This is a genomic window from Idiomarina sp. (assembly GCF_019431395.1).
Lineage (GTDB): Bacteria > Pseudomonadota > Gammaproteobacteria > Enterobacterales > Alteromonadaceae > Idiomarina.
Genome location: NZ_CP080268.1, coordinates 173,015 through 230,685, shown reverse-complemented (window position 1 = coordinate 230,685; position 57,671 = coordinate 173,015). Strand labels below are relative to the sequence as shown.

Sequence of the window (57,671 nt, the reverse complement as noted above, 5' to 3'; positions counted from 1 at the left end):
CTGCTGTGTCTGCTCCTATCCCGAGCCGACACTCATGGAGTTTCTGAAGATTTATCCAGCTCTGAGTTTAAGAATATTCTTGGAATGACTGATGCCCAACTTAAATCTCAAATCAAAAAGCTACGAAGACTTAGAGCAATCAAGGTTGTGGTACCTGGTAGAGTATTCAAAAATGTCATCGGTCGTCAGAACACAATTTACCAAGTGAACGTTGACCGTTTGAATAGGCAGTTTTTGGAGGGGGGCGAACCGACCGTTCGTCATAGAACAACTATTTTTGGCGAGCGGCCCTATGCATTGCGGATAAACTATAGATTTGACAATAAGCAACACACGCCATTGCTTGGTAGCGGTGTGCCTCATGCTCAAACATTGGCTTTTCAAAAACTAGTTGACTTCAGACTAACCCAGTATGCCAGCGATTTGGTTAATGAGTTACTATCTGGACCTGATGGTATTCAGCAAATAAATGCTAATGAGGATTCGTTTGAAGTCGACGTTCAAATGATACAAGACGGCGTTGAAAAGCACTTCCCTGAAACAATACGGAAAACCGCGCCAAAAAAAAAGCCAGTGAAAGTTAATAAGCAGTCCGGCAACCTAAAGCCTGTCAGGAAAAAGGCTTCTACAGAAAAAAACCAACCCGCTGATCTAAATGCCTTGGATAGTCAGCTATCAAATCTGCATCAACAACTGGTGAAGCTCAGTGTTCAGTTAGCACGAATGTGTGTGCTTAAACTTCGGCAGTTGCCTAGCAACTCTGGAGTCATCAAGAATGTGCATATGCTGCCCTCGAACGCTCCTTTATCAGGTGATTATTTGATTACCTATATTGTTAAATAGGTGAGACAGCACTTCTATATTATCCCAGAACCAACTTATGAAAATCTTGGGCTACTGCTAACTACTTAAAACGAAAACACTTTAAATGCTGACCTTGCTCATGTTGGTAATAGTAATATATACAACCCTCACTACCACTGTTTACATCATTCATTAGCACGCCTAGTAACCAATGCTTAGCCGGTGATAGGTAAGCCCTAAAGCTTACCGTCTGCCTGATGGTTAAAAATTACAGGATCAGATCTCATATGAACCCATAACGAGATAGAGGTCTGAAATGACAAAACGAAACACCAATAACCATAACCACACGCTACATTACGATGCTGAATATGCGGGCTTTGATTTACACACCGCTAATGCACCATACATCCGACCATACCTAGGCCGCTTACGTACGGTCATGCAGCGGGTGCTTCAGAAACATAAGCGAGTACTAGCAGTAAAGTTTGACCTGCACCTACCTGCTCATACGAACCCTTACCTGCAACGTAACCCGATAACGGAGTTTATAGAACGAGTTAAGGCAGGTATTGCTAGCTACCAAAACGCTGTAGCACGGCGTGGTCAAAGGGTTTACCAAACGGAGGTCGAATACGTTGCTAAGATTGAACAAACACCGGACAACGAATTAGAGCATTACCATGTCGTACTATTCACCAACAAGGACACGCTATACCCAGTCGGTAACTTAAGCCATGAGGACCCCACCAAGCTGGGTAAAATTATCCGCCTGGCATGGTTAAAGACGCATGGGTTATCGGCTGATTCGCGGGTAGCGCTCCTTCACACATCAACGCCAGTGTTTAGGGTTCTGCAAGGACCACTCAGTACAGATGACCCAGTGCACAGAGACGCATTTCTGCACTTTAGTTACCTGTGTAAAGAGAAGACGACTAAGTACCAGGGCAAGCGGCAGTCGTTTTACAGCAGCAATGCAAAAAATAAAGCGCCAGCATAAAGCACCAAGCAACGCAGCAGAGGCCCAGGGATAACCTCTTCTACGTGCTCAGCGACAGTACAACTACAACAATCCCCTTTCAGCGAACGAAACCGTGTCTTGGCCTACTACGATGTGGTCAAGCACGGGGACGTCTATGTGATTGAGCGCGTCCTTGATACGCGTCGTCACACGCTTGTCAGCTTCTGAAGGCTCAGTCACACCCGATGGATGGTTGTGCGCCAGGATGATGGCAGCAGCGTTTTGCTGAAGCACTTCCTTCATCACCTCACGGGGATACACCGGTGCGGCGTTAATCGTCCCAAAGAACAACTCCTTATACTCAATCAGGCGATGCTGCGAATCCATCAGCAGTATGGCGAACACCTCACGCTTTTGATGCGCCAGCTTGTATCTAAGGAAGTCTTTTGCTGCAGACGGGCTGGTAAAGCCCTCCCCTTTCAAAAACTTCGTCTCGAGTATCTCAGACGCTTTGTTCAGCACATCGTCCTCAGTCATCGGCCCATTCGTTACATACTCAGCATTTTGTTCGTGCATTTTGTGTCTCCATGTTTTCGATTCTTCAATGCACGTGCGTGATATAGGCCTGAAATACGGTGGAATCTCAGTCCATGGTTATTTCTTACAGGATCAACTCATCCCATGAGAGAAACCAACTTTAGGAGAATACTCATGAGATTAATGCGTTTAAACGAAGTAAAAGCGAAAGTCGGATTAAGCCGTTCAAGCATCTACCGCCGAATGGAAACTAACGAATTTCCGCGTCCCGTCTCCCTGGGCGGACGCTCGAAAGGCTGGATTGATAGCGAAGTCGACGAGTGGATTATGGCGCGTATCGCAGAAGACCGTGGCGACACTATCCCTGGCCTTAATTATCAGTAACTCAAGCATCGAATACGTTGGCGGTAGTCTTGCCGCCGAACTACTTCATCTGGAGACACCACATGAGCCCCTTAATCTTTACACCTGACGAAATACTGAAAATTCACTTTACACTGCACCGCGAAATTGACCTGGAGCCTGACATTAAACTACTGACCCGAATATGTCTGGACATCAACAGAGAGTTTGCTGACACCACCCCTGACCTCGGGACTGTCTTTGACGTTGCATCTCTATTCGGAGCCAAGCTGACTCACTTTCCGTGGTCAAAACACACTAACCGAGCGAAGGAAACCGCCTTTGCTGTTTGTATGATGTACCTGAACTTTTACGGCATCCCCATGAAGTGTGATAGCCAGCAATTATTCAATGTCATGCGAGACCATTGCACAACGGGTGAGCACTTTAGCGCTCGATTGCTATTGTCATATCTTGACCTGATATCGGAAACCACCGGACAAACCGGCACCGCATCAGATTTGATGAAGATAGCGGACGCAACCCTACGCCCGTTATCGCAGCCTAAGAATTTAGCTGACGCAGTCGAGGCGATTAAAAGCTCGTTTACCATTGATGCCTCAATTGAGGCATACGACTCATGGGCCTGCTAAGCCCGTCTAACCCGTTGAATTGCATTTACTAAACACGTAGAGTCACTCAACACGCTGGAGTACGTACGCCACTTACTCAATCATTCCCGTTGCTCCAGTCGAACCAGGACAAGGAGTTAGGTTTTGATATTCGATCACGTCAAGGGTTATATTCAAGAGCAGCGCTACCGTCAGATGCCATATGTTGAGGTGACTGACCCCATCACACAAATGACAAAGAAGTTGCCCTACTACGAAGCATTTCACTCGCACAATAACGAAGGCATGGTGAACGTCCCTCCGGTAACAGAAGGACTTATCAACGGCGTAAAGAAATCTCTCAGTGATTCTCAATGGAATTTAAAGTGTGAAAAATTTATCGCCTCGAGTCTAAGGCCCGTACTCAACGACCATTATATTGCCGCTACCGTGGCCATAGACCCTTTCCGGTATATTGCTTCGTTCGCTTACCAAGCAAACCAAGCAGCGAATCGGGTTCAAAACAGCGAAGATCAGTTGACCTATTTTATCGGCAAATTAGTGACAGTGTATTTGTTAGCACACGACTACTACATGCCAGACAAAGTTCACCCATTGCTTATTGAGGCCATACAAAACTCTACCGCATCGAACATCGACAAAAAGTTGAAAGCCATTCACTTGCGCTTAAGTGACCATATACTGGACATGCGTATGAACGAGAAGCCTCACATAAAAGAGCAGCCGGGAAGCAATGTTGAATACCGTCGGTTCATCACAGAAGACGAAGCCGCTAATCTATCAAGCAGCATCGAGCAATAACCACAACAAACGCAATTGAAACCGATATCGCTGGCGCTCTATAACTCACAAGCGCCAGCCATCCTCAACACCAATCTATAAACCTTTAATTATAACGACAGAGCCTTATGAGCCCTGTTGCAACCTTATGGAGACTCAAATGTGGATCCAAACGTTTACCCCTGCCCAAGTATTAGAAATACATCAACGCTTTCATCGTCACTCGGCACTAGACGTGAATATGGAGGCACTTAAATTCATTTGTGAGCAGGTCAATCACAACAGTCGATGTTTCGAGAGCAATTTATTACCAGCAGATGCTATCCAGGTAGCCGCTGAATACGCCTCTCAACTACAACGTCAGCGCTGGTTAGAATGTAGTACTCAGCAAGCTGAAACGGCGTTGATTGTCGCTGTCACCTATTTACGTCTAAGCGGGTACATTGTTGACTGCCATAATCCGAGAGTTTTTCATTTGATGAAGCGTGGCAAGGTTAATCGGCAACCGTTTGAAATGGCCCTCTACTGGTCCTTCACGCGACAAGAGTTACCTTTATCCATCGATTATGCTGGCTCGTTTAACCGTCCCCGGTTGCCTTACACGCAAATGGGGCTCGATAACTACCAAGGCACCGCCCGACTCAGAGCGTGTGTCGATGAGGTTTTTAACCTGTGCTGTTTTAACCAGGACGCAAGTGTTTGGAATAACCATTATGCTGAGGTCGAGGCGGAGCAACGTCATCTGGCTAAAATTTTACCAGCGCAGGTTAAATATGGGGTTGCTTAAGCGTCGCATGATAAAAAAATTTCGAGGATAAATTAAGCAGTAAGAGTGACGTAGAAAACACTATCTAACACCAACAGCACACCTTCCAAAACCCAGCAATGATGGGCGCTTGACTTGTATCGACCAACGCTGACAATCTCTATCCGAACCGATGTTAAAAAGGAGAATGACAATGTCGAAAGTGAAGTGCCCAGAGTGCCGTGGTAAGGGCGAAGTTCCCTGCCCTTTGGAATACGGTGGTGGACGCCATCCTGAGAGTTGCCCGACATGTGGTGGAGACCCTCAATTCAGAATGGAATGCAATTACTGTGAAGGCGAAGGCAAAATCGACGACGAGTAATGGAAGATGCGGAGCACACGACTCCGCTTACACGTAAGGACAAAACCATGGGATTTTGGGATACCGTTTTTAAAGTTGGTAAGGAAGTGTTCTCTGAAGCTGCCGACACGACTAAGCAAGTTAGCAGCCATGCTAAAGAACTCAAAAATGCCAGCGATGACAAGCTATTGCGTATCGTTAATAACAGTTCATGGAATGCAGATGGGAAGGAAAAAATGGCCGCCAAAGGCATTCTGCGTAAACGAGGCTACAGCGAGCGCGAAATGAGTGATAAGGCGAAGCATACTTAGCAGCTATCATTCATTGGCCGAATGCATTTAGTGCTACTGAGCTTCAGGAGCACTTTTCCTAAGTCTGAGCTAGTACATCTGATTTTTCTTAGCTTTCACTCGACTAACATCTGTTTGCGAGAAAACTAACCAGTACACTCTTAGATCGCATCTACACAACATCACTGTTAGCATTTAAATAACAAATAAAAAATAAACCAGAACTTATATGGATCTAGCGTTTTTTCTTGCCAACGTAACGACTGTCGCTTTTTAGGAGTCGTTTACTGTCAATGACATGCCAAAAAATAATGGTTATATATGGTGCGCTAGATAGAGAGTAACTGAGCATGCTGAAATTGCCTTTGCTAACTCGGAGCCTTTCAAGGCAGGAATGTATGCTTGATCAATAAGTTAAGAACCGAAAGCTATCAATTGGACGAGTTTCTAAATGCGCACGCACGATATACAACTGTTAGTGGATTATTCATCAGAATACGGAGAATAGATGACAACAACGAATATCCGTGGGGATTTCAAGGGCGTGGAAGGGCAGATTGCAAGGCTCCTTGCCATTGGTGAAGAGTTTCGCAGCAAGGATCACGATTGGTCCCATATGAAAAACCGAGAAGACTGGGGAAGGAACCTCTACAAGATAGCCGACGGTAGAAAACGTGCGATCTTTGAGAGGATCTACAGTGATGGTCGGGATATGGCCCTTTATATGTCTCAGACACTTTTCTCAATCAATTACGACATTACAACCTATCCCACCATTTCGAGCGTTATTGAGGAGCTTGACGGCTCCTGGATTGACTCCAATCTTGATCCGGTGGTCGAGGATGCAAAAGAAGTAGTGGAAGAGTACCAATTAAATTGCTGGGCCTTTGACCAGATGGTAACGCTTTTTAAAGATCAGCAGCGGTTGGCTAAAGTGGTGAGAGATACTCTAGACCTCCTCAAAAATTCCAATCTATACAAATTAGAGAATGGTATCCCTGTGGATAAAGGAACTCCAAGCGTCAACATTAGCAATGTGACCGGAAGCAATATTTCTGTTGCCTCATCCAACGTAAAACAAAAGGTCGAAGGCACAGATGCAATTTTTGCTGACTTACTTGCAGCAATTGATAAAGCAGACATTGAACAGAAAGACGCGCTCATTGAGAGCGTTGCGGAGATGCAGGAAACACACGGGACACCCAGTTTCGGTGACGCATACAAGAGATTCATGGCTGCTGCAGCAAATCACATGACTGTTTTCGCACCATTTCTGCCAGCGTTGGCCGGGCTGTTGTGACCACTAACCAGTGCAGGCACGGCGACGCCCATTACATTGCGCCTTCGGCTCCATTCCATGGGCGCGCATGTTGCAGGCGTTAGAGCATCTATAAGGAGATTTCATGACACTGGGTAACTTCCATGCGAATGGAAATATTGGCGATATAGAATTACTGAAGAGGTCAGATGGATTTATACAGAAGTTTATCGCTAGCTTTCGCCAAGCAGCGGCCAACGGAAATTTTAATTTTGGGATTATCAAACTGCAGGATTCTGACCTAAATCGAATTCACAGCATCGTAAATGAAATTGATCAAAGGCGACTTTTTTATAACTGCAGTGACGATGAAATGCCAAAGTTTGCCATGCAAAGTCTGTATGAAGTGCGAAAGTTTATTCGTGAAGAGTCCCGTCGGGTTTGGGCCGCCCCTTCATGTGAAGCTATTGTGCAAGAAATCTCTCACGCCTTGAGCGAGGCGTGTACCACAGCAGAGCGTCTTGGTGGCGACAGTATTGAGATGGGTGGCCACAATTACGATGAGTTTCTTGATGTCATAACAGACATGAGACTGAAAGCCTGGTCCCTAGTTGCCATTTTGAAAGAGAAAGTTGGATCTGTGGTTACACCAAGAAATATGCCCGCAGAAATCGAAGCTCAGGTTCAGCTAACAGAGCTCTAACAAGGGGCTCAAGCCGACCGGTTTGCGCTGGCGCTCCAACCGAGCCAGGCGTGATATTCAATCTGTCGAGCAAAGTCTGGGAAGTATACTCCTAACTCAATTCGCGCTGAATTGATAGCGGTAGTATCATTCTTGCTTTTCTGGATAATCCTTTATAAGTTTTCATACACCAATCGATTACAGTGCTACAAATTGCACTGAGCTCCATAGCCGAAAATTGGTATTTTCAGTAAACTAAAGGGGATTATTATGTCACTCATATCTGCAGATCAAGCTAGAACTCAATCACAGTCATTTGATCTTACTCAACAACAAGTTTTAGACCAGATTGCAAAGTTAATAGATGGCAATTCAAAGGTTGGGAAAAAAGAGGTAGTTGTACAGTTTTTAAAGTCAGCAGTTTCAAAGCAAGAACTTGAAAACTCTCTAGCCCAAGTCCGCGGTGCAGGTTATTCAGTAGAGTTAATTGAAGCTAAGTCCGAGTCTGAAAAATTTTCTGTCAAAATTAATTGGTAAAATAGCCCAATAAAGCCGCCATTTATCAGCTTCAGAAAGTCTTACTTATCGGAGCTATATCAAAGTCGTTCTCCGCAAAAACCAACGATAATCAGGTTGCGCCGTAACGACCGCGCCCATGAAAAATAAGCTCGGGCCGAAATACTCCGAGCTTAATAAATTACAACCCAAGATCAAGCATAAGCTGGCGCTTGTAATGTCCTCCCAACGGAAGAACCGTTTCATCAGCCAGTTCAACTTCCTGGTAGCGTCCCAGCTCAGATAGCAGCTTTTTAAGTTGGTCACGTCGCACAATATGGCTACGATGAATTCGGATGAACCTGTCATCGAGCATCACTTCCATGTCCGATAATGTTGCTCTGTGCAAAACGCGCTCACTACCGAAGTAGATTTTCACGTAGTTACCAAACGCTTCAATGCGCTCAATTGTTGCAATAGCGACAAAGCGAACTTCGCCGGGACGAGTTTTCACTGCAATAATGTTTCTGCCCATCTTAGCCATGATCACCTCCTTTCCAGCACTAGGTCAGCTTTGACGCTATTGCCACCGGCAAGACGGACTTCAGTCCGGCCATTGATGGAGTAATCGTTGTAGATAGCAAATAATAAAGTTGCACTGAGACCAATGGCCACTAACGCGGAAACCAACGAACCGCCGGAAATAGCGGCTACGACACCAGATCCCCAGCCAACTGGATTCCAAAAGTTAGTAACAAATACACCAACGGCCCCTGACGCAGTCAATATTGCTGCTGACGACGCTGACTTTATAGTTTCAATATCATCCGCCAAGCTGGCGCTTTGAACCGCTATCGTTCTGTCCTGTCGCTCAATAGCGTTTTCCAGTTCGCTTTTTGTGCGAACCACCGTTACATTAGACATAATTCTCCCCTACCCAACAGTTGAAAGATTGCAGAATTAACTGCCGGTAGGTGATATAGGTTTATGATTTTGTCAGATAAGCTAACGCCTGAGAACCTAAAGGTGAGTGAAACGGAATGAGCCTCCTATGATAGAAATAACGGAAATTATTAGGCCACTCGAACAAGGCAGCACCAAGCCCTTCTTGTGCGTAGCTGATAACGCCAAAAGCTACGTTGTTAAAGGGGAATCGACCACGCATAGACAGTTAATTGCGGAGTTTATATGCGCTCATTTAGCAAAACGTTTTGGTTTGCCCATCCCGAACTTTGATGTTGCCTACATCGATTCTTCACTGACCCGATATAACGAGGAAGCCAAGAGTTCACTGGGCGAGGGCGAAGTCTTTGCTTCCGAGTTCATCGATGGTTTGCAAGAAGTAAATTATCAACTGATGATGGATCGCGGCAGTAACCTTGCAGCCGACTTATTCATTTTTGATTTATGGGTTCACAACGATGACCGGACCTTGTCAGTCAAAGGCGGTAATCCAAACGTATTCTATCAATCGGCCAAAGAAGAGCTGTGGATGCTTGATCACAACTTAGCATTCGACAACGACTTTGAGTTTAATGACTTCAAAGCACACCACCTCGGTACGAATGCCTGGAATCAGAAACGAGATATGCTTTCTGCTGGGCATTATCAAAACCGGGCAGGCAAATGTCTTGCCGATCTTGATGAAATATTTTCACTGGTGCCAAATGAATGGTGTGCTTCTGATGACTTTTTGGAACATATTCGGTTACTATTAGGTCAAATTAATAGTAACGACTTCTGGGGGCGAATATCATGAAAACATTATGTATGTATGCAACTGTTCGATTTATGCCGTTCGCTGAAACTCAGGAGTTCGCGAATGTTGGCGTGGTGTTATGTGCTCCCGACTCAGGCAAATTGCGTTTCAAGCTAGCTCGCAAACGTTTCGGAAGAATCAATCAGTTCTTCGATGACCTTGACGGCAAACTCTATGGCAGCACACTGGATTTGTTAGAAGCCGAACTTAAACGCATCCAAGACTATGCGTTTAATGTACCAGGCAAGAATACCGCTGCGCTATTTAACGAGTTAACCAGGCACCGTGAGGGCGTTGTTTACTTCGGTAACGTAAGCACTGCCATTGTCGATAACTTTGATAACAAGCTTACTGACCTTTATGAGCATTATGTTGAAAGAAGCTTTCTGAATGAGAAGTATCGCGAAGATATTTTAGAAAAAAACATTCGTAAGCTGTTTAAGCACGAGAAGGTCGAGGGGTTCAAAGCTACTCAGCTAAGAACTAAGCTTGGTGAGTTTAAGTTACCCTTTGTTAAAAAAGGCAACAATGGTTTGCAAGTTATAAAGCCTATCGCATTTGACCGAAAAACTCCGTTAGCAGCATACGAGCATGCTAACCAATGGATAGATCGATTTAGCCGCCTGCAAAACGATGAAATTGTCTTGCCAGAGAACATGATGCTCGCGGCAGAGAAGCCGAAAAACGCAGAGTTTGAGGATGCATATATTGAAGCTGTCAACGCAGCAGCTGAGCAACAAATCCTAATAGTTGATGCCAACGACCAGCAGCAAATATTAGTGTTTGCCAGGGCTTCTCGTTAAAGCGGCCTCCCTCGCTTTCACAAACTAAGGCTCAGACTTGCTTGCTTAGCATCCTTTGCGACAAAACCCATCAAGGCTATGCTTTTTTAGTAACCTTAAACCGGTGGGTTACTTTTTTTGTTACTCGCATGCGGCATAAACTGACGCACCCACCGATTACCCTGCTGGCAGTGACATCGGATTTATCCGTGGCATAATGACCACAACTTAAGGACGATATAACAATCAACAGGGTGTGCTGTGAATACTGAAAACTACTCTCAAACCGCTTCCTTTATCTGGTCGGTGGCAGACTTGCTGCGTGGCCATTTTAAACAATCTCAGTACGGACGGGTCATATTGCCCTTTACCCTTTTACGTCGTTTAGAGTGCGTTTTAGCGCCTAATAAACAAAAGGTGTTAGAAGCCGCTAAACAACATCAGAACAAACCCGATGCGGTGCGTGAGCAGTTATTGCTACGCGAATCACAGAACGACTTCTACAACGCGTCGTCTTTGACTCTGGCAACCTTGTCAGATACCCAAACAGCAGAAGACTTAATCTCATACGTACAGTCGTTCAGCAGCTCTGCCCGTGAGATATTCGAGCACTTTAACTTTGAAGAGTTTGTGCTGAAACTGGCTGAAGCTGACCTGCTGTATCAGGTCACTCAACAATTCGGCTCCAAGATTGACTTATCAACCGACAATATCTCTAACTACGGCATGGGCCTTATTTTTGAAGAGCTCATCCGCAAGTTTGCTGAAAGCTCAAACGAGACCGCCGGTGAGCACTTTACCCCACGTGACTGTGTGCATGCAGCAACCTCGTTATTGATGACTGGCCAGGATGAAGTGCTTTCGCCCAACAGCATCATTACTATCTATGACCCGACTGCTGGCACCGGTGGTTTCCTGTCTGAATCAGAAGAGTATATTCAGTCCATTAGTGAAAAGGTTACCGTGAAGCTGTTTGGCCAGGAACTCAATTCGGAGTCCTATGCCATCTGCAAAGCTGACATGATGATCAAAAGCCAGGAAGTCGACAACATAAAACTGGGCAACACGCTGTCGAACGATCAACTGGCGCATGAGAAGTTTAAATACATGCTGGCTAACCCACCGTTTGGTGTCGACTGGAAAGCCTCACAGCGTGTGGTTAACGACGAGCACAAAATAAAAGGCTTCGATGGTCGCTTTGGTCCAGGATTACCTCGTGTTTCTGACGGTTCACTACTTTTTTTGTTGCATCTGGTCAGCAAAATGCGTGACCCACGTGAAGGCGGCTCTCGCATAGGTATCGTCTTAAACGGTAGCCCACTGTTTACCGGCTCTGCTGGTAGCGGTGAATCTGAAATTCGACGTTACCTGCTACAAAACGACTTGGTCGAAGCCATCGTCGCCCTGCCCACCGATATGTTCTTTAACACCGGCATCAGTACCTATATCTGGATTTTATCCAACGCTAAAAAACCAGAACGTAAAGGCAAACTGCAACTGATTGACGGTAGTGATGATTACGAGAAAATGCGTAAATCGCTCGGTAGCAAGCGTAAATATCTCACCGATGACAATATTAAGGACTTAGTGCGTTTATATGGTGCAATGGAAGAAACCAAAAACAGCAAGGTATTCCCTAACGAAGCCTTCGGCTATCGTCGCATCACGATTGAACGCCCGTTGCGGCTTAACTTCCAAGCCAGTGAAGAGCGTGTCGCCCGCTTAGATGATGAAAAGACACTGCAAAAGCTTAAAACCGACGATTTTGACCAACTGAAACAGGCCATTCAGCGCATTGAAGCTGACACCCTATTCACAAATCGTGATGACTTCACAAAAGCACTGAACGCCGAACTCAAAGCAAGCGACGTAAAACTAACCGCCGCACAACTAAAAGCCGTGCTCAATGCCTTAAGCGAGCGCGACAGCGACGCTGATATCTGTACCGATAAAAAAGGTAATGTAGAAGCCGATTCCGGCTTACGCGACTACGAGAACGTGCCGCTGACAGAAAACATCTACGAGTACTTTGAACGTGAAGTCAAACCACACGTGCCTGATGCCTGGGTAGACGAAAGCAAACGCGACGAGCAAGACGGCGAAGTTGGCATTGTTGGCTTTGAAATTCCGTTTAACCGGCACTTTTATGTATTCGAGCCCCCTCGTCCACTCGAGGAAATTGACGCAGACCTCAAACAGTGTACCGATAAAATCAAGCAGATGATTGAGGAGTTGTCGGCGTGAGGAGCTATTCGAACTATAAAGACTCAAAGTCACATTGGTTAGATAGAGTTCCACAACACTGGAGTGAGGGCCCCTTAAAGTACTTACTTAGAATACGAGGAGGTCAAGATTATAAATCTGTTGAAAGCAATACACCTACGGACATCCCAGTAATAGGATCTGGCGGAGCTTTCTCGTACGCAACAAATTATTTATATGAAGGCGAATCTGTTCTACTCGGAAGAAAAGGGACAATAGACAAACCCTTATATGTATCCGGCAAATTTTGGACTGTCGATACGATGTTCTACACCGAAGTTTTGCCGACAGCGAATGCTCGTTTTGCATATTACTTGGCGACCACAATTCCTTTTTCACTATATTCGACAAGCACCGCTCTTCCTAGCATGAGCCAATTTGACTTAGCGAATCATTCAGTACCTATACCAAAAATTCAAGAACAACAAAAAATAGCCCAGTTCCTCGACTACGAAACGGCAAAAATTGATGCATTGATTGACGAGCAAAAGCGGTTGATTGAATTGCTTAAAGAAAAGCGCCAGGCAGTTATTAGTCATGCTGTTACCAAAGGGCTTAACCCAGACGCACCGATGAAAGACTCAGGTGTTGAGTGGCTTGGGAATGTGCCTGAGCATTGGAAAATCAGAAAATTTAATTACAGCATTGAAAAGCTTATTGACAATCGAGGACGCTCACCAAACTATACAGAATCTGGGGTTCCAATATTAGAAGCCAAACAAATATCGAATCAATCCGTGGATTGTAGTTTAAATTTTGACAAGTATATTTCAAGGGAAGATTATTTAGCCTTTATAAGGGATGACGTCCTAGAAGGTGACATATTAATGGTTACTGTAGGCTCCATCGGAAAAGTAGCAATCGTTGACAAAAATCCTGAATATGTAATTTTACAAAACCTTATCGGCCTTCGCTCAACTCAAGATATGGTTTCCTACTTTATGGGCATCTACTTAAAGTCTGGTATCGCCTACATGGCCATGCAAGCTACTAATAAAGAGAGTATTTTGAGTAGCGTTAAAGTTTCTGACTTCATCCAACATCAGATGCCAATTCCACCGTTAGAAGAACAAGAACTCATATCAAACCATGTGAAAACTGAATTAAAAAAGTTTAGCCGCCTTCAAAATGAAGCAGAAAGATTATGCGAACTTCAGTTGGAGCGCCGCTCCGCCCTAATCTCAGCCGCCGTTACCGGCAAAATTGATGTCCGTGACTGGCAACCACCTGCAGGTTCCGATACAGTGGATTCAAACGCGTCAATGCAAACGGAGAGGCATTATGGCTGACAGCAAAGAGCGTCAGTTTCAGACGGACATACTGAATAGCCTAGAAAAAGACGGCTGGTTAATTGGCTCAGCAGCTAATTACGATAAAGCCAACGCGGTGTATACCGAAGACTTAATCGGCTTTGTAAAAGACGCCTACCCTGACCGCTGGGAGCGCTTTTGTAAATCAAATCCAGGTGACCCGGAAAAGCTTTTAGTTCACTCCGCCGTTAAAGGCATGACCCGCGACGGCGCACTTCATGTGTTGCGTCACGGCTTTAAAGCCATTGGCGGCACCATCAAAGTCTGCGCCTTTCGCCCCGACCATGGCATGAACCCCGATACCGAGCGCCGCTATCAGGCCAACCGTTTGCGCGTCGTTGAGGAAGTCTCCTACTCGCCCCATGCGCGTGAAGGCGACTATAACCCACGCATTGACCTGGTGTTTTTTGTGAACGGCATTCCAACCGCGACCATGGAGCTTAAAAGCGAGTTTAAACAAACCGTTGAACACGCCAAACGCCAATACAAGTTCGACCGTCCGGTAAAGGACCCTGTGACCCGCAAACCAGAGCCGCTATTGACGTTTAAGCGCGGTGCACTGGTGCATTTTGCGGTCAGCCAGGACGAGGTGGCCATGACCACTAAATTAGCAGGTAAGGACACCTTCTTCCTGCCATTTAACTTAGGCAAAGAAGACGGCGCTGCCGGTAACCCGCAATCGACGTCTGAGAACAGCTACGCCACCAGTTACCTGTGGGAGCGGTTGTTTAACAAAGACGCCTGGCTAAAAGTCATTGGCCGCTTTATGCACCTGGAAGTTGAAGAAAAAGAGAGCTTCGACGGGCGCACACAGAAAAAAGAAACGCTGATATTTCCCCGATACCATCAGTGGGACGTGGTGAATCAGCTTATCGATACCACACGTCGGGAAGGCCCTGGCAGTAAGTATCTTATTCAGCACAGTGCAGGCTCGGGCAAATCCAATTCAATTGCCTGGACTGCTCATCAGTTGTCCTCACTTTACGCTGACGACGGCTCTAAGCTGTTTAATTCCATTGTGGTGGTCACAGACCGCACCGTGCTCGATTCGCAGCTACAAAACACCATACGACAGTTTGAACATGCTGATGGCGTGGTACGCGCTATTACTCGCGATGTGGGCAATAAGAGTAAGTCTGAGCAATTAGCCGAAGCGCTGCAGGAGCAGGTTCGGATTATCGTCGTGACTATTCAGACCTTTCCGGCACTATACGATGCCATTGATAAGTACCCTGCTTTGCAAGCTGGTAATTACGCAATCATTGCGGACGAAGCGCATTCGTCACAAACCGGTGCATCTGCGAGTAAATTAAAAGCTTTGTTGGGTGCTGATCGGCCCGAAAGTGATGATGTCAGCGCTGAAGAGCTGTTAGACGCCGCCGTTCAGGCCCGGATGTCAAACGAGCGTATCAGCTACTACGCATTTACCGCAACACCAAAAGGTAAAACGCTGGAGCTGTTCGGTCGCCCAGATGACCCGCATTCGCCCATTAGCGACGACAACAAGCCCAAGCCGTTTCATGTGTATTCCATGCGTCAGGCCATTGAAGAAGGCTTTATCCTCGACGTACTGAAAAACTACACCACCTACGCCACGGCCTGGAAGATTGCTCACCCCGAGGGTGAGGACAAAGAAGTCGACAGCAAAAAAGCGCGTATTAGGCTGGCTAAGTGGGTACGGTTGCACCCGTACAACATCAACCAACGTGTTGAAATTATTGTTGAGCATTTTCAGGAAAACGTCCGTCACCTGCTAAACGGTCAAGCCAAGGCAATGGTGGTTACCGCCAGCCGTCAGGAAGCAGTGCGTTATCAGTTAGCGATGACCAGTTACATTGTCGATAAAGGCTATCAAGATGTGCATGCGCTGGTAGCTTTTTCCGGTGAGGTTCCGGCTGATGATTACATTACCGAGAGCGTGACCGAGTACGATAAAAAATTAAACCCGGGCTTAAATGGTCGTAAACACGACAAGGCGCTCGACTCCGACGACTTTAACGTGATGATTGTCGCCAATAAGTACCAGACCGGTTTTGACCAGCCGAAGCTCTGTGCCATGTACGTGGACAAAAAATTACAAGGCGTTGAGTGCGTGCAGACCTTGTCGCGTTTAAACCGTACCTTCCCGGGCAAAGACCAGACCTTCATTCTGGACTTCTTTAACAGCGAAGAATACATTCTGGAGTCGTTCAAGCCCTACTTCATCACTGCAGAGCTTGATTCCGTTACCGACCCACACATCTTGTTCGACATTATGAGCAAGCTCGATGAAGAGCATATTTACGAATGGTCTGAAGTGGAGAAGTTTGCTGAGGCGTTTTATGACCCGAATGCGCCGGCGTCTAAGCTTGGATATTACTGTAAGCCTGCAAAAGAGCGTTTCATGGCACGGTACAACCATGCCGTTGATACGCTGAAGCAAGCTAAGGATATGCTAAACCAGGCCCGAATTTCAGGTGATAAGGTCAGCATCAATAAAGCAGAAGACTCAGTCAAAGCAGCCGGTGAAATGGTTGACCAGCTCGACCTGTTCAAAAAGAACCTAAACAGCTATGTGCGGATGTACGAGTTCTTGTCGCAGATAACACCGTACAACGACCATGAGCTTGAATCATTGTGCGTGTACGCCAAACACCTATTACCACTGCTACGCGTAGAGCGATTGGATGACGAGGACGATGTCGACGTCTCCGGTTTAACCCTGACCCACTACCGCACCACCAAGAAAGCGGAAAAAGAATTGAAACTGGGTGAAGAAGATGGTGGTTACCTAAGTTCAGTTAAAGCCGTTGGCAGCGGTAAGCCCCACGATCCTGAGAAGAAAAAGTTGCAGGAAATCATCGAAGCACTGAATGACTTGTTTGGAGCAGAAGTTGGCGACGAGCACAAGCTACGATATGCAGAGGGCATCGCCGGACGCCTGCGTGAAGACGACGAAGTAATGGCTCAGGTCAATAAACACTCCGAAAATGAAGTGATGCACGGCCTGCTCCCACAGCGACTCTTAGACCGCGTTGTTGATTCGATGGACGACCATGAAAAACTGTCGATGGAAGTGCTGGAAAATCCGGCTGTGAGGGATGGGTTTGCGAGGTTGATATTGAAAATGTTGGTTAGCTCACGAAAAAGTCAAGATGAACGAAATGAACAATAGGTGTGAATTTTACGATTTCTTTAGCAAATTTTTTTCAGTCGAGGACTTATTTACGCTGTTCTCTCTGTTGATAGCAGCTTTTGCACTATTCATTACTTATCAAAATTCAAAGTTGACAAGAAAACACTATTTAGCAACCGTGTACCCAAAGCTTACAATGGATCTTATTACTGATGAAGTTAGACTCAGCCTTAGAATTATTCTGAAAAATAAAGGACTGGGTCCAGCTGTATTGTCAGGGTTCACACTTGAATGGGAAGGTGAAAGAATATCAGCTAACGGTTTACTTCGTGAATTACAACAAAAGCACTATACCAACTTTTCATACCACGTTCACTCCTTTGCAGGTGACTCTGCAATGGCAGTAGGCGAAGACACCACAGTACTAGCTATTGAGCCACTTAATACATTATCTACAGAGAATAACTCGGATATAAATGACGACTATACGGCTATAACTAGAGATGTTTTGAGTAAATTGAGAATAAAAGGTAACTATTGCTCGATCATTGAACCGAAGCCGGAAACCGTTGACTTCGGTAAAACAAACGTCTGATCAATCTTTGTTACGCGCAATATTGTTAGCTAAAGCTCCAGCTCTACAAAGTCCCGATCAACATCTTCCTGGGTGATTCCAATGTATCGCAGCGTTACGGCCTCTGAGCTGTGACGTAACATTTTCATTACCCTGGCAATGTCGTTGGTATTTTTGTAGAGATGGTAGCCCCTGGTTTTACGCATCGAGTGTGTACCCAAGTCGATACCAACCTCCTCACCTATTGCCGCAAATGCTCGCGACACATAACGGCGACTTAATGGTTTTGCGGGTGTATTTTTAGACCGCTGGTTGCGATAAGACTGAAAGAGATAAATGTGATTAGGATGTTCAGAGCGAATACGAGCGATGACCGCCCTTGCCTTCTCGTTGAGTTTAATTGTCGCTAGCTTCGACGTTTTTCCTTCAACCAGCAACAGGCGGTCGTGCTCGATATTTTCAAATTTGATGGATAATAAATCTGAGATCCGTAATGCCAGGTTCAAGCCAACATCCCAAACGTCGGCAATTTGCTGTCCGTAAGTTCGTTTGAGAAGGTAGCTGATCAGCTTGACGGTATCCAGATCTTTAACCGCTTGCACTTCGGCCATAATCTAGTTCCTTTTTTGCTGTAAAACGTGATTTTGAGTACTTAAATGGGTATAAAGGGGTAAATAACCCGTTTTTAGAGGGTTTGCTTGTTCCCATTATGTTATTTTGGGAACACAGAACACTAACCTCGGGAAATACTCAATAAGGATAATATATGCCTCAAAGTTTGACGCTCGCTGTATTAAAAAGTCAGTAGTCAATTTGAACCGTGACCGAACCGTTAAATATCATAGCCCAGAGTAAAGGCGAAAGGACTCGTATATGAACGACTTTAGGACTGACTTCAGCAACTCACTAGTCCATTTTACTAGAGACAGGAAGGGCGAAATGCGTCAGAAAGGTGTTTCTGATGATCAAACTTGCTATTCAGCTCTCGATGTTCTTTGCCAAATTCTTGAATCCGGCAAAATACTAGGCAGTAACAACACTGGTTTCGTAAAGGGTAATCAATCAGCCTCCTGTTTTACGGAGTGCCCTCTGTCGTCTGTAAAGCTTTTCGCTACTGACGAGAGTGATGAAAAAGGAAAGTATAGGTTCTATGGTATCGCGATAAGCAAAGAGGCAGCATTCAAAAACGGTGCCAGGCCTGTGATTTACTTACCAGATGATGAGGCCGAGTGGATACCACCAGAGCAGAAATGGCGACATGTGCAATTTAAATACGGAGAGGTCGACTGGACATTCGAGCGCGAATGGCGAGCAAAGGGCGACTTTGATCTTAAAGCAGCTCCCGGTCTCTACGTGATTCATTGGTGTCCCTCGGAGCAAAGCGCACTGCAAAAGTCATTGAATACAAATATTAAAGGGAAGATTAGAGGATACTTGCCAATGAAACACTTAAATCAGATGTTTTAGGGGACAGACTAAAGCTTCTGGTTTAATTACAAATTCGGTTTTAGTTGGCAGATTCCTAAATAGTGGATAAGGAGGTATGTGTGAGAAATTTGGTTTTGATTCTGGGAGCTGGTGCATCGTGTGAGTACGGAGCACCGTTAATGAAAAACTTTTATTCAGAAGCCGTTAGAATATCTAGCAGAAATACCAACTCTCCAAGTCTGCAACAGCAGTTTAATGTCATTTTTGGCTTTATCGACAGACTGCAGAAATCTCAAGCTAAGGCTAATATTGACTTACACAACATAGAGTCAATCTACACTGCACTAGAAATGTCACAGTTGTTGAAGCTAGAAGATTTAAAAAAACCATCAAACTGGCAGGAACTCAGGACATGCATGGCTTACTTCTTAACGAAAACTATCGAAGATAATACCAAGTTTCAATACACCAATAACTTTCCACGCTACTGGCCTGATAGTGGAACCACAATAAATTTAGGCAATAATCGAAAAACCATTGATTCTGTAATTCAGCAGCTATGTAAGTTACAGGATAGTTGGGATATAACGATAGTCTCATTTAACTATGATTTAGTTGTTGAGGCATTGCTTTGTGCGTGCGGATTACAAACTCGTTATTGCCTGGAGAGCGAACCTGATAATTTGAAAAGTGACTCAGTCAAGTTACTCAAGCTACACGGCTCCATAAATTGGGAACGCAGGGAAGTTGGACAAACGAAAGCAGGACGTGCGATAAAGGATTTAGTAGCCCACCACTACTACATTAAAAACAAGAGAAACGAAAACAAAAATTTTATCGTTGATCCTAGCTCAAAAGATATAACGACCAATTTTTCGGAAAATATCACACCTTTTATAGTGCCCCCAATTTGGAACAAGTCCTCCTATCACAACGATGTATCGGATGTCTGGCAGGAAGCAGCAAAAGCCCTATCAAAAGCTACTCATATATACACTGCTGGGTACTCGCTTCCTCAAACCGATGGCTTTTTTCGGCAGCTTTATGCCCTTGGCACAGTTGGTTCAGCCCCTCTTCAAGATTTCAGAGTTTTTGACATAGAACCAGAGGACAGCCCAAACGGCGTAAACTCTCGATTTCAAAATTTACTAGGTCGTGGCGCGGAAAATGTTTATACCTACCATAGTGAGGGCCTAAATATGCTTGCCACTCAACTTGCATGTTTCGGATGAATCCGAACACTCATTTCGGTTCAATCCGATCACCCATTTCGGTTTAAACCGATCACCTGTTTCGGTTTTATCCGATCACTTTTAGCCTTTTTCCGAAATCACTGTTCGGATTGCCGAAATCGGTGATCGGAATGCCGAAATACCGTTCTTTTTCTAACTAAATCAACTGGTAAGCTCAACTCAACGCAACTGCATTGAGGAATGGCTGACCATGGCTAGAAAGAGAACCCAAATGAGTAAGATAAAAGACATCCTGAGACTTCGGTTTGATGCTGGACTCAGTTTGAGAGACATCAGTAAATGCTTATCTGTCGGCCCCGCCACCGTTAGCGAGATTTTATCGCGCTTTGCTGCCAGTGAACTCACCTGGCCGCTGCCTGAGGAGTTCAGTGACACTGAGCTTGAGGCTGCTGTATATAGAGGCCGGAATGTGTCCCGCGCCAAACGCCAGCCAGATTTTTATGAAATGCATCAAGAGCTCAAGCGTAAAGGGATGACAAAGCTACTGTTGTGGCGCGAGTACCGGGAAAAGACTCAGCCACTGCCTATGGTTACACGCAGTTCTGTGAGCACTATCGCAGTTGGCGCAAGACCCAAAAGCGCAGCATGCGACAATTACACCTTGCCGGCGATAAACTGTTTATCGATTACTGCGGCCCGACAGTGCCTATCCTCAATCCCGATACCGGTGACGTTCGCTATAACGCACAAGTCTTCGTGGCAACCTTAGGTGCTTCAAATTACACACCTGTTGAAGCCGGGCGTTCACAGCAACTGGAAGACTGGATCATGGCGCACGTACGCGCCTTTGAGTTCTTCGGTGGCGTACCACAGCTACTGGTGCCGGATAATCTGCGCTCGGCGGTCACCAGGGCAAACCGCTACGCACCGGTGTTAAATGAAAACTATGCGCGCATGGCGCGTCATTACAACACCGCCATCATGCCTGCCCGACCTTATAAACCCAAAGACAAAATCAAAAGCAGAAAACGCCGTTCTTATCGTAGAGCGGTGGATCTTAATGCGTCTGCGACATGATCACTTTTATACGCTATCCAGCCTTAATCAGCGGATCCGGGAGCTGCTGGTTGAGCTTAATCACCGTCAGCAACGCGTTCACCCGGGCTCACGGCACGAACTTTATATCCGTCTTGATAAACCAGCGCTAATGCCGTTGCCTGCGTATGGCTATCAATACATCGACAGTAAACAAGCCCGGGTCGGACCGGACTACCATGTTCTGTACGCTAAGCACGCTTACTCTGTACCCCACAACCTGGTCGGACAGACCGTTACACTGGAAGCAACAGCGCAAATCATCTGCTTTTACTATCAGGGTAAGGTCGTGGCACAGCACCCCAGAAAACATCAGCCCGGCGCGTTTAGTACGATTAAAGAGCATATGCCGGATGCTCACGTAAAACAGCGCTGGGGTGTTGAGCGCCTGCTTGGCTGGGCTGAAACCATCGGCAGCGGCACTCGTGCGGTTATCGCAGCCCAACTGGCTCGTCGACAACATCCGGAGCAGGCAATAAAAAGCTGCCTCGCTATCCTTAACCTGGGCAGTAAATACGGACAGGAGCGGCTTGAAGCCGCCTGTCAGAAAGCGCTAGTGCTCGAGCAACCACACCGCAAGGTCATTCTGAACCTGCTGGCAAATAATAAAGAGCAAGACCTCACGCATACCGAAGCCGACGACTCGCCGGCGGTTAACCATCCCAACATCCGTGGACAACCACAACTACTACCAATAAGGACGATCATTATGAGTTTATCATCACTCCATGAACAACTGCGTGCATTACGGCTGGGGCACTTCTCTCAGGCGTTACAACAGCAGCAAGAGCAACCGGATACCTATACCGACATGAGCTTCGAAGAGCGTCTCGGTCTGCTTGCCACCCACGAAATACTGTGCCGTGACAACACCAAAGTAAAACGTCTGACCCGCCAGGCAAAGCTGCGCTTCGATGCCCGCCCGAGCGGTATCGATTACCGCAGTGGGCGTGGGCTTAAGAAAGAAAAAATAGCGGTGCTACTAAGCGGGCAATATCTGCACTACAACCAGAACATTATCATCACCGGGGCAACAGGCTGTGGTAAAACCCACCTGGCTTGTGCGCTGGCAACGCAGGCCTGTGAACAACATCACAGTGCTCGTTATTACCGCCTCGGAGAGCTGCTGGATGAGTTACACGTTGGACATGCTGACGGCTCTTACCGACAGCAGTTGAATACCTTAGCGAAGCGTAAACTGCTTATCCTTGATGACTGGGGCATGGAGAAGTTAAGTGCTCGTCAGGCGAATGACCTGCTTGATGTGATGGAAATACGCTACCAACAATCCAGTACCATTATCGCCAGTCAAATCCCCACCAGCGAGTGGTACAAGCTGATACCCAGTCCCACCATTGCCGACGCCTTACTTGACCGCTTATTGCACAACAGTCACCGAATCGAACTGACAGGAGAATCCATGAGAAAACTAGACCAATCCGATCACTTAGCGTAAAAAGAGGGTTATGAAAAAGAACGGCTAACAGGTGATCGGATAACTCCGGAATCGCTGTTCGGAATCACCGAAATACGCACAACTAGCAAATTTGCGAAAACAAGTGTGAGGCTACATGAAGAAGTTGAAAAAGCAAATTGAAGCTCTCCGACTAAGAAATGATGCACGAAGGGGTGAAATCCGCGACGCTGAGTTTAATGACCCAGATAATTCAAAAAAGGCTAGGTTGAGAAGTCTGTTAGACGAGGATGAGAGAGCTTTGGAGTCACTGGAGCATGAGGCTCATTATGTTTTCGATAAAATAAAAAGTGCTGACGCCTCTTTTGATACATTGAACAAAACGATTCTTAGTCTAGCAACTACCGCTTTGGGCTTTACAATCACTTTCAGTGGAGACTTAATACCTAAGGAACCTAACGCAACTTGGCTCATAGCTACCTCATGGTCTTTGTTTAGTTTTTCGATTATTTTCATTGTGTTAGGTATATTTCTAGGCATAAAAGCCGACATTAAAGCAAAGGAGGATGATACAACCCTCTACTCTCTCAGTGGCTTTATGTCGGGATTAGGGTTTATTTCTTTCCCCATGGGAATGCTTGGTCTAACAGCCTTTGCGATTTTAAATATAACTAGCCTAATTTGAGCGAATTGACGCTTTCAAACTAGTTATTCATTTTCAACTTAAAAATTGACCATCAGCAGCCTGCTTTAAATGCTTCATCCAAATAATCTCCCCACCACTGCATCATCTCAACACGCTCATCCCAAAACTCAGCATGGTCCATGTATGCACCTCGCACCTGATTTTTATACTCATGCGAGAGCTGCTTTTCGACAACGTCAGCCCGGAACTTATTCTCATTGAGGATAGACGATGCCGTTGTCCTGAAGCCGTGCGGTAACGCTTTTGGCTTACCAGCTGTTTTCCCATCGTAGCCAAGACGAAACAGCGCTCTACGCATTGTGTTATCAGACATGGGTTGCCTTGAGCTCCTCTCCCCAGGGAATAACAACTCTAGCTCACCACTCATCAGCTTAATCTCGTCTAGTATGGCCAGGCTTTGCGTTGACAATGGAACGCGGTGTTCCCGGCTCATTTTCATCCGTTCCGCCGGTATCATCCACACCTTGTTTTCAAAATCGAATTCCTCCCAACGAGCAGCTCTCAATTCTCCTGGGCGCACAAACGTGAGGACTAGCAGCTTTAAAGCACAACGTGTGTAAGACCTTTCACCTTGCCCGTATTGTTCCAACTCCTTAAGAAACGTAGGCAAAAACTTCGGCGGAATTGAGTCACGATGCTTGGCTTGATTAGGCTTCAAAACATCACCAAGATCTCTTGCTGGATTATCCTTGATCAAGTCTTCCTGAAATGCGAAGCGACAGACGCGAGAAATATCTTGTAGTAAGCGATGAGCAACATCTAGGTGGGACTTATTCTCTTTTGCTCTAACCGCCTGAATGATATCCTGAGTGGTTAAATCAGAGATAGGCATACTTCCGTATTGCTTAAGGAAGTTATCGTCTAAGCGACGCCATACTTTCGCCGCGTGAGCTTCTTTCCAGCTATCTTTCTTCTTATTCCACCAACCTTTCGCAACTGAACGCACTTGATTATCATTTGCATTGATGAGACTTTGACGCTTAACCCTTCTTTCTTGGGCAGGATCAACTCCCTGACGCACTTTTTGCCTGGCATCATCTCTGAGTTCACGAGCACGTTTAAGAGTTACCTCAGGGTAAACTCCAAGCGCCAGCGTCTTTTGTTTATTGCCAAAACGATACTTAAACCGCCAGTACTTTCCACCATCGGGAGTAACTAGCAGTCTCAGCCCTTTTTCATCGCTAATAAACCTTTGCTTTGAGGTAGGCTTTTCGTTCTTTACTTGATTGGCTGTTAGAGGCATCTTTAAAACCCTTAAGCATCTGCGGCCCCAAAAAATATAGCACCAAATATAGCACCAAAATTCGTTGGCTACTATGGGATCGTATGGAACCTTTCGGAATCGATTATCCCCCCGAAAGCCTTTAAAACAGTGACTTTAGCGAGCATTAAGATGATTTAAGAGAAGTCTTGAAACAGAAGCTTGGTGCCGAGGGGGGGACTTGAACCCCCACGCTGTTACCAGCGGTGGATTTTGAATTAGCGGCTTGTAATTTTTTTCTATTTGTTTCAATATCTTATTTTACTATATTGAAACTATAACAGGAACTATAACAGTGTCGCTATACCAACACCCCACTGAAAAGGCTTTTTTGTACCGTCAAAAAGGCTCAAAAAAGATTTATATGTCTTACTACGATGGGAGCGGTAAAAGAAGGCAGAAAACCACAAAGACAGACGATTTAGAAAAAGCAAAGTTAGCACTCCAAGAAACCCTGTTTCTGATAAAAGCTGAGAAAAGCGGAATTATCAACCTTAACAGCAACCGAACAGAAACAGTTGGTTTTATAGCAGATCAAGTTATTAAGGAGCTAGTAAACACAAAATCAGGCAAGAAAAACTCTGCGGACATAATTCGTAAAATAAAAATCATTAAAGCCGAGTATAGCATTTAGATATAAGAAAACTAAATAAAAAACAGTTGAAAAGGCTTTTTTCAGAACCTATGTCAAAAACACAACTTTCCTACTTAAAGTCAGGCTTCCGAGCAATATTCGATTATGCAGAGGAGGAGGAAATAATTGAAAGTATACCGTTATTTCCAAAAGCAAATATTATGAAGTTTGAGAAAAGCCGGTTCCCTATCAATGAAAAACAATATTTAGCTTTAATCGATTTCCTTGTTAGTTCGATGGAGAAATCAAAAAAGTCAGAAGTTAGAGAAAATAAGTTTTTACTAATAAACTTTATAATCTTATTAAAGCACACCGGAATAAGAATTGGAGAACTGAAAAATATTAAAATTGAAAATATTGAAAATGATGGTAAAAACAGATACTGCTACATCCCAGTATCAAAGACAACTACAAGAAAGATAATCTTAAACCAAATGTGTTTCAATGCACTAGATAAAACAATGTCCGGGAAAAAGAAAAAAGATTACCTTTTTTCAAGGCTTTACGATGGAAAGGTTCCAAACTTCACTCAGATATTACAAGGTTTAAAAAAACATAATCGGAGATTTTTCGAGGAAAACGGGCTTGAAAACTTTGTTCTTTATAACTTACGACATACATTTATTACGAACTCGATCGTCGATGGGGTAGAACTTTTCTATATTGCTCAGCATTGTGGTACAAGCTTGGATATGATAGAGAAGCATTATGCTGATTACATCGTTTCACGAAATTATGAAAACATTTACGATAAAAAGACAATGATAAAACAGAAAAGTTACGATCAATTAATAGAGGAATACTATAAAAACAACTAAAATAATATTTCATTTTTTATGCAAAGTTTGGTAATAGTTAACGAAATGAACTCAACAATGACGAAAAATTGATGCCCAATTTTACCTTGATATCACATAATAAAACAATTGATAAAATTCAAGTTCGAAGGGCTTTACCCATTTTTAAATTACCGTGGTTTATTGTACCTGTTCCATCAGGAAAAATATAAGCAATACTATTTTCGACTAAATCATTCTTCAACTCTTCTAACTCAACTGGATTAGCTGGGAGTGATATAAGAAAAAAACCGACAACACCATAATGCTCTCTTTTTATTCGAGATATGTAATTGTATTTTGAAGCAATTTTCACAATCCGATTATATCCTCCAATATATTTTCCGGGTTCTCTTTTTAATTCTACTTTAAAAGTAACTGCTGTTGCAAACGTTTCGTATGATAAATCTTGATGCTGTTCTTCGGGAGTTAATTTATATTTAACTAAGTATGGCCCACTACCTAAAAAGCCACTATCTTGTTCAAGTGAACTTGCAAGTATTGAGGGGACTGTAATATTTGTTTCAAGGGTATCCAACTGTCCGACTATTGATACTGACAATAGAGTAGCACCTGATATGGTTCGTAGCCATGTAATTAGTTCTTCTTTATTTAATTTAACTTCCATAATCCACTCTTAAATTATAATAACTTTCTATATCCAATCCGGTAAATAGTTTTCTAATATTTTGACTACGAAATATTAAAACCAAAGAATTCTATCTTTTACCAAGTAAAGCCATTATTTTACAATACCTTTGTTGGCGAAAAGTAATCCAAAAGCTACTAGACCTTTAATTTAACAAATAATTTTTTACGGGTTCTTCATCTTCATATCTCCATCTTCCTTGACCATCAGAAAATAAACCCGCCCAAATTATTTTATCATTCTTAATTCGACATATGTTTCTCCAGACAGAGTTATCGCTCGTTCGTGTGTAATATATTTCCACCGAAAAACCGTCTATGAACTTAACATTTTTGTGACGCATGATATTTTTGGAGCGTCCAAACTGATCAGCGATATATGATTTACATGCTTGAATAGCTTCTGCTTGCGAAACTGATTTTTGAGAATTAGTATTCGAGTTCGAGCCAGAGGATAATAAAATAACAGATATTATAAGGATAATTGCAATAGGTATTATGTATTGCATCTTTCCATATTGGATATCTGGTTCTTTAAACTGACATTCGCTACAAATTGAATTATTTAACTTGGATTCAGGAATATCTTTCCCGCAACGTTTACATTTTTTCAAATCACTCTCCTTTTTTTTTGAGCTTATCAATTACTAAATAGCACCTATTCACCCCTAAGTCAATATTGATTAAAGGTCTTAAATTTCATAGTAGTCGACTTTATTTTTTTAAAGTTTTGCTTCCATTACTTCCCTTTTTAGTCATCTATCGTGGGAGACAGAAATCTTGTAAAAAAATTACGCCAAGTCCGTCGCCAATCTCACCTCTAAGGTATTCTTTGAACCAAGTTTAGACTTCTTACAACGGTGCTAGGATCTTATGTGGTTCCATATGTATAATTGCTCAAAATTTCGACAAATGAAACCACTAGGAATAAGAGTTTTATATAACAGCCCCACTCTAAACGAGAGGGGCTTCGAAGTGCTTGCATAATCTTATATTTGATAATTGTAAACATCCTTAGTGGCCAAGAGTGCAATCAATTCATTTTCGAGAGAGGACTTCACTTTGTGATACCGCTCATCACGGTAGTGGTAAACCCGAAGCCTTTTAACATTCTTTCGAACTGTATTCGTTGAAAAATCAACCACTGGCTCAAAAACAGCCCCTAGGTAGAGCTCTCCGTCTACAACAGGGACTAAGTGCTGAGGGAAGATGCCTGTTTTTTCGTTAATCATTTTAATCATTAGACACCTCCACACCAGAGGTTTGACCATTCTTGGCTACTACCATTCGAACTTGCCCGCACTCACTCGCCAAAAGATACCAATCCTTATCCCTATCGATATATATTTTTGATTCCATATTCAAAATTAAAAATATCTGATTGGCATCAGCCTCAGAAAGCCTTCTATCACTTGCAAATGCTAGTGTATAAAGTTCAACCTGATTTACAAGCTGACTTTCAAAGTCGCATTTGCTGTAATCAACTGACTTAACTCTCTCAAAAATATTTTTTTCTTTTAGGGCTGATAATAAATCTGGGTCCGACATATTTAAGCCGAGTATATTATCGATTTGCTTCAATTTTCTTGCCAAAGTTTTCTCGTCATTGATTCTTACTGCGGCACAATAGAAAAAATATGCCGCTGCTTCCGAAAATTGAAATTCCAAGTTAAACGTTTTATTTATTTTCATGTTGTTTCTCCTTATTTTGATAATGAAAATTGGCGAAAAACTGGGCTAACCATATTTTTCATAATCATCAAAGGAGAACTATTTAAGAATAGAGCTTCCTTTGACTCTTTATTAACAAGAGCCAAAAGAAGCCATAAGGCTGGGATTAACTCTTGTTATTATTACTGCTATTTTGGACTTTCATTTCTGTTTCCATTTTTGGCTGAATAATCAACGAGTGTAATTATATTATTTTAATTAGCGATAAGTCAACAGCTTTATAAACTTATTTTAAAATTAATTTATTAGTTTTTGTTTTTTAATGATTTTTATTTTAATTAATTTTTAAAATTACTTCTTTTTGGTTTTAATATAACTTGCCCTGACGAAGAAGACTTACTTTTACCATTGGCTTTGTTTTCTTTATTTTTAATTTCCATAAAAAGACGATATCGTTCTGCCCTATTTGCCACTTCCTCATTCGTATTATAGTACTTTGCATCCTCAGAAAAATACTCAATACTCTCAACAATGTCGGCCTCAACCCAGATCTCATAAGAATAATCTTTTTTGTGCCGTAATTTGTACCGTTGGGTCTCATAGTCAAATCCGACCAACTGAAATATCGCAAGTTCAACAAAGGGGCAATCGGTTTTAAATGAAAAAGAAGGGGCTTTTTCTTTATAATTTTCGTGCATTTTTTTTCCTGTTTATTTTTTTAATTATTTGGCTTATCCGGTATTCTTCAAGCACATAACACTCCTCCTCCACAGCTAAGATATTCTCGTATTCAACATCGATAAGTCGATACATTTCAACGGCGGTTGTATCCTCTTCCAGCGGTAATAGCCCCAGAATATCCGCGACAGCCAAATGTATAGCTTGCTTGATGTTTATTGCCTCAATGTATTTTCGAGAGTACATCAGTCTTTCCCACTCGCGGATAAGCGATAACAGATTAATCGCTTTTTGCAGCACCAGCCTGGCCTTTGTCGTTTGAAGCAATTGTCGAACTGACTGCTTACCCTGATTATCCATACTCATTAGCTGGTTAATTTTTTCTTTCTCATCTTTACTAACGACATCGACGGCTCAACATCGTAAAGTTGTTCAAAGCGACCAAGCTCTTCAAAATCCCGCTCGATAAGACGGTTTAACTGCTCCTTTATCGGTTGATTAGCTTGATCTAAACCATCAAGCTGTTGCTCAATAGTCGTCAGGTTAGCCGATATTTCTTTTTTAATGGCCTGGGAGCCTCCGAAGTTTCCGTATTTATACTGTCGCTTCCATTCCCCCATTTTGCGGAGCATTGCAAAAACATCACTTTCCAACGGCAGAGTATCTTGCTGTTGCACATTATCGAGTGAATGTTTGTTGTCTGACTGCTTCACTAAATAGTCGGCTGCCGTGTCGCCTTGTTTGGCGGCCGCATCAAACAGTCCGTATCGTTTTTGCTTTGGTCCTTTTAGAGCTTTAATCCAGCTTAATATGTAAGCCGCACTCTCTTTGTCCAAAGCACTGGGTAAGTTATACCGAAGTAGGTAGTTTCTGGCTCCGCTCTCAGCTACAAGCTCTTCAAAGCCATAACGATGCTCGTTGCGAACGACAGAAGTAATCCCAGGTCGGGCTAGTCTGCTCTTATGACCGGTACTATGAATAAGCTCATGGGCGAATGTACCGGCAAAGCCTATATCTGAGACAAACCGCTCTCTTGGAACCATCATTATTACATCTGAGGATGGGCGATAGGCACACCGCTCGTTATCGTCGATTAAATCAACATTTAAATCACGGGCGACTTGATAGAGGCTTTTTATGGCGGTTTCACATTGCTCTGAATAGAACTTCTCAGCCAGCTCTTTATTATTTTTTAACTGCTCTTGAAGAGTAAAATATCCACTCTTCCCATACATTTTACGACGAGCTTGGTCAGACAGTCTTCCCGAAATGTCATCCGGGTGCCAGACAGGGTAAAAACCTCTGACGATAATTGATTGATAATCAACCTGCTCGCCCGGCGGCAGTTCATTATAAGCTTTTGAAGTCAGTAAGCTCTCATCGCTTCGGTGTTTATTACGATAGCAACGGTTAGCAAAAACAACCTGTGCTGAATTAGGAATATCGCAAGGATCGCTTACTCCTAGCTCTTCAAGGTTTTTCTGAGTTAACCATACCGGCACTGAATATCCGTTTAATTGTTGCACGGCACTCAAATGCTCGACATTCTGACCCTGGTACTCTCGTCCATCAAGATTAACCGGATATCCGTACACCATTTGACTATTCCAGGGTTGCTCCCAGTGGAAACTCTCACCCTGCTCGTGCCGGTCGAAAATATCTTGATAAAAGCGGAGTATTTCAGCCAAAGGTTCGTTTGCCGCAACAGGTTGCGGTGTTTGAATATACTTATCATCGACGGACGGTATTTTCGGGATTAACTGATCGAGAAGTTTAAGCTCAGGCTCAGCCACTCGACCACCCTGCTTAATTAGTTGAATAAGCCGTTGTTCCGAAGATTTTTCGAAGCTCTGCTCAAACTTTTCAACCATCTCCTTTTTTTCAAGAGATAGTTTTTTTTGGTTTGAAATGAAAAAATTAAGTTGCTTAACCGACTTGATATTCGGCTCAGATGCGACAAAACCACTCTTAAAATGAGATTTTAACAAGAGTATAAGTTTCTGAGTTTCTTTTTCGTTTAATTCTGCTAGTTTCAAAACATTTTAATTTATTATAATTTAACTGTATCACTCTTTTTTAAAAAATCTACTTTATTACAAACATTTTTTATAACTTCGGCTTTAAGCCACTCACTCTCTGCTCAGGAATAACATAATATTTATTTTCAAAACGATCTAACTGCTTTATTTCTTCATTAAGGAGCTTATTAATTGTTTCGGAAAGACTGTCAAAACGCCCTGCATCGCAATTTTTCAGATTATCAAAAGCCACACGAACTTTATTAAAAGCAGTGCCAATCTCGTCAAACTCCTGATTAACGATGTGTTTTTTCCAGTCCATAATCGCGGTTAAACAATCAGTGGTAAGATCTAAGGCCTGCTGTGTGATTTTTTGCCGATACACCGTATCGCCTAATTGCCCATCAAGTGTATCGAGCTTGTTTTGTTTGTCTGAAAGTTCAACCTGTTGCTGGTGAGCCTGCTCAACTATCCTTTCAAGTCGATTTTTCTTATCTGAAAAATCTCGATCCAGGCTTCGCAAAGCCTCCACCTTTTGCTTATGCTGTGAAGCAATATATTCATCGCGGGAGAGATGTGATTTTTGGCTGATATGCTTTTTTACCCCTCGCTTAAAACCCAGTGGCGAAAACACAGTTTCAGACAAGTCCTGCAAATCTGACATTGCCGGGTTAGGTTGTAATTTTCCAGTGTCCGGACACCGGTGTTTTTTTAACATTTTTGCCAGAGGCGAATAGGCATTTTTAAAGTCGTAATTATAGTAAAGCAAGTGGCAGTGCACATTGCGACGAAACAAGCCAGTAGAAGGCTCGACAAACCCTTCATCCAGATGTAAATCAACTCGTACCGGCTCAAATCCGTATTTTTCTCTGACCATCAAAGCAAAATATTTTATATGCTCCATCAGCATTATCTTGGCCGCTGATATGCCGTATTGCCGTTCTAACTCGACAAACCGATCTTCTGAAAAAACAACGACATTTTCATAAGCCTTTCGAAAGTCGTTTCGTGGTTTTTTACCCGTCTGATATTGATATTGCTGGTCGCAATCAGCGATTGTCCTGAACCTGTAATGAAGATTGTCTTTCATAAACTCCGGGCAGACACTGGCAGTATTTCTAGCATCGTATGAGCGACTAACCTCCCGACTGATATGCTTTTCCAGAGACTGACCCTGATTAGCCTTATAAAATCGGGTTCTGACCGACACGAAGTTTTTGCTGGTTAGGCTTTTTGACTTTAATTTTGCTCTAAGGTAAACAGCTTTACCCGACTTGTTGTGGCGAAATATTTTGATAGTTCTTGTCGGGATAGCAGATCTGCTTAACCATTTTGATGGGTTATGAAGCAGTTTTGATTGAATGATTTTAACTCTTCGATTTGCATCTTTTAGTGCCTTATCGTTGTTTTTTTTAATTAACCAGTAAAGCTTTTTTCTTAATTTTTCACCTTGCCACTTTGCCTTATCAAAAATATATAACAGTTCATTTTTTTCTTTTTGCATTTTTTATTTTTGTTTTACCATAAAAATTACAGAAAAAAGTTTTTTACAAAAAATATTTAACGACAGTTAAGATTAACCCACTAATACACTACCCCTATCTCCGTTTAATCAACGGGTTAGGGTTTGTGTGTATTCTTTTCGCTTCGCATCAAAGAACCAAGCATCGTTTATGAGAAGGTTTCAATTTTGGAACAATCGTCTATGCATCAATCCACTCGGAAACCCTTAGCAGATCATAATAAAGATCGAACCGCCGCAAATCCCCACCAGTAATGGACTTTAACTTTTTCAGTGTGTCTCCTGCTGTCCCATTAATGGGCAGAAAAATGCGATTAATCTATGTTAAACCCTGTTTTATAAGTAATTATGCAATGGGCAGGACTCCCAACAGCACATTAATGAGAAAAATTATTCTCAACCATTGACAGCCTTTTTTTAAGTGTTAAAACTCAATAAAAAAGGAGCTATATGAATATAAATGACAATGAAATTATAGAGGTAAGTTCAAAGACAGATTACTGGGCAAAAACAAAATATGGCGAAAAAGTTAAAGCCGATATTGACCAAAAAACCGGTGAAATAAAATTGAAAAACCCGCCGTTTTATCAGTTTTATAAAAAGACATTTCCGCGAATTAACGACTTGCTGGTCGAAAATCCACTGTCCGTCAGGATCTTTATGTTTATGGTCGAGCAGATGGCCAGCAATAACAGTTTAACGATATCTTATAGAGCAATGGAGGAAGTTTTCGGGAAGTCTCGTCGAACTCTGAGCCGGGCGATTAAGCTGTTGGTTGATTATAAGTTTATTGAAATTAGAAAGTCCGGCAACAGCAATATCTACTGCATCAATGCGAACATCGTTTGGGCTCAATCGAGGAAAAATATCAAATATGCTAAGTTTAACTCAACCGTTTACCTTACCAGCTCTGAGCAAGAAGGCGACATAGACAACTAACTCAGCAGAGACATCATTCGAACATCAGTCCTAAATTTAGATAATAACCGCAACACTCATGTATAGAAAAAATCTCATTGCTAAGCCACCTCTTATCTCGTCATATAATGCCCCAGATAACGGTAAAGCAATAAGAGCCCAGACAAAGCTAACAGCTAATGCTATTTTTAATTTATTCATAACGGAGCCTTTATTCACCATTCTAATAAGGCTAAGGCTATCACTGAAAAGTAAGCGGTATCTACGAGGTGGTTTTACAAATGATTTACAGAATGGGGAGAAGCACCAATTATGATGGTGGCTCAGGGCGGACTCGAACCGCCACTCCGTGAGGAACCTGATTTTGAATCAGGCGTGTCTACCAATTCCACCACTGAGCCATATACCTAACTCTAACAGAGTATAACAGCAACTTTAACTAATGTTTTTCTTTTAAAATATGTTAATAATCAACGTGTTAAACTCAAAAATACTATAACAAGCAGTGATTTTTGAATCCACTGCGTCTACCAATTCCGCCACCTCGGCAAAAGATAGGATGTCTTGGTCGACGGGTGGGATTATACCCGTGACATGGTGCTAATCAAGCACTTATTGCAGAAATTTTTCAGTTACTGGTTTAATTGCTGATTAGTTAACCAATGCCGGCTTTTTTGCTCCATGCATACGCGATTTTTCGGCTTCGTGTTACACTTTCGTGGTTTGATTAGCACAACCAACGACAAGGGTTACCGTGGTTACCGAAGCACAAAAATTACATGCCAGTTTCCCCAGTGCGGGAATACTTCGACGCCTTGCTGCGTGGATTTATGACTTACTGGTGGCAGCCGCTATTATTATGCTGGCTTCTGCCGTGGCGCTGGCTTTTGCCGGGATCTTGTCTGCAACCGGCATGATTACCTTAACCGAAGAGTTCGACCACGCGGCCTGGCTGGCTCAGGGTCCCTGGTACAGCATTTATTTAATTACCGTGGTGGCGATATTTTTTGGCTATTTCTGGAAAACCTCCGGGCAAACCGTCGGTATGCGCGCATGGCGGTTAAAACTACAAAACCGTGATGGCAGTAAACTGTCGCTAACCCAGGTCGTGATCAGGTTACTAACGTGCTGCGCCGGCCTTGGCAGTTTATGGGTGTTAGTCGATTTTAAAAACCGTCGCAGCTGGCACGACTACGCCGCAGGCACTGAGCTGGTTGTGCTATCTAAAGAGGCTAACCAGCTGTTTTATTGGCATGATTTATAGTCGCTTCCGCGAACAAGCTAGCCCGGCCGCTTCTGCATAAAATAAACAGCCAAACCGGCAAACACGATACTGGGCAATACCGCGCCCAGTATCGCCGGAATTTGGTAAACCTGCGCTAACGGCCCGAAAATCTCGTTGGTTACGTGAAAACCAAAACCGGTCACCACGCCCAATAAGATGCGCGCCCCCATACTGGTCGAGCGCAGCGGCCCGAAGATAAACGACAACGCCACCAATAACATCACCGCCACCGTAATCGGTGCTAATACCTTGCGCCACAGCGCCAGCTCATAACGCTGCGATGACTGCTGGTTGCTTTCCAGATAGGTCAGGTAATCCAGTAGCCCGGTTATCGACAAAGACTCCGGCTTTACCGTTACAACGCCCAGTTTGTCAGGCGTTAAACTCGACTGCCACGCTATTGATGGCACCCGGCGTTCGTTAATTCTGCGTTCACCAATTTCGGTCACCACCACCTGGTTTAAGCGCCATTTTTGGTCACTGAATACCGCTGACTGCGCATAGGTAACCGTGTCTAACTGCTTTTGTTCGGTAAACTCGTAAATCAATACGCTGTTCAGTTGGCCGGTATCCTGCACTTCGCCGATATTTATAAAACGATTACCGTCTTTAGCCCACACCCCGCGCTGCGCCGAAATCAAGCTACCACCGGATATTTCCTGTGCCCGGATTAACCGCCCTTTGGCTTCCATTGGCGGCGCAATCCACTCGCCAATCGCCATTACCGCGACCATCATAATAATGGCGGTTTTCATCACCGCAGCCGCAATATTCAGGCGCGAGCGCCCCGCTGCCATCATCACTACTAACTCGGAGTTACTGGCCAACATGCCCATGCCTATCAAACCACCCAACAAGGCAGCCATAGGAAAGAACACCTCGATATCCCGGGGCAGGCTGTAAAACACAAACAACGCGGCATCAACCACTTCGTAACTGCCGCGCCCCACTGACTTTAACTGTTCAACAAAACGAATCAGCGACGACAGCCCGGTCAACACAGCTAAACTAAGTAGCGACGTACGCAACACCGTCATACCGATGTAACGTTCAAGAATTGATAACATTAACTACGCCCCCATTTTAGCGAGGCCAGCATCCGTAAGCCCACCGGACGCCCCTTACCAATTAATATCATACCGAATATCAATAGCCCGATATGTATCCACCACAAACCAATAGCGGTAGGGATGACACCATCGCGGACAGCAGACTTAGCCGCCATCAGCAGCAGGAAATACCCCAGATAGATAAGCAGCGCCGGTGCCATCCGCGCGAATTTACCCTGCCGTGGATTAACCCGGCTTAACGGCACAGCAATCAATGTCAGCAACGGCATTGCCAACGGAATCGCGACACGCCACTGAAACTCAGCCACAGCCGCAGCTCCGGACTCTTGCAGCAGCTCTTGCGTACTGTAGGCTTCAAGCTTGCGAATTTGCTCGTTAACCGGCTGCTCTTTAATCTGCAGGCGATAGCTATCAAACTGCATCAGCTGGTAGCTGTCGGCATCACCGGCAAAGCGTTTACCGTTATTCAGCTCCAGCCATTGCTCGCCCGATGCTTCGGTAATAACCCGGCCACCATCTGCCATCACCACACTGCCGGACTGCAGCTGGCCTTGTTCATGCTGGTGTTGTGCTACAAACACATTATCCAGCTGCCCCTCATCACCCTGCGCTTCGATAAAAATGACGGCTTTTTGGTTGCTGGCTTGCTGAAAACGACCGGGCATTAATGCCGTCAAGCCGCTGTCTGCGCGTGCTTTATCTTCAATTTTCTGTTCTTGATCCAATGCCCATGGCACAGCCCACAACGTTAACGCCGCCGTGGCAAGCGCTAATACCAGCGACAGTACCAGCGTCACCCGGGTCACATACCATTCGCTAACACCACAGGCATGCAGTACGGTCATTTCGTTATCGGCGTAAATACGCCCGTGCGCCAGCAAAATACCCAAAAACAGGCTTAACGGCAGGATTAGTGACAATAATGCCGGTAAGTTTAACGACAACAGCTGAAATATGATGGTACCGGGAATATCACCTTCGGATGCATCCGATAGCACCCGGACAAATTTTTGACTGACAAAAATTGTCATCAAAATAAATAAAACGGCAAGTTGAGACTTAAAGGTCTCATTGATCAGGTATTTAAATATGCGCACCGGCTTTCGCTCTTAATGTTCGCTCTAAGTTTAACCCCATAACATGGGTTTTTACTGGAATAGCTGTGATTTTTAAGTAAACTTGGTATTTTAACAACAAATTTATGCTTTAGGTAAACTATAGCAGGCCTTTAGCCCTACCGAAACAGGAGCCGTTTCATGGAGTTCAGCGTAAAAAGTGGTAACCCGGAAAAACAACGCTCTGCTTGTATCGTCGTTGGGGTCTTTGATCCCCGTCGATTGTCAGGCGTAGCCGAACAACTTGACAACGTTAGCGATGGCTATCTGAGCAACTTATTGCGCCGCGGCGACCTCGAAGGCAAAGCCGGTCAGGTTTTGCTGTTACATCATGTACCTAATGTCCTCGCCGAGCGTGTATTGCTTATTGGTTGTGGCAAAGAGCGAGAGCTTGACGAACGCCAGTATAAGCAAATCATTGCAAAAATGATCAATACGCTTAACGAAACAGGCTCGATGGAAGCGGTCTGCTTTTTAAGTGAATTGCATGTTAAAGGCCGTGATACCTACTGGAAAGTTCGGCAAGCCGTTGAGGCTGCACGTTCCGCTAATTACACCTTTAACCAGTTAAAAACTAAAAAAGAGGAGCCGCGCCGACCGCTGCGTAAGCTGGTGTTTAACGTACCCAGCCGCAAGGAACTGGGTATTGGTGAGCAGGCGATTCAGCATGGTTTAGGTGTAGCAGCCGGAATGGATCGTTGCCGCGACGTAGCCAACATGCCGCCGAATATCTGCACCCCCCGTTATTTAGCAGAACAGGCGCAGGAAATAGCTGACAGCTATGACAACTTAACCGTGACCACGGTTGAAGAAAGCGAGATGGAACAGCTGGGCATGAATGCATACCTGGCCGTTGGCCGTGGCTCAGAGCATGAGTCAGTGCTTACACTGATGCATTACCGCGGTGCTGCCGATGAGCAGGCACCTATTGTGTTAGTTGGTAAAGGACTGACATTTGATTCCGGCGGTATTTCCATCAAACCCTCCGCCAACATGGACGAAATGAAGTACGACATGGGCGGTGCTGCCGGTGTTATCGGCGCGATGCAGGCGTTGGCAGAGTTACAACTACCGATCAATGTTATTGGCGTAATGGCAGGCTGCGAAAACATGCCCGATGGCAAAGCTTATCGCCCGGGCGATATTCTTACTACCATGAGCGGACAGACGGTTGAAGTATTAAACACTGATGCTGAAGGCCGTTTAGTATTATGCGATACGCTAACCTACGTCGAACGTTTTGAGCCCGAACTGGTTATCGACATGGCGACCTTAACCGGTGCCTGCGTGGTGGCTCTGGGTTCACATGCCTCGGCAGTTTTAAGTCAGCACAACCCGCTTGCCAGCGAAATTCTTAACGCTGCATCGCAAAGCGGCGACAAAGCGTGGCGCTTGCCACTGTGGGACGAATATCAGTCGCAGCTGGATAGCCCGTTTGCCGATATGCAAAACATCGGCGGCAAAGAAGCCGGTACCATTACCGCGGCGTGTTTCTTATCGCGCTTTACCAAAAAATACACCTGGGCACACATGGATATTGCCGGCACCGCATGGAGTGGCGGCGCTAATAAGGGGTCAACGGGTCGCCCGGTGCCTCTGTTGACGCAATTCCTGATTAATCGCTGCAGCCAGACGGATAGTTCAGAGTAACATGTCGCGAGTTACTTTTTTTCTGCTACCCGAGGCTGCCGAAGACGAGCAAAACGGTCTCATTTGCGATAAAATTGCGGACCTTTTTCGGCAACATAAAAAAGTTCGTGTATTTGCTCGGTCGCAACAGCAGGCTGAACAAATAGACGAGCTATTGTGGCAGCGTCCGGCGGACAGCTTTATTCCCCACAATCTGGTGGGCGAGGGGCCTGCTAATGGCGTGCCGGTAGAAATCGTCTGGCCTGAGGCTGACAACATCGCCCGCCGGCCTGGCTACGTTTTGTTTAACCTGGCTGAGCAGGTGCCGGCGCAAGCACAACAAAGTCACACAATTTTTGATATCGTGCCGGCCGATGAAGAGCAAAAAGCCATTGCACGTGAACGTTACAAACATTATCGGGCCAGCGGTTGCCAATTAACCACTGAGCCCCTGAACGCAGAGTAATAGTAAGGTCATTATGGATAAGACGTATTCCCCCAAAGACATCGAAGAAAACCTCTACCAGCAGTGGGAAGAAAAGGGCTACTTTAAGCCCAGTGGAGAAGGTCAGCCCTATTCCATTATGATTCCGCCCCCCAACGTCACCGGTAGTTTGCATATGGGGCATGCGTTTCAGCATACCATCATGGATACGCTAACCCGTTACCAGCGCATGGACGGCAAAAACACACTCTGGCAGGTTGGTTCTGACCATGCCGGTATTGCCACCCAAATGGTGGTAGAGCGACAGTTGGCGGCGCAGGATACAACACGCCAGCAACTCGGCCGCGATGCATTCATCGACAAAGTATGGGAATGGAAAGAACAATCCGGCGGCACCATCACCTCGCAGATGCGCCGTTTAGGTGACTCGGTCGATTGGGATCGTGAGCGCTTTACCATGGACGAAGGTTTATCAAAGGCGGTACTGGAAGTCTTTGTGCAGCTATACAAAGACGATTTAATTTATCGCGGTAAGCGCCTGGTTAACTGGGATCCCAAACTGCAGACCGCTATTTCAGACCTTGAAGTAGAAAACAAAGAACAACAAGGCTTTATCTGGCACCTGCGTTACCCACTGGCTGATGGTGCAACAACAGCCGATGGCAAAGATTACCTGGTGGTCGCAACGACCCGTCCGGAAACCATGCTCGGTGACGTCTGTGTTGCCGTGCATCCGGACGATGAGCGCTATCAGCATTTGGTTGGCAAACATATCGAGCTACCTATCGTTAACCGCCGTGTGCCGATTATTGCTGACGATTATGTTGATGCTGAATTTGGTACCGGTTGTGTGAAAATTACGCCGGCGCACGACTTTAATGACTATGAAGTGGGCAAACGTAACCAACTGGGTATGATCGCCGTATTTGACAATACCGCGCATGTGCTCGCTACTGCAGGCTTGTTTACCAGCACTGGCGAAGAGCTGGACGAGCTCAATGGCTTTGACGGTAAACTGCCGACGCAATACGCCGGTCTGGAACGTTTTGAAGCGCGTAAAAAATTAATTGCCGAGTTTGAAGCCAATGGCTTGCTGGAAAAAACAGAAAAGCACACCAACAAAGTGCCTTATGGCGATCGCGGTGGCGTCCCCATTGAGCCACACTTAACCGACCAATGGTATGTGCGCGCAGCACCGCTGGCTAAACAAGCCACCGAAGCGGTTGAAGACGGGCGTATTGAGTTCGTGCCGAAGCAATACGAGAACATGTATTTTAGCTGGATGCGTGATATCCAGGATTGGTGTATCTCTCGTCAGCTATGGTGGGGACATCGTATTCCGGCCTGGTATGACAACGACGGTAACGTCTATGTCGGCCGTAACGAAGAAGAAGTTCGTCGCGATAACGAGCTGTCGGCAGATATTCAATTGCGTCAGGACGATGACGTGCTCGACACCTGGTTCTCGTCAGCGCTGTGGACCTTTTCTACCTTGGGCTGGCCGGAACAAACCGATGATTTAAAAACCTTCCATCCGACCGATGTGTTGGTAACCGGTTTTGACATCATTTTCTTCTGGGTTGCGCGCATGATCATGATGACCATGCACTTTATGAAAGACGAGCAAGGGCAACCACAGGTTCCTTTCAAAAAAGTGTATGTAACCGGGCTTATTCGGGACGAAGAAGGCCAGAAAATGTCGAAGTCTAAGGGCAATGTACTTGACCCGCTGGACATGATTGATGGTATCAGCGCCGACGAGCTGGTGGCAAAGCGCACCGCTAACTTGATGCAGCCGAAAATGCGCGAGAAAATTGAAAAAGCCACGCGCAAACAATTTCCGGAAGGGATTACACCACACGGCACCGATGCGTTGCGTTTTACCCTGACCGCACTCGCTTCAACCGGACGCGATATTAACTGGGACATGAAACGTCTGGAAGGCTACCGCAACTTCTGTAATAAGTTGTGGAACGCCAGCCGCTTCGTGTTGATGAACACCGAGGAGCATGATTGCGGTGCAGCCGGCGGCGATATGACGCTGTCGTTGGCTGATGAATGGATCCTGGCGCGTTTCAATTACACGGTTAAGGAATTCCGTCAGGCGCTGGACAGCTACCGCTTTGACATAGCGGCATCTATTGCCTACGAGTTCACCTGGAACCAGTTCTGTGACTGGTATCTGGAGCTGACCAAACCGATTTTGCAACAGGGTAGCGACGCTGAGCAACGCGGTACACGGCGTACGCTGGTTACGGTACTAGAACAGTTACTGCGTTTATTACACCCGATCATGCCATATATCACCGAGACTATCTGGCAGCGCGTTAAACCGCTGGCTGGAGTTCAGGGCGAAACCATTATGCTGCAAGCGTTCCCGCGGGTCAGTGACGATACTGATGTGCAGGCAATGCAGGACATGGAATGGCTGAAGCGTGTTATCCTGGCTATACGTAACATTCGCGGTGAAATGGACTTATCACCCAATAAACCATTGCCTCTGTTGCTGTCGCATGCCGATACCATGGCACGGGGCCGTATCGAGAAAAACCAGAACTTTTTAAGTAGCCTGGCGAAGCTCGAGTCGGTTGAGTTCCTTGGCGATAATGATGAGCCACCGGCTAGCATGACGGCGCTGGTTGATAATCTGCAGCTGCATATTCCTATGGCCGGGCTGATTGACAAAGACGCTGAGCTTAAGCGCTTGAACAAAGCGATTGAAAAAGCAGAGAAAGACCTGCAGCGTGTCAGTGGCAAGCTGAGTAACGAAAACTTTGTCAGTAAAGCACCTGAAGCGGTGATTGCGAAAGAGCGTGAAAAGCAGACCGAAGCGCAGGAATTGGTTAACCAGTTACAGGAACAACTGAAGAAAATTGAGGCGCTGTAGTTAAAATAGTTAAGTTAGCCACTGCGCCTTAAACCTCAATAAAAGCGCTTGAATCACTCAAGCGCTTTTTTATTCTTCGTCGTCCTCATAATCTTCATCATATTCTTCATCGTCGAGTAGTGTGCCCCAGCCGTCATACTCAACACCGCACTCATCGGCAATGGTCGCAACTTCGCGAATTTGACGCGCCAACACGTCTTCATCAAGGCCCGCGTCAACCGTCGCCGCAAAAGCAAACCAGCGTTGTCCGTTATCGTCTTCAAATTCGTCGGCATCATCAACGTGATAGCCTTCCTTTACCAGCTCTACGGCAGCCTTCTCTAACTTAGTAAAGTCCTGACTCGCCAGGTGATGATCGATTTCGTACAACAACGAAGGATCCGCACCATCACTCACCAAAGCGTCTATGGTTTCGCGGCTCTGCTGTAATAAGGGCTCTAGGTTTACACTCATGAATCTTCCTTTTGCTTGTGTTCAGGTTGCTCACCTTCTAACTGAGCATCCAGCGCGGCAATTTTTTCAGCCATTAGCTGATGACTATGTTTGCTTAACTCGCGCAAAGTCTCTTTGCGGTAGTTAGCAATCGGCAGAGGTTGCAAAAACTCTACCAGTAACTCGCCGTTATCCCAGCGATTGATATCGATTTTACCATGTAAATTAGAGACACACACCGGCACCACGTCAACGCTCGCTTGGTACGCGGTATGAAAAGCACCGTTTTTAAACGGCAACAGGCCTCGTCCGTTACTGCGGGTGCCCTCCGGAAACATCCACACCGAGATATCGCGCTTTTTTATCGCGGCAGCCGTCTGTGCAATGGTACCGTGCGCCCTGCCCTTATTGTTGCGGTCAATCAAAATATTACCGGCCAGCCAGTATAACCAGCCAAAAAATGGGATCCACTTGAGGCTTTTTTTACCCAGGGTGACAGTGTTGGGCGGCAGTGCTGCGGCAATCGTAAAAATTTCCCAGCTATTTTGGTGGTTACAAATATAAACGTAAGGACCATTTTTAGGTACATCAGGATGCACCTTTACCCGCAGCTTAAGCCCGAGTATACGCGTCGCAGAACCAAAAATATGAGCCCAACGATAGGTGTTATTGCGATGAAATGGCCTTAATATGCAGAACAAACAGCCGATAACACCCACTAACACAATAAAAATGCCTAAAACCAACCAGCGAACCGCAGCTAACATTATTTCTCCTTGTTGTTTTGCCTCGCTAGTATAACCTCTTTAATAAGAGTAAACGTCCGATCAGTGACGACAGGAACCACAACGATGACGATTTTTGAACGCCCGGCAATTGACGATGAAGTCTATCAGGAACTGCTAGACGAAATTAAAGATTTACATCAGCAGGCAGAAACCAGCCTGATAGCACTTGAGCATGAACCAAATAACGAGCAACATCAACACAGTGTGTACCGCTCAATCCATACCATCAAGGGTGATTTGGGCATAATTGGCCTATCGCCCATGGTTGCCGTTATAGGTGCCATTGAGGACTTGCTCGATTTAGTCCGCAAAGGTGACATGAGTTACAACTCGGTTTTTAGCGACATCGTGCTGTCATTGATTGATCAGGTTACCGAGTTTGTCGAAACTTGCCAGAACCAGGAAGTTATTGACGTACCCGATCGCCGTTATCAGAGCGTGATTGATTTAAGCGCCGACATTGTCGCCGCCAATGACACAGAACGTCAGCCGCTGCTGGGGCGTTTATTGGCTCGCTTGTCACCGGAGCTGATACTGGATTCTGATATTCAGCCGCAGCAACAATACCGGCCACCGCATACCGAAGATGACTGGGACTATGATTTACGCTTTTTCAGGCGCCTAATGGCCGAGGTCGAAAGACGATCCAGCTATTGGCACGATCGTGCCGATCGTCAGCTAAAAATAGCGCTGATGATCAATCGCTATGCAGGCAGCCCGGTGGACGAAAAGCAATTAACCGCAGCCTGCTATGTACACGACTTCGGCATGGGCTTTATGCCGCTGACACTGTTGCACCAAAGCGAACCGTTAACACCGGATCAGCACAAATCTATTCAAAACCATGTTTACTTATCGGCTAAGCTACTGGAGAACCTGGATTACTGGAAGGCGGCTAAATTAATGGTGTTACAACATCATGAGCATGCCGACGGTAACGGCTATCCGTTGGGCTTAAAAGATAATGAGATCAGTGACGGGGCAAAGATTCTGGCGCTGGTTGATACCTTTGACGCCATGACTCACGAACGAGCGCATCAGCACCACCTTAAGCGCCCCATCAGTCGTGCCGTCGCGGAAATTAACCGGCTGGCCGGCACCCAGCTGAGTCCATACTGGGTCACCGTTTTTAACGAAGCCATGAACAATTTAGTGAAAAGCTGGCGTTAATCGCCAGCTTGGTGCTCCTCAGCCTCGGTAGTCGCCGGGGTTTCTTCTATCGTTATCGCATCAACGCGTTGCAAACCGCGCGGCAGTTTGTTGCCTCGTCGTCCGCGTTCACCACGATAATGCTCTAAGTCCGAAGGTTTTAAGGTCAACTTACGTTTACCCGCCTGCAAGGTCACGGTGGCATCGTTAGGCGCGCTGGCCAAAGCAACGACATACTCTTCACGTGTTTGCGCGCGCAGTGCCGGAATACTGATAATCTTATTACCTTTGCCCTTTCCTAACTGTGGTAAATCAGCAACCGGAAATACCAGCATACGGCCCTCGTTGGATACCGCTATAACACTCTCTTGCGAGGGTTCACGCACGCTCACCGGGCTTAATACTTTAGCTCCGGTAGGCAGCGTCAGGATGGCCTTGCCGTTTTTATTGCGACTCACTAAATCTTTGAATTGGCAGACAAAGCCATAACCGGCATCAGAGGCCAACAGGTAATGTTGCTCCTCTTTGCCCATGATCACTTGATCGACTGACTCGCCGGCAACAATGTTAAAACGGCCGGTGAGCGGTTCACCCTGTGAGCGAGCCGATGGCAACAGGTGCGCTTCGCAAGAATAACTGCGGCCGGAAGAATCAAAAAATACCACCGGCTGGTTACTTTTACCTTCTGCAGCAGCAAGGAAGCTATCGCCTGATTTATAACTCAGCTTCTCGCCATCGATGTCGTGTCCTTTGGCGCTGCGCACCCAACCTTTTTTCGACAGCACAACCGTAACCGATTCGGCCGGCGTTAGCTCACGCTCACTCAAAGCTTTTGCTTCACCTCGCTCCACCAATGGCGAACGGCGCTCATCACCATATTTTTCGGCATCCGCCAGCAATTCTTTTTTGATTAAGGTTTTCATGCGGCGCTCTGAACCCAACAACTTTTCCAGCTGCTCACGTTCTTTTTCGAGCTCGTCCTGTTCGCCCTTCAGCTTCATCTCTTCAAGCTTAGCTAAATGGCGTAATTTTAATTCCAAAATTGCTTCAGCTTGCTTGTCGCTCAGACCAAAGCGCTTGATCAGCTCTTCTTTAGGCTTATCCTCATAACGAATGATCTCGATGACTTCGTCAATGTTAAGGTAGGCAATCAACAAACCTTCTAACAGATGCAGTCGCGCCAGCACTTTATCCAGACGGAACTGCAGACGGCGCGTGACCGTTTCTAAGCGGAACTGCAGCCATTCGCTTAAAATTCCCACCAGCGGTTTAACTTTAGGACGTCCGTCTAAGCCCAGAATATTAAGATTTACCCGATACTGCTTTTCCAGGTCAGTAGTGGCAAACAAATGCGCCATCAGTTGTTCGGTATCAACCCGGTTTGAACGCGGTACAACCACCAGGCGAGTTGGATTTTCGTGATCCGACTCATCGCGTAAATCCGACACCAGCGGTAGCTTTTTAGCTTGCATCTGCGCGGCAATTTGCTCAAGAATCTTGGCACCAGAGGCTTGATGCGGTAGTGCAGTAATGACTATCTCACCCTCTTCCAGCGCATATTTGGCACGCATTTTTACTGAGCCACGGCCAGACTCATAGAGTTTTTTGATGTCCTCCGCCGGGGTAATAATCTCGGCGTCGGTGGGATAATCCGGCCCGCGCATGTGCTCCATCACGTCATCCAGCGACGCGCTGGGCTTGTCTAGCAAGTGAGCACAGGCGTTAGCTACTTCGCGGGCATTGTGCGGTGGAATATCCGTGGCCATTCCGACGGCTATCCCGGTTACGCCGTTAAGCAAAATATGCGGCAGGCGCGATGGCAGCACCTTGGGTTCTTTCATGGTGCCGTCAAAGTTCGGTATCCAGTCTGACGTGCCCTGCCCCAGTTCACTCAGTAATACTTCACTAAATTTGGACAGCTTAGCTTCGGTATAACGCATTGCAGCGAAGGATTTGGGGTCATCCGGTGATCCCCAGTTACCCTGCCCGTCAACCAACGGATAGCGGTATGAAAATGGCTGCGCCATCAACACCATAGCTTCGTAACAAGCGCTATCACCGTGCGGATGAAATTTACCCAGTACATCACCGACCGTACGTGCTGACTTCTTATACTTAGCCAGTGCCGATAAACCCAGCTCTGACATCGCATACACAATACGGCGCTGCACTGGCTTTAAGCCATCGCCGATATGCGGCAGGGCTCGGTCCATAATCACGTACATGGAATAATTCAGATAAGCCTCTTCGGTAAAGCGGCTTAAAGGTGTCTGTTCACTGACTTCCATCGACATCGTTATACTCTCCGCTTAAATCCGTTAAAGCTCGGCCAGATCGGCCATATTACCTTTGCTTTCCAGCCAGGTACGGCGATCGGAAGCACGCTTTTTAGCTAACAACATATCCATTAACTCTTCCATCTGTTCTGCATCGTCAATGGTCAACTGCACTAATCGGCGGGTGTTAGGATCCATAGTTGTCTCGCGCAGTGTTAGTGGGTTCATCTCACCCAAACCTTTAAAGCGCTGCACATTAATTTTGCCTTTGCGCTTTTCGGCCTCGATACGGTCTAAGATACCGCGCTTCTCATCTTCATCCAGCGCATAAAACACGTCTTTGCCTACATCGATTCGATACAACGGTGGCATCGCCACAAAAATATGGCCGTTTTCGACTAATGGACGAAAGTGCTTCACAAATAGCGCACATAAAAGCGTTGCAATGTGCAGTCCATCAGAATCGGCATCGGCGAGGATACAAATCTTATGGTAGCGCAATTTGTCTAAATCAACGGTATTCGGGTCGACCCCAACCGCCACAGAAATATCGTGAATTTCCTGCGACGCCAGAATTTGCTCTGGCTCGACTTCCCAGGTATTCAATATTTTACCGCGCAACGGCATCACCGCCTGAAAATCACGGTCCCGGGCCTGCTTAGCAGAGCCACCCGCAGAATCACCCTCGACTAAAAACAACTCGCTACGTGACGGCTCCTGCGAGCTGCAGTCGGTTAATTTACCCGGTAGCGCCGGGCCTGAGGTGACTTTTTTGCGCACCACTTTTTTGCTGGCCCGCAAGCGCCGCTGGGCATTGTTAATACACAGCTCTGCTAACGCCTCAGCTTGTTCGGTGTGTTCGTTCAGCCACAGGCTAAACGCATCCTTTACCACCCCCGAGACAAAACTGGCAGACTGCCGTGATGACAACCTTTCTTTGGTTTGCCCGGCAAATTGCGGATTCTGCATTTTAGTAGAAAGAATATAGCTGCAACGATCCCAGACATCTTCCGGAGTAAGTTTTACCCCACGCGGCAGCAAATTGCGGAACTCGCAGAACTCACGCATCGCTTCCAGTAGTCCTTGACGTAAACCATTGACGTGGGTACCGCCTAACGCTGTCGGTATTAGGTTAACGTAACTCTCGCTAACCCCTTCACCGCCTTCCGGTAACCAGGTTACAGCCCAATCTACGCCCTCGGTTTGCCCGGAAAAACTGCCATCGAATGGCTGCTCCGGCAAGGTTGGTAAATCACTCACCGCTTCGACTAAGTAATCGGTTAAACCGTCTTGATAAAACCAGGTGTCTTCGCTGTCATCGAGTTTATTCTTAAACTGAATGGTTAAGCCCGGACATAACACGGCTTTAGCGCGCAGTAGATGGCGTAATTTTGGTACCGAAAATTTTGCCGAGTCGAAATATTTAGGATCTGCCCAGAAATGCACACGAGTACCAGTGTTGCGTTTACCGCAGCTACCCGTCACTTCCAGTTCACTGACCTTATCGCCGTTTTCGTAGGCCATTTCATAGACATTGCCGTCACGCTTGATGGTGAGTTCGACCCGCGTCGACAGGGCATTAACCACCGAGATACCAACGCCGTGCAGACCACCGGAAAACTGATAGTTTTTATTGGAAAACTTACCGCCGGCGTGGAGCTTACTCATGATCAACTCAACTCCGGGGACTTTTTCTTCCGGATGGATGTCCACGGGCATGCCGCGACCGTCATCTAACACTTCCAGTGACTGGTCCTGATGCAAAATCACAGTAACTGTTTTAGCGTGGCCAGCCAGCGCCTCATCGACACTGTTGTCGATAACTTCCTGACCTAAATGATTAGGCCGGGTGGTGTCGGTATACATCCCGGGACGGCGCTGAACCGGTTCTAACCCGTTAAGCACCTCAATAGAATCGGACTTGTAATCTGTCATAGGTTTGGTCGTTAGCGCTTATAGTTATAATAAATGAATACAGCGATGATGATAATGTACCGCTAAGCTACGCCTATTTGAAGCCGTGGGGAAGAAATTTGTCGTCGAAGCCTGAACTCACCTGCCCCTGCTGCCGGCATAATTGTAACCAATCTGCTAAAAATTGATTCACCTGATATTTTTCGTCGCGGTGGCGCATGTCAGGGTTGGGCTGTTGATAATGAACCGCCAATCGCCGCACGCCCTGACTAGCAATAACTTCCGCCATGCGCACATCATGGTACAAACGTATCTCCAGCTGCGCGCGTAAATAATCGGACGCCCAGTGTGCCGGCTTTTGCCGAATTAACAGCTCTGAGGTGTAGCGGGCTTCGGAGGTAATAGTTAACTCAAAAGTTAAAAACTCACCGGTGGTGATGCTAATGGTTTCGCCAACATCAGGGATTAGGTTTATCAGTCCGGCATAATTTCGCTCATGCAGACGGTGCAGCTCGGCTACATCGACCTGATAGCGTCTTTGCTGTACTGACTTTTGGCTATGCTTTAAACTCAACCCTGTGCTCCCCGCTTACTCAGTGAATAAATGCTGTTTGTGTAATTGCATCCATTGTAGCCCAATCACGCTTGCGGCGTTATTAAATTGACCTTGTTCTAACATGGCGATGGCTTGGTCAAATGCCAGCGTGGTTACGCGAATATCTTCGTGTTCTTCGGCAAGGCCACCGAAATCTGAGGCCTGACTGGCATCGACTTCGGCAATATAAATAGTCAGGCGTTCGTTGGTACCCCCCGGGCTCGAGTAATAGCTCAACGCTTTTTGTAAGCGCTGGGTGCGTAAACCGGCTTCTTCATAGAGTTCGCGCGTTGCTACCTCTTCGGCACTTTCATCAGCATCAAACATACCGGCAACAAACTCAAATAACCAAGGGCCCTGCTGGTTATTCATTGCGCCGACACGAAACTGTTCTAATACGACCAGCTCATCGGTGCGGGGATCATAAGGTAACACCACGACAGCATCACCGCGGTCCATGATTTCACGGGCAATTGTCGGCGACCAACCGCCATCAAACAGACGATGTTTTAGTTGGTACTTGTAAATTGATAAAAAACCCTCGTATAAGGGAGTCACTTGTTCTATTTTTACGTCTTGCTTAGAAAATTTAGGCTTCACAGTCATCCTTATTGTCGCAATTCACGTTCAATTCATCGATTAACATACATTCTGTTACACTTAGGCGTGATCTGAAACCATCTTTCGCTTAAAGTTAAAGCAATCTCAGGTTAAACTAGTATTCATTCAGCTCTGTATGTAAACTATTCGGCCATTGATGGCGACTACTCTTAGGTAAACTAAAAAGTAGACTAAGAAAATCATCAATCGCTCACATTTAAGCTACGGGACATTACGAACGATGAAAAAGCATTTACTGTCCGCAACTGTCGGTTTGGCGCTTTCCGCAGTTACTTTTACGTCAAGCGCAGACGATTTGGCTCAAATTTATCAATTAGCCGTTAACAACGACCCGGCGCTACTACGTGCAGCCGCCGAGCGTGATGCAGCACAAAAGAATGTTGATATTGCTAAGTCTGCGTTTTGGCCTCAATTAACCGGTCAGGCAGGTTATAGCGAAAGCACGAGCGAATCAGAAAGTTACTTTGAAACGCAAGATGCTTATGTCACCTTAGAGTCAGAGCGTACTGGCTGGAATGCAGGTATTACGCTTAACCAGAGTATTTTTGACTGGAGCACCTGGCAACAAGCTGATATTGCTGAAAAACAAGCCTATCAAGCGGAAGTGGCTTATCGCGGTGCAGCACAACAATTAATGCTGCGAGTGATCAATGCTTATTTTGGTGCGTTACAAGCACAAGATGACTTAGCTTTTGCCGAAGCAGAAAAACGCGCCATCGAACGCCAACTTGAACAAACCAAACAGCGCTTTTCAGTGGGTTTAACCGCCATCACCGATGTGCATGAAGCTCAGGCTCAATATGACAGTGCCGTTGCCGCAGAAATTCAAGCACGCAATGCCGTAAAAATTGCTTTCGAAAATGTTCGCGAAATTACCGGCCAGTATCCGCAGACACTCGCGGGTTTACAGACCGATGCCTTTGAACCAGCCGAGCCCACCCCTGCCGAAGTGCGGGATTGGGTAACTAAAGCCGAAAACGGTAATTTAAGTCTCATGCAGAGCATGGTTGCTGTTGATATTGCCGAACAACGAATCAAGGTAGAACAGTCTGGGCATTATCCTACGGTTTCTCTGAATGCGCAGTACTCAACTCAAGACAACGAAACCGATACCTCAGGCTCTGGCTTTTCGTTTTATTCAAACCCACCCAGCTTAGACAGTAAATCCATTGGGTTAAACCTGAACGTGCCAATCTTTTCTGGCTTCCGCACTACCGCTTTAACAGCGCAAGCACGGGATAACTATGTCGCTACGAGTCAAACCATGGTCGAAACGCGTCGCACGGTAGAACGTGAAGTGCGTAATGCGTTTTATGATGTGAACGCCTCTTTGGCCAGTATTCGTGCGTTTGAGCAAGCCGTCACCTCGGCAGAGAGTGCGTTAAAAGCAACCGAGGCCGGTTTTGAGGTAGGAACGCGAACCATCGTTGACGTGCTCAACAGTACACGTAACTTGTTTAATGCGCGCCGCAACTTAGCAGAAGCACGTTATGGTTTTATCCGCCAACGGTTGGCATTGGAGCAGTCTATTGGCGACTTAACTCCCGAAGACTTACGGGGCATTAATGCGGCACTATCCGAGAATGCTGACGGTACAGCTGCCGAATAACGTATGCATGGATTAAGCAAACACCGTGAACTCATCGGTTCACGGTGTTTTTTGTTTTTATGCTAGTATGCGACGAATTGTAACGCTGATAACAAGAAAGCGCCGTGATCGAAAAACCTAAATTCCAACTTTACTTTTTACACCCTAAGTTCTGGTTAACCTGGCTTGGAGTACTATTTCTATACCTGGTTTCATGGCTTCCTTACCGACTGCAGCTGATACTTGGTAAAGGCCTGGGTCGGTTGTTTAAAAAAGCAATGCCGCGACGTGTCAATATCGCTCGTCGGAATTTGCAATTGTGTTTCCCCGACTACAGTGACGAGCAAATCGAAGAACTGGTTAACCGCAATCTGCAAAATACCGGCATTGCTTATTTTGAAATCGGTATCGCCTGGTGGTGGCCTGACTGGCGTATTAAGCGCAAGCTACATGTTCATGGCCAGGAAAATCTGCGACAGGCACAGGCTGGCGGCAAAGGGGTGTTAATGTTGCTGTTCCATTTTTTAAGCCTGGAAGTGCATGCTCGCTTACATGGCTTTGTAAAGCCAGCGGTTGGACTTTACCGTCCTCACAACAACGCGGTTATGGAATTTTTACAAACGCGTGGGCGCGGTCGGTCGAACAAATATATGATCCAACGACGTGACGTCAAAGGCATGTTACAGGCCATCGCCAAGGGCGAGATTGCCGGCTACCTGCCCGATCAGGATTATGGCCGTCGCCGAGTCGAGTTTGTTCCCTTTTTTAACGTACCCGATGCATCAACAACTACCGGCACGACTTTATTTGCCAAGCACCCTAACTGCAACGTAATAGTCAGCCGCTGTGTGCGACGGAATGATGGCACAGGTTACGATGTATTTTATGAACCTATGTTATCTGACTTCCCCAGCGGTGATGACAAGGCCGATGCTGCGCGCATCAACAAACTCGTCGAGCGGGCAGTTGAACAGGCACCAGAGCAATATCTTTGGGTCCACAGGCGGTTTAAAACCCGCCCCCGGGAAGACATGCAAAGTTATTACAATTAAACGCGGCTATCGGTTTTCTCGAATAAGCGTTGCCAACAGTCAATAACTGCATCACGCTCGGCACTCAAGTCATGGCTAACTAGCGCCTGTTCACCCTGCAACGCCAGGGCATGGCTTTCGCAACGTAAAATCTGGTAGGCATTAATTAAGTTCTGAGCGTCTACGTCGCTGATCAAATGCAGCTGCTGAGCGGTGGTTAAAATACGAATATTATCGCTGTAACGGCACAATTCAGGGTGCTGGTGAGAATGCGCCAGCACCAAATACTGTGTAATAAACTCGATATCGGCTATTCCGCCGGCGTCTTGTTTGACGTCAAAACGCTGTTGCTGACCGCTACTCAGGTGCGCGCGCATTTTTTTACGCATACTCAGCACGTCTTCCCTCAGCTCCTCCAGATCGCGTTGCCGGCACAACATCGCTTGTCGAATATCTTCAAGCTGTTGGCAAAGTGCCTTATGCCCATAAACGCATCGAGCTCTGACCAGCGCCTGAAACTCCCAGGTCCATGCGTCCTCGCGCAAATACCGCACAAAGGATTCCGCTTGCATTACTAACAAACCAGCTTGCCCTGACGGTCGCAACCTTAAGTCAACGTCATATAATATGCCGGCAACTGTACGGGTGGTAAACAAATGCAAGACGCGTTGTGCCAGGCGTAAATAAAATTGTTGTACGTCAATTGGCTTCGGCCCGTCTGTGGTAGCACTGTAGTCAGCGTCACAAATAAAGACTAAATCCAGATCAGATCCGTAACCCAGCTCTAATCCCCCCAGTTTGCCATAGCCTAATACTGCAAAACCGGTGTCGTCGGTGGTGCGCCCGGGCGGCTTACCATGTTTTGCCGTTAACTGCCCCCATGCCATCGCCACAACCTCAGCAATGACGGCTTGAGCCAGATAACTTAAGTGATCGCTAACTTTCATTAGTTCCAGTGCACCACTGATATCAGCTGCCGCTATCTTTAACTGTAAAGCCTGCTTCGCCTGCCGTAGCGCATCCATTTGCCGCTCCAGGTCTTGTTCCGGAATTCGCACCAGATAATCCCGCAGTACCGACGGATACTGGTTTAATTCGGTTAGTTCATAAAGCTGCTGTGGATCAATCAGCTCATCGAGCAAAATAGGATGCTGAGATAATTGCTCCGACACCCAGGGGCTGGCAGCACACAGCTTGCACAACTGCTCGCGGGCACCGGGATTTTCGGCTAACAACTCAATGTAGGCAGTACGACTCATTATTGCGCGCACCACCGCCAATACCCGGTCAAGCAGGTTTATCGGATGTTGTTGTGACAAAACCTGCCGCAGCAGCTGCGGCATTAAACGCGCCAGCGCGGCGCGCCCCCGAGGGCCCGAGCTGCGTTTGCGGGTTTCCAGCCGAAACTTTTTTACTTGCTGCCACAGCTCAGCAGCACTAACTTCAGTTTCTTGCTGCAAAATTTCAATGGCGGCATCGTCTTCCAGCATATCCTGCCAAAGCACCTGCAGGCCATGCTCCTCTTCGTCCTGTTCAGATTCCGAACCGATCACCTGACGAAACTGCGCATGAATACGCGCCATGACCTCAGTCACTTGATCAACCAAGCTCTGCCATTGTGTAGCACCATACAAATAGCAAAGCTGCTGCTGTTGTTCCGACGTATCAGGCAACTGCTGTGTCTGCTCGTCGTTTAATTGTTGCAGCCGGTGCTCCAGTACCCGCAAAAACTCATAATCTTCTATAAGTTGTTCCGTCTCCGCATCGTCCATCAGACCAAGTAACCCAATCTGCCCATAGGCATTATAAAGTGACTGAGTTTGTAATGTTTTTTCCTGTCCACCGCGGATTAGCTGATGCACCTGAGCGATAAATTCCACTTCGCGAATACCACCTGCCCCCAATTTAATATTGTTTTTAACACCCTGACGCCGGGTTTCCTGGGTAATTAGCAGCTTCATTTTGCGCAGCGCCTCGATCGCACTAAAGTCGATATAGCGGCGATACACAAACGGGCGAATAAGGCTGTAGAACATCGATTGGGCGGCTGGATCTTTATTAATAACTCTGGCCTTAACCATGGCGTAACGCTCCCAGTCCCGCCCCTGCTCCTGATAGTAATGCTCGAGCGCAGCCAGACTACACACCATAGGTCCTGAGCTTCCAAATGGTCTTAAGCGCATGTCAACGCGAAAAACCTGACCGTCAGCTGTCGACTCATCGAGAGCCGCGATAAGTGCTTGCGCCAGGCGCGTAAAATACACGTTATTTTCGAGTGTCCGCCGACCACCCTGGGTCTCGCCTTGCTCCGGATAAAAGAAAATCAAGTCAATATCGGAGGAGAAATTAAGCTCGCCGCCGCCGAGCTTTCCCATCCCCAACACCACCAGCGATTGTTTGTCACCGGTGTCTGTGAAAGCTTCGCCATAGCGCGGCTTAAATGACTCATGCAACCAGGTTAACGCTTGCTGAATTGCACTGTCAGCGATAGCCGTGTAGTGAGCCATAGCTGAGCGCACCGAAAGCTCACCGGTTACCTCACGCCATAGCAGCGCGGCCATGTGAACATGCCGAAAGCTACGTAACTCACGTTTTAGTTGTTGCTCGTTATCACAATCTGCTAAGCGACCTGCCAATGCCGATTCATAATCATCGACTTTCAATGGGTCAGACTTAGCTTGCAGTAACGCTTGCGGATAACGTTCCAGTACCCGCGCAAAAAAAGAGCTGGCGGCGACTAAATGACGCAACTCATCTGCGGTATTGCGCGCAAGCCCTGACCAAATTGACTCGTCTACCTGCTCGGTAAATCGTTGCCAAAAACCATCCGTTGTTGCGATAAGTTGCTCGGGTGGAACCTGCGCGAGTCTGTTTTGGGTCATATTAATGCCACTTACTGTTGCCAATAAGGCTCACGCTTAAGTGCAGCTTTGCGCGAATATTCAAGCGCTTTTAGTAACGATTCTCGTTGTACTTGCTGCCATTGAATTAAGCGTTCATCGTTAAATTGCTCACTGTTTTTTACAGTCTCGTGCAAAATGTGGAGCGCTGTGATTTCGCGAATTCCTCTTGCCAGATCCTGCCAGGGAGCGCGGAAACTGTCGCGAATAACGCCCTCAAACAGCTGACCGAAACAAGTCCCCAGCACCAGGCTGTGCTGTAACTTTGGCAGCAGCTTCAGATAGCGTTCCTCGCTCATATCCTCGACTTCTTCAAACGCGCTTTGCACCTCTTGCCAGTCTTCGCGCAGCAGCGAAGAAGCCCAGGGCTCCGCGGGCTGTTCCATAGCTTCAGTTTGCTGTCGCTCAATTAACAAGCGCGAAATATCCAACAACAGCAATTGATATTCATGTGAGCGCACCTGCTCAATCACCTGCGTTAATTGCACCACTTGCTGCTGGCTGTCCTGCAGCGTTTCGTACAAGCTGTTGTAGCGCTCTAACGCCCGGTGGTAAGCGCCATCCTGCGCGGTCAATTCGGCCAGCCCCTCAAAGCGTTTTAACCAACTAAAGTAATTCATCACCTCATTAATGCGCGCGACTAACGGCTCACAATCAACACCGAGTTTTGCCAGTAGCTCAATAACCGTGCGGCACAAATAAATACCATCGGCCATCCCTTGTGCCGCTCTTACGTTTGCATGCCGCTCCAGACAAGATTCATTGTGTTGCCAATGTTTCAGACCATATTCTACGGAGCGATATAATGCCTCTCCCAATGAGTGTTCGGGTCTGACATTAACAAAGTGAGTCTGCACAAAAGGTTCCAACACACTGCGTCCGGCCAGGAGATAACCACGCGCCGCTTTGCTTAACGAACCCATTCTGGCATTGAGTTGTTGCACCAGTTGTTGGCCCAGTTTATAGACGTCAGTTATCTCGCCACCCTGCAATTCAAGTTCAATTTCGGCTAAGGGCTCGGTTTCGCCACTCGCTTCGATTTGACCTAAATCCAAAACACACTCGATATTCCCATCACCACTGGGCAGCAAAAAACGATGCCGGGTAAAGTCGGTCACAAATAGCTGCTGTAAATCTCGTTGTACGTCATAAACCGGAAAGTCGTCAGGCCAGATATCTGCGTCAAACAGCGTTAGATCCGGTGCCATTTCTACCGTCGGCACATTGTATTCGGGTCGCTCATGCATTCCACCTAGCACCCGCCCGGCAAGTTTGATCGTCTGCTCGAGTTGATCTGCTGAGCGTCTGATACGTAATCCCATATCGAACTGTCGTAAACGTAAGTCACTGGTATCGTAGTATGCGTTTTCTAAACTAAGCTTTTGATAATCGGCTTGTTTTTGGAACTTTGCAGCGATATCCCGACACACAGCCAAGGCGTTATCCCGCTGAGCCGGGTCAATAACTAACTTTAATTCGAGCTCTTGAGCCGTTGCGTTGGGTGTTTCAGTAGACGTTTCGTTTGCCGACATAAATGGATGAATTCCAGTGCTGTAAGGTGTGCTGATAAAGGTATCGAGTTGCTGCCGCCGGGTCAATAAAAAGCACCTTTGCGTTTGCTTGACAGGACCCTGTAAAAGTTGCAACGTGGGCGAGCAAAAAGAACTCTTTACCGGCGCAAAAAGTCATTTATACTTGCGCCCGATTCCCGGCATTGGGGAAGCACGCCGAGCTTCGGCCTGGCTTTACAGGAGATGCTATGTTTAAAGCGAGTGAGGTGCTATCCAAACAGCATCAGGCGGAGGACTTACGTTCCCTGCAGCAAGCGATCACCGATAATTATATCGTTGACGAAGACGCTTACATGCGCGAATTGCTGCCATTGGTCCCTGCTGATGATGAAACGGTTAGCGCAGTTACCGAGCGCGCAGCTAAGTTAGTTGAGCAAGTAAGAGAAAATGCTGACAACGGTGTCGTCGATGCGTTTTTACAGGAGTATAGCTTAGACACTAAGGAAGGCATTATTCTGATGTGTCTGGCGGAAGCCTTGTTGCGTATCCCTGATGGATATACTGCCGATGCACTGATTCAGGACAAACTGTCGGGCGGTGATTGGCAAAAACACATGGGGCAGTCAGCCTCATGGCTGGTTAATTCCGGAACCTGGGCATTAGCGCTGACCAACAGCGTAACTAACCCCACCGGTAAAGCGATGGAAACACCCCGTGGGGCATT

At 46.0% G+C, this 57,671-nt stretch carries 56 protein-coding genes, 1 tRNA gene and 1 pseudogene (2 of these 58 running past the window's edge); 33 read left to right on the top strand and 25 right to left on the bottom strand.

Going from position 1 to position 57,671, the window contains the following annotated elements:
* A protein-coding gene (locus tag KZ771_RS01080) for a hypothetical protein (RefSeq protein WP_290654119.1) crosses the window boundary here: on the top strand, positions 1-843 show its 3' portion. The gene continues 348 nt to the left of window position 1, outside the view; the window shows 843 of its 1,191 coding nt (coding positions 349-1,191); the start codon falls outside the window, past its left edge; the stop codon is at positions 841-843.
* A 277-nt stretch (positions 844-1,120) separates the two neighbouring features.
* Positions 1,121-1,804 carry an inovirus-type Gp2 protein gene (locus KZ771_RS01075; RefSeq protein WP_290654118.1) on the top strand — a complete coding sequence of 228 codons (684 nt, stop codon included), beginning with the start codon at positions 1,121-1,123 and terminating at the stop codon, positions 1,802-1,804.
* 63 nt (positions 1,805-1,867) lie between these two features.
* Here KZ771_RS01075 and radC read toward each other — a convergent pair whose 3' ends face one another.
* Positions 1,868-2,341 (bottom strand): DNA repair protein RadC, encoded by a 474-nt coding sequence (radC, locus tag KZ771_RS01070; protein WP_290654117.1) that lies wholly within the window; start codon positions 2,339-2,341, stop codon positions 1,868-1,870.
* A 135-nt stretch (positions 2,342-2,476) separates the two neighbouring features.
* Here radC and KZ771_RS01065 point away from each other — a divergent pair, with 135 nt between their 5' ends.
* From KZ771_RS01065 to KZ771_RS01025, 9 genes are all read left to right on the top strand, one after another.
* The gene (locus KZ771_RS01065; RefSeq protein ID WP_290654116.1) at positions 2,477-2,686 is read left to right on the top strand and encodes an AlpA family transcriptional regulator; all 210 of its coding nucleotides are present in this window, start codon (positions 2,477-2,479) and stop codon (positions 2,684-2,686) included.
* 62 nt (positions 2,687-2,748) lie between these two features.
* A complete protein-coding gene (locus tag KZ771_RS01060) occupies positions 2,749-3,297 on the top strand; it encodes a hypothetical protein (protein ID WP_290654115.1) in 549 nt (182 codons plus the stop codon).
* Between the two features lie 123 nt (positions 3,298-3,420).
* Entirely contained in the window at positions 3,421-4,077 is a 657-nt protein-coding gene (locus tag KZ771_RS01055; protein WP_290654114.1) for a hypothetical protein, read from the top strand.
* Between the two features lie 139 nt (positions 4,078-4,216).
* The gene (locus KZ771_RS01050) at positions 4,217-4,843 is read left to right on the top strand and encodes a hypothetical protein (protein ID WP_290654113.1); all 627 of its coding nucleotides are present in this window, start codon (positions 4,217-4,219) and stop codon (positions 4,841-4,843) included.
* A gap of 172 nt (positions 4,844-5,015) precedes the next feature.
* Positions 5,016-5,183, top strand: a complete 168-nt coding sequence (locus KZ771_RS01045; RefSeq protein ID WP_290654112.1) for a hypothetical protein — start codon at positions 5,016-5,018, stop codon at positions 5,181-5,183.
* A 47-nt stretch (positions 5,184-5,230) separates the two neighbouring features.
* Positions 5,231-5,473, top strand: a complete 243-nt coding sequence (locus KZ771_RS01040; RefSeq protein ID WP_290654111.1) for a hypothetical protein — start codon at positions 5,231-5,233, stop codon at positions 5,471-5,473.
* A 487-nt stretch (positions 5,474-5,960) separates the two neighbouring features.
* On the top strand, positions 5,961-6,752 hold the full coding sequence (locus KZ771_RS01035) for a hypothetical protein (RefSeq protein ID WP_290654110.1): 792 nt from the start codon (positions 5,961-5,963) through the stop codon (positions 6,750-6,752).
* Positions 6,753-6,855: 103 nt separating this feature from the next.
* Positions 6,856-7,413: a hypothetical protein gene (locus KZ771_RS01030; protein ID WP_290654109.1), complete on the top strand. Its 558-nt coding sequence runs from the start codon at positions 6,856-6,858 to the stop codon at positions 7,411-7,413.
* Positions 7,414-7,662: 249 nt separating this feature from the next.
* Positions 7,663-7,929, top strand: coding sequence for a hypothetical protein (locus KZ771_RS01025; RefSeq protein WP_290654108.1), 267 nt, complete (start codon positions 7,663-7,665; stop codon positions 7,927-7,929).
* 160 nt (positions 7,930-8,089) lie between these two features.
* Here the strand turns inward: KZ771_RS01025 and KZ771_RS01020 are convergent, their stop codons facing one another.
* Together KZ771_RS01020 and KZ771_RS01015 are read right to left on the bottom strand one after the other, a co-directional pair.
* Positions 8,090-8,431 (bottom strand): LytTR family DNA-binding domain-containing protein, encoded by a 342-nt coding sequence (locus tag KZ771_RS01020; protein WP_290654107.1) that lies wholly within the window; start codon positions 8,429-8,431, stop codon positions 8,090-8,092.
* Positions 8,432-8,433: 2 nt separating this feature from the next.
* Complete coding sequence (locus tag KZ771_RS01015; RefSeq protein ID WP_290654106.1) at positions 8,434-8,811, bottom strand: hypothetical protein; 378 nt, start codon at positions 8,809-8,811, stop codon at positions 8,434-8,436.
* A gap of 127 nt (positions 8,812-8,938) precedes the next feature.
* Between KZ771_RS01015 and KZ771_RS01010 the strand changes: the two genes are divergently transcribed.
* The 6 genes from KZ771_RS01010 to KZ771_RS00985 all read left to right on the top strand — a co-directional run bounded on the left by KZ771_RS01010 (position 8,939) and on the right by KZ771_RS00985 (position 17,710).
* Complete coding sequence (locus KZ771_RS01010) at positions 8,939-9,646, top strand: HipA family kinase (protein WP_290654105.1); 708 nt, start codon at positions 8,939-8,941, stop codon at positions 9,644-9,646.
* Positions 9,643-10,449 carry a DUF3037 domain-containing protein gene (locus tag KZ771_RS01005; protein WP_290654104.1) on the top strand — a complete coding sequence of 269 codons (807 nt, stop codon included), beginning with the start codon at positions 9,643-9,645 and terminating at the stop codon, positions 10,447-10,449. Before KZ771_RS01010 ends, KZ771_RS01005 begins: the two co-directional genes overlap by 4 nt.
* A gap of 240 nt (positions 10,450-10,689) precedes the next feature.
* Positions 10,690-12,672, top strand: a complete 1,983-nt coding sequence (locus tag KZ771_RS01000) for a class I SAM-dependent DNA methyltransferase (RefSeq protein WP_290654103.1) — start codon at positions 10,690-10,692, stop codon at positions 12,670-12,672.
* Positions 12,669-13,979 carry a restriction endonuclease subunit S gene (locus tag KZ771_RS00995; protein ID WP_290654102.1) on the top strand — a complete coding sequence of 437 codons (1,311 nt, stop codon included), beginning with the start codon at positions 12,669-12,671 and terminating at the stop codon, positions 13,977-13,979. Before KZ771_RS01000 ends, KZ771_RS00995 begins: the two co-directional genes overlap by 4 nt.
* Positions 13,972-17,154 carry a DEAD/DEAH box helicase family protein gene (locus tag KZ771_RS00990; RefSeq protein WP_290654101.1) on the top strand — a complete coding sequence of 1,061 codons (3,183 nt, stop codon included), beginning with the start codon at positions 13,972-13,974 and terminating at the stop codon, positions 17,152-17,154. The genes KZ771_RS00995 and KZ771_RS00990 overlap by 8 nt, the downstream gene beginning before the upstream one ends.
* Entirely contained in the window at positions 17,135-17,710 is a 576-nt protein-coding gene (locus tag KZ771_RS00985) for a hypothetical protein (RefSeq protein WP_290654100.1), read from the top strand. The genes KZ771_RS00990 and KZ771_RS00985 overlap by 20 nt, the downstream gene beginning before the upstream one ends.
* 29 nt (positions 17,711-17,739) lie before the next feature.
* Here the strand turns inward: KZ771_RS00985 and KZ771_RS00980 are convergent, their stop codons facing one another.
* Entirely contained in the window at positions 17,740-18,300 is a 561-nt protein-coding gene (locus tag KZ771_RS00980; protein ID WP_290654099.1) for a tyrosine-type recombinase/integrase, read from the bottom strand.
* A gap of 328 nt (positions 18,301-18,628) precedes the next feature.
* On the opposite strand from KZ771_RS00980, the gene KZ771_RS00975 reads away from it, so the two are divergent.
* From KZ771_RS00975 to KZ771_RS00955, 5 genes and pseudogenes are all read left to right on the top strand, one after another.
* Positions 18,629-19,156, top strand: a complete 528-nt coding sequence (locus tag KZ771_RS00975) for a hypothetical protein (protein ID WP_290654098.1) — start codon at positions 18,629-18,631, stop codon at positions 19,154-19,156.
* A 140-nt stretch (positions 19,157-19,296) separates the two neighbouring features.
* Positions 19,297-20,349, top strand: a complete 1,053-nt coding sequence (locus KZ771_RS00970; RefSeq protein WP_290654097.1) for a hypothetical protein — start codon at positions 19,297-19,299, stop codon at positions 20,347-20,349.
* Positions 20,350-20,560: 211 nt separating this feature from the next.
* Positions 20,561-22,081, top strand: a pseudogene (istA, locus tag KZ771_RS00965) (IS21 family transposase); the annotation flags it as partial.
* A gap of 33 nt (positions 22,082-22,114) precedes the next feature.
* Positions 22,115-22,861: an IS21-like element helper ATPase IstB gene (gene istB, locus KZ771_RS00960; RefSeq protein ID WP_290654797.1), complete on the top strand. Its 747-nt coding sequence runs from the start codon at positions 22,115-22,117 to the stop codon at positions 22,859-22,861.
* 115 nt (positions 22,862-22,976) lie between these two features.
* Positions 22,977-23,504: a hypothetical protein gene (locus KZ771_RS00955; protein ID WP_290654096.1), complete on the top strand. Its 528-nt coding sequence runs from the start codon at positions 22,977-22,979 to the stop codon at positions 23,502-23,504.
* Between the two features lie 52 nt (positions 23,505-23,556).
* Here the strand turns inward: KZ771_RS00955 and KZ771_RS00950 are convergent, their stop codons facing one another.
* Positions 23,557-24,768 carry an integrase arm-type DNA-binding domain-containing protein gene (locus KZ771_RS00950; RefSeq protein WP_290654095.1) on the bottom strand — a complete coding sequence of 404 codons (1,212 nt, stop codon included), beginning with the start codon at positions 24,766-24,768 and terminating at the stop codon, positions 23,557-23,559.
* A gap of 313 nt (positions 24,769-25,081) precedes the next feature.
* Here KZ771_RS00950 and KZ771_RS00945 point away from each other — a divergent pair, with 313 nt between their 5' ends.
* Both KZ771_RS00945 and KZ771_RS00940 read left to right on the top strand, forming a co-directional pair.
* Positions 25,082-25,420 (top strand): hypothetical protein, encoded by a 339-nt coding sequence (locus KZ771_RS00945; RefSeq protein WP_290654094.1) that lies wholly within the window; start codon positions 25,082-25,084, stop codon positions 25,418-25,420.
* Positions 25,421-25,470: 50 nt separating this feature from the next.
* Entirely contained in the window at positions 25,471-26,238 is a 768-nt protein-coding gene (locus KZ771_RS00940; protein WP_290654093.1) for a tyrosine-type recombinase/integrase, read from the top strand.
* Between the two features lie 118 nt (positions 26,239-26,356).
* On the opposite strand, the gene KZ771_RS00935 is transcribed toward KZ771_RS00940, so the two are convergent.
* The 8 genes from KZ771_RS00935 to KZ771_RS00900 form a co-directional block, all read right to left on the bottom strand.
* Positions 26,357-26,884, bottom strand: coding sequence for a hypothetical protein (locus KZ771_RS00935; RefSeq protein ID WP_290654092.1), 528 nt, complete (start codon positions 26,882-26,884; stop codon positions 26,357-26,359).
* A gap of 166 nt (positions 26,885-27,050) precedes the next feature.
* Positions 27,051-27,518 (bottom strand): hypothetical protein, encoded by a 468-nt coding sequence (locus tag KZ771_RS00930; RefSeq protein ID WP_290654091.1) that lies wholly within the window; start codon positions 27,516-27,518, stop codon positions 27,051-27,053.
* A gap of 375 nt (positions 27,519-27,893) precedes the next feature.
* Positions 27,894-28,145, bottom strand: a complete 252-nt coding sequence (locus tag KZ771_RS00925; RefSeq protein WP_290654090.1) for a hypothetical protein — start codon at positions 28,143-28,145, stop codon at positions 27,894-27,896.
* On the bottom strand, positions 28,138-28,596 hold the full coding sequence (locus tag KZ771_RS00920) for a hypothetical protein (RefSeq protein WP_290654089.1): 459 nt from the start codon (positions 28,594-28,596) through the stop codon (positions 28,138-28,140). Before KZ771_RS00920 ends, KZ771_RS00925 begins: the two co-directional genes overlap by 8 nt.
* 317 nt (positions 28,597-28,913) lie before the next feature.
* Positions 28,914-29,273 carry a hypothetical protein gene (locus KZ771_RS00915; RefSeq protein ID WP_290654088.1) on the bottom strand — a complete coding sequence of 120 codons (360 nt, stop codon included), beginning with the start codon at positions 29,271-29,273 and terminating at the stop codon, positions 28,914-28,916.
* On the bottom strand, positions 29,257-29,613 hold the full coding sequence (locus tag KZ771_RS00910) for a hypothetical protein (RefSeq protein ID WP_290654087.1): 357 nt from the start codon (positions 29,611-29,613) through the stop codon (positions 29,257-29,259). Before KZ771_RS00910 ends, KZ771_RS00915 begins: the two co-directional genes overlap by 17 nt.
* A 5-nt stretch (positions 29,614-29,618) precedes the next feature.
* Positions 29,619-31,289, bottom strand: coding sequence for a zincin-like metallopeptidase domain-containing protein (locus KZ771_RS00905; RefSeq protein WP_290654086.1), 1,671 nt, complete (start codon positions 31,287-31,289; stop codon positions 29,619-29,621).
* Positions 31,290-31,359: 70 nt separating this feature from the next.
* Positions 31,360-32,775, bottom strand: coding sequence for a hypothetical protein (locus KZ771_RS00900; protein ID WP_290654085.1), 1,416 nt, complete (start codon positions 32,773-32,775; stop codon positions 31,360-31,362).
* A 468-nt stretch (positions 32,776-33,243) separates the two neighbouring features.
* Between KZ771_RS00900 and KZ771_RS00895 the strand changes: the two genes are divergently transcribed.
* Positions 33,244-33,732: a replication/maintenance protein RepL gene (locus tag KZ771_RS00895; RefSeq protein ID WP_290654084.1), complete on the top strand. Its 489-nt coding sequence runs from the start codon at positions 33,244-33,246 to the stop codon at positions 33,730-33,732.
* Between the two features lie 36 nt (positions 33,733-33,768).
* Here the strand turns inward: KZ771_RS00895 and KZ771_RS00890 are convergent, their stop codons facing one another.
* Positions 33,769-33,912 carry a hypothetical protein gene (locus KZ771_RS00890; protein ID WP_290654083.1) on the bottom strand — a complete coding sequence of 48 codons (144 nt, stop codon included), beginning with the start codon at positions 33,910-33,912 and terminating at the stop codon, positions 33,769-33,771.
* A 115-nt stretch (positions 33,913-34,027) separates the two neighbouring features.
* Positions 34,028-34,112 (bottom strand) — tRNA-Leu (locus KZ771_RS00885).
* A gap of 353 nt (positions 34,113-34,465) precedes the next feature.
* Between KZ771_RS00885 and KZ771_RS00880 the strand changes: the two genes are divergently transcribed.
* Positions 34,466-34,975, top strand: a complete 510-nt coding sequence (locus KZ771_RS00880; RefSeq protein WP_133539548.1) for an RDD family protein — start codon at positions 34,466-34,468, stop codon at positions 34,973-34,975.
* Between the two features lie 17 nt (positions 34,976-34,992).
* Here the strand turns inward: KZ771_RS00880 and lptG are convergent, their stop codons facing one another.
* Both lptG and lptF read right to left on the bottom strand, forming a co-directional pair.
* Entirely contained in the window at positions 34,993-36,063 is a 1,071-nt protein-coding gene (gene lptG / locus KZ771_RS00875) for an LPS export ABC transporter permease LptG (protein ID WP_133539549.1), read from the bottom strand.
* Positions 36,063-37,163 (bottom strand): LPS export ABC transporter permease LptF, encoded by a 1,101-nt coding sequence (gene lptF, locus KZ771_RS00870; RefSeq protein WP_290572397.1) that lies wholly within the window; start codon positions 37,161-37,163, stop codon positions 36,063-36,065. Before lptF ends, lptG begins: the two co-directional genes overlap by 1 nt.
* A 159-nt stretch (positions 37,164-37,322) precedes the next feature.
* Between lptF and pepA the strand changes: the two genes are divergently transcribed.
* From pepA to KZ771_RS00855, 3 genes are read left to right on the top strand one after another with little or no spacing between them, the layout of a single operon-like run.
* Positions 37,323-38,831 (top strand): leucyl aminopeptidase, encoded by a 1,509-nt coding sequence (gene pepA, locus KZ771_RS00865; RefSeq protein ID WP_290572399.1) that lies wholly within the window; start codon positions 37,323-37,325, stop codon positions 38,829-38,831.
* 1 nt (position 38,832) lies between these two features.
* Positions 38,833-39,276 (top strand): DNA polymerase III subunit chi, encoded by a 444-nt coding sequence (locus KZ771_RS00860; RefSeq protein WP_290654082.1) that lies wholly within the window; start codon positions 38,833-38,835, stop codon positions 39,274-39,276.
* Positions 39,277-39,289: 13 nt separating this feature from the next.
* Positions 39,290-42,142 (top strand): valine--tRNA ligase, encoded by a 2,853-nt coding sequence (locus KZ771_RS00855; protein WP_290654081.1) that lies wholly within the window; start codon positions 39,290-39,292, stop codon positions 42,140-42,142.
* Positions 42,143-42,211: 69 nt separating this feature from the next.
* On the opposite strand, the gene rraB is transcribed toward KZ771_RS00855, so the two are convergent.
* Positions 42,212-42,595: a ribonuclease E inhibitor RraB gene (rraB, locus tag KZ771_RS00850; RefSeq protein WP_290654080.1), complete on the bottom strand. Its 384-nt coding sequence runs from the start codon at positions 42,593-42,595 to the stop codon at positions 42,212-42,214.
* The gene (locus KZ771_RS00845; RefSeq protein ID WP_290654079.1) at positions 42,592-43,341 is read right to left on the bottom strand and encodes a 1-acylglycerol-3-phosphate O-acyltransferase; all 750 of its coding nucleotides are present in this window, start codon (positions 43,339-43,341) and stop codon (positions 42,592-42,594) included. The genes rraB and KZ771_RS00845 overlap by 4 nt, the downstream gene beginning before the upstream one ends.
* A gap of 84 nt (positions 43,342-43,425) precedes the next feature.
* On the opposite strand from KZ771_RS00845, the gene KZ771_RS00840 reads away from it, so the two are divergent.
* The gene (locus KZ771_RS00840) at positions 43,426-44,532 is read left to right on the top strand and encodes an HD domain-containing phosphohydrolase (RefSeq protein ID WP_290572407.1); all 1,107 of its coding nucleotides are present in this window, start codon (positions 43,426-43,428) and stop codon (positions 44,530-44,532) included.
* Here KZ771_RS00840 and parC read toward each other — a convergent pair.
* The 4 genes from parC to KZ771_RS00820 all read right to left on the bottom strand — a co-directional run bounded on the left by parC (position 44,529) and on the right by KZ771_RS00820 (position 49,902).
* A complete protein-coding gene (gene parC, locus KZ771_RS00835) occupies positions 44,529-46,805 on the bottom strand; it encodes a DNA topoisomerase IV subunit A (protein WP_133539556.1) in 2,277 nt (758 codons plus the stop codon). The two genes, KZ771_RS00840 and parC, sit on opposite strands and share 4 nt — an antisense overlap.
* Positions 46,806-46,829: 24 nt before the next feature.
* The gene (gene parE / locus KZ771_RS00830) at positions 46,830-48,722 is read right to left on the bottom strand and encodes a DNA topoisomerase IV subunit B (RefSeq protein ID WP_290654078.1); all 1,893 of its coding nucleotides are present in this window, start codon (positions 48,720-48,722) and stop codon (positions 46,830-46,832) included.
* A 73-nt stretch (positions 48,723-48,795) separates the two neighbouring features.
* Positions 48,796-49,275, bottom strand: coding sequence for a DUF1249 domain-containing protein (locus KZ771_RS00825; protein ID WP_290654077.1), 480 nt, complete (start codon positions 49,273-49,275; stop codon positions 48,796-48,798).
* A 15-nt stretch (positions 49,276-49,290) separates the two neighbouring features.
* Positions 49,291-49,902: an NUDIX domain-containing protein gene (locus KZ771_RS00820; protein WP_290654076.1), complete on the bottom strand. Its 612-nt coding sequence runs from the start codon at positions 49,900-49,902 to the stop codon at positions 49,291-49,293.
* Positions 49,903-50,137: 235 nt separating this feature from the next.
* Between KZ771_RS00820 and tolC the strand changes: the two genes are divergently transcribed.
* Positions 50,138-51,526: an outer membrane channel protein TolC gene (tolC, locus tag KZ771_RS00815; RefSeq protein WP_290572417.1), complete on the top strand. Its 1,389-nt coding sequence runs from the start codon at positions 50,138-50,140 to the stop codon at positions 51,524-51,526.
* Positions 51,527-51,630: 104 nt separating this feature from the next.
* The gene (gene lpxL, locus KZ771_RS00810) at positions 51,631-52,557 is read left to right on the top strand and encodes an LpxL/LpxP family Kdo(2)-lipid IV(A) lauroyl/palmitoleoyl acyltransferase (RefSeq protein ID WP_290654075.1); all 927 of its coding nucleotides are present in this window, start codon (positions 51,631-51,633) and stop codon (positions 52,555-52,557) included.
* Here lpxL and glnE read toward each other — a convergent pair.
* Both glnE and KZ771_RS00800 read right to left on the bottom strand, forming a co-directional pair.
* On the bottom strand, positions 52,554-55,418 hold the full coding sequence (gene glnE, locus KZ771_RS00805; protein ID WP_290654074.1) for a bifunctional [glutamate--ammonia ligase]-adenylyl-L-tyrosine phosphorylase/[glutamate--ammonia-ligase] adenylyltransferase: 2,865 nt from the start codon (positions 55,416-55,418) through the stop codon (positions 52,554-52,556). The genes lpxL and glnE overlap by 4 nt on opposite strands.
* A gap of 11 nt (positions 55,419-55,429) precedes the next feature.
* On the bottom strand, positions 55,430-57,034 hold the full coding sequence (locus KZ771_RS00800; protein WP_290654073.1) for a CYTH and CHAD domain-containing protein: 1,605 nt from the start codon (positions 57,032-57,034) through the stop codon (positions 55,430-55,432).
* Positions 57,035-57,195: 161 nt separating this feature from the next.
* Between KZ771_RS00800 and putA the strand changes: the two genes are divergently transcribed.
* On the top strand, positions 57,196-57,671 hold the start of the coding sequence (gene putA / locus KZ771_RS00795) for a bifunctional proline dehydrogenase/L-glutamate gamma-semialdehyde dehydrogenase PutA (RefSeq protein ID WP_290654072.1). It continues 2,692 nt past the right edge of the window; only the first 476 of its 3,168 coding nucleotides appear in the window; it begins with the start codon at positions 57,196-57,198; its stop codon lies off the right edge, out of view.

Bases quoted from the DNA above. Each gene is read 5' to 3' on its own strand.
- KZ771_RS01015 (WP_290654106.1), bottom strand. From the start codon at position 8,811: ATGTCTAATGTAACGGTGGTTCGCACAAAAAGCGAACTGGAAAACGCT.
- KZ771_RS00915 (WP_290654088.1), bottom strand. From the start codon at position 29,273: ATGCACGAAAATTATAAAGAAAAAGCCCCTTCTTTTTCATTTAAAACC.
- KZ771_RS00985 (WP_290654100.1), top strand. From the start codon at position 17,135: ATGAACGAAATGAACAATAGGTGTGAATTTTACGATTTCTTTAGCAAA.
- KZ771_RS00920 (WP_290654089.1), bottom strand. From the start codon at position 28,596: ATGAAAATAAATAAAACGTTTAACTTGGAATTTCAATTTTCGGAAGCA.
- KZ771_RS01020 (WP_290654107.1), bottom strand. From the start codon at position 8,431: ATGGCTAAGATGGGCAGAAACATTATTGCAGTGAAAACTCGTCCCGGC.
- pepA (WP_290572399.1), top strand. From the start codon at position 37,323: ATGGAGTTCAGCGTAAAAAGTGGTAACCCGGAAAAACAACGCTCTGCT.
- KZ771_RS00975 (WP_290654098.1), top strand. From the start codon at position 18,629: ATGCGTCAGAAAGGTGTTTCTGATGATCAAACTTGCTATTCAGCTCTC.
- istB (WP_290654797.1), top strand. From the start codon at position 22,115: ATGAGTTTATCATCACTCCATGAACAACTGCGTGCATTACGGCTGGGG.
- KZ771_RS01035 (WP_290654110.1), top strand. From the start codon at position 5,961: ATGACAACAACGAATATCCGTGGGGATTTCAAGGGCGTGGAAGGGCAG.
- KZ771_RS00980 (WP_290654099.1), bottom strand. From the start codon at position 18,300: ATGGCCGAAGTGCAAGCGGTTAAAGATCTGGATACCGTCAAGCTGATC.
- KZ771_RS01030 (WP_290654109.1), top strand. From the start codon at position 6,856: ATGACACTGGGTAACTTCCATGCGAATGGAAATATTGGCGATATAGAA.
- KZ771_RS00820 (WP_290654076.1), bottom strand. From the start codon at position 49,902: ATGACTGTGAAGCCTAAATTTTCTAAGCAAGACGTAAAAATAGAACAA.
- KZ771_RS00955 (WP_290654096.1), top strand. From the start codon at position 22,977: ATGAAGAAGTTGAAAAAGCAAATTGAAGCTCTCCGACTAAGAAATGAT.
- KZ771_RS01025 (WP_290654108.1), top strand. From the start codon at position 7,663: ATGTCACTCATATCTGCAGATCAAGCTAGAACTCAATCACAGTCATTT.
- parE (WP_290654078.1), bottom strand. From the start codon at position 48,722: ATGACAGATTACAAGTCCGATTCTATTGAGGTGCTTAACGGGTTAGAA.
- KZ771_RS01060 (WP_290654115.1), top strand. From the start codon at position 2,749: ATGAGCCCCTTAATCTTTACACCTGACGAAATACTGAAAATTCACTTT.
- radC (WP_290654117.1), bottom strand. From the start codon at position 2,341: ATGCACGAACAAAATGCTGAGTATGTAACGAATGGGCCGATGACTGAG.
- KZ771_RS00910 (WP_290654087.1), bottom strand. From the start codon at position 29,613: ATGGATAATCAGGGTAAGCAGTCAGTTCGACAATTGCTTCAAACGACA.
- KZ771_RS00900 (WP_290654085.1), bottom strand. From the start codon at position 32,775: ATGCAAAAAGAAAAAAATGAACTGTTATATATTTTTGATAAGGCAAAG.
- KZ771_RS01010 (WP_290654105.1), top strand. From the start codon at position 8,939: ATGATAGAAATAACGGAAATTATTAGGCCACTCGAACAAGGCAGCACC.
- KZ771_RS00925 (WP_290654090.1), bottom strand. From the start codon at position 28,145: ATGATTAAAATGATTAACGAAAAAACAGGCATCTTCCCTCAGCACTTA.
- KZ771_RS00860 (WP_290654082.1), top strand. From the start codon at position 38,833: ATGTCGCGAGTTACTTTTTTTCTGCTACCCGAGGCTGCCGAAGACGAG.
- rraB (WP_290654080.1), bottom strand. From the start codon at position 42,595: ATGAGTGTAAACCTAGAGCCCTTATTACAGCAGAGCCGCGAAACCATA.
- KZ771_RS00895 (WP_290654084.1), top strand. From the start codon at position 33,244: ATGAATATAAATGACAATGAAATTATAGAGGTAAGTTCAAAGACAGAT.
- KZ771_RS00840 (WP_290572407.1), top strand. From the start codon at position 43,426: ATGACGATTTTTGAACGCCCGGCAATTGACGATGAAGTCTATCAGGAA.
- KZ771_RS01040 (WP_290654111.1), top strand. From the start codon at position 5,231: ATGGGATTTTGGGATACCGTTTTTAAAGTTGGTAAGGAAGTGTTCTCT.
- KZ771_RS01065 (WP_290654116.1), top strand. From the start codon at position 2,477: ATGAGATTAATGCGTTTAAACGAAGTAAAAGCGAAAGTCGGATTAAGC.
- lptG (WP_133539549.1), bottom strand. From the start codon at position 36,063: ATGTTATCAATTCTTGAACGTTACATCGGTATGACGGTGTTGCGTACG.
- KZ771_RS00990 (WP_290654101.1), top strand. From the start codon at position 13,972: ATGGCTGACAGCAAAGAGCGTCAGTTTCAGACGGACATACTGAATAGC.
- KZ771_RS00935 (WP_290654092.1), bottom strand. From the start codon at position 26,884: ATGGAAGTTAAATTAAATAAAGAAGAACTAATTACATGGCTACGAACC.
- KZ771_RS01005 (WP_290654104.1), top strand. From the start codon at position 9,643: ATGAAAACATTATGTATGTATGCAACTGTTCGATTTATGCCGTTCGCT.
- parC (WP_133539556.1), bottom strand. From the start codon at position 46,805: ATGTCGATGGAAGTCAGTGAACAGACACCTTTAAGCCGCTTTACCGAA.
- KZ771_RS00855 (WP_290654081.1), top strand. From the start codon at position 39,290: ATGGATAAGACGTATTCCCCCAAAGACATCGAAGAAAACCTCTACCAG.
- KZ771_RS01075 (WP_290654118.1), top strand. From the start codon at position 1,121: ATGACAAAACGAAACACCAATAACCATAACCACACGCTACATTACGAT.
- glnE (WP_290654074.1), bottom strand. From the start codon at position 55,418: ATGACCCAAAACAGACTCGCGCAGGTTCCACCCGAGCAACTTATCGCA.
- KZ771_RS01045 (WP_290654112.1), top strand. From the start codon at position 5,016: ATGTCGAAAGTGAAGTGCCCAGAGTGCCGTGGTAAGGGCGAAGTTCCC.
- KZ771_RS00940 (WP_290654093.1), top strand. From the start codon at position 25,471: ATGTCAAAAACACAACTTTCCTACTTAAAGTCAGGCTTCCGAGCAATA.
- KZ771_RS00970 (WP_290654097.1), top strand. From the start codon at position 19,297: ATGAAAAACTTTTATTCAGAAGCCGTTAGAATATCTAGCAGAAATACC.
- tolC (WP_290572417.1), top strand. From the start codon at position 50,138: ATGAAAAAGCATTTACTGTCCGCAACTGTCGGTTTGGCGCTTTCCGCA.
- KZ771_RS00890 (WP_290654083.1), bottom strand. From the start codon at position 33,912: ATGAATAAATTAAAAATAGCATTAGCTGTTAGCTTTGTCTGGGCTCTT.
- KZ771_RS00950 (WP_290654095.1), bottom strand. From the start codon at position 24,768: ATGCCTCTAACAGCCAATCAAGTAAAGAACGAAAAGCCTACCTCAAAG.
- KZ771_RS00845 (WP_290654079.1), bottom strand. From the start codon at position 43,341: ATGTTAGCTGCGGTTCGCTGGTTGGTTTTAGGCATTTTTATTGTGTTA.
- KZ771_RS01050 (WP_290654113.1), top strand. From the start codon at position 4,217: ATGTGGATCCAAACGTTTACCCCTGCCCAAGTATTAGAAATACATCAA.